The organism is Pseudomonadota bacterium (assembly GCA_034660915.1).
Taxonomy (GTDB): Bacteria; Desulfobacterota; Anaeroferrophillalia; order Anaeroferrophillales; family Anaeroferrophillaceae; genus DQWO01.
In genome coordinates this window covers 42,427-94,912 of record JAYEKE010000048.1, presented here as the reverse complement: position 1 = coordinate 94,912, position 52,486 = coordinate 42,427, and the positions used below count along the sequence as shown (strand labels likewise).

The window sequence follows — 52,486 nt, the reverse complement described above, 5'->3', positions numbered from 1 at the left end:
CCGACATAGAAGCTGATGTCGTTTTCTGACCACGAAGACACCTCGCTGCCGCATCCGGGACATATCTCATCCGGCGTAGCCGCTTGATTTGTCAACATTGCCGACGCAGTGGTAAATCCCGTACACAGACCTTCTTTCCCTGCAATTCGATAAATGGGAAAGAACAGCAGGGCAAAAAGATCGGGAACGCCAAGTCGAGAAAGATCCGTTACCCCGAAATAATTTTCAAGATTGTCATTTATACCAATAGCATCAACTATTGCTTCCATAAGCCAGCCGCCAAGGTCATTCACAATGTCGCTTATGGTAGAATCAGGTGTGCCGCTATAGCAGTTGCACCACCGATTATTTCTGCATATACCAGGGAATATCCACGGCGGGTAAATACAGATGGAAACCGATCCATAGACCTCGTTGCCGAAAGTATGTGCATACTGATTCCAAGAGAGGTTAGAACCAAAATTTTCCACCCCCAGGCCATACCTGGCCTGCACAGGGAATTTGGGGGTTATAATATCCCAATATGAACTCCTCATTTGTTCGCCATCTTTTGCTGATACATAAATATTGATGGGATTCAGCTTTCCTGGTGGATATTCAGAGCTCCAGTCCCAGTCGCAAAGTGGAATATCAAAATCATGCATCCAGGTTTTACTGCCATTAATGAGAAAGGTTTGATGGTCATCAAGAAGATCGACGGTTATGGAAGTAAGGCCTTCATTATAATCGGATGCCGATACCTGAAGATTGAGAGTTTCCCCCAGGCGGACGTCGGGGGGATATAGTCTTACTGAAATTTCGGGGGGCGTGGCAGAGCCGATCCTGAAATCCTTGCACAAAGTTTCAGACAAATTACCGGCATCATCCCGTGCCCTTGCACACAGTTTGTATAAACCGGGGGCCGGGGAACCTTCATAATTACATATATTGTCATCCGTAGTACACAAAAATATGTTCCAGGGGGCAGCTGAAAAACCCGCAACCCAGATGGAAAGGGGAGCGATAGGCTCTGCGGGATCAAAAAGATGCATATTTAATGCGGGTCCTAGTAGATCATGGATGTTTGGTAGATCATCAAGGAAGGGGGTGTCAAAAACAGGAATGTTCCAGGATGGAAGTGAAGAACTGTTTTGGCTACTGTTATCTTCATCTCCACCGGTCCGCTGGGCCGTGGCAGAAATATGCGTGCCGGTATCCATCTGGTATCCATCCGGTGAAACAGTAAAGGAAAGTCCTGGAGGTTCAATATCATTGCTGCCCTCGCAGTCAACAGCACAGTTGTTTTCAAAGGGATCGCAAATACCATCTCCACAGGTATTTACCCCAATTGCTGTTTGAATGTGGGAATCATAACGGTATACTAATGATGCTTCCAGAGCCGGAGAGGGCGCATCTTTGCCAAAAAAAGTGGCAACGCCCAAAACTCCATCTCCACCTATATCATTACTCAGTTCCATGAATATACCGTCGGAGGCAGAAAACCCATGCTCCGAGAACCCTTTTGAAATATCAGCATAAAGAACAGGCCTATCGTTAAGTTCTCCTTCATATCGTATCTCACCGGTTACAATCAATGGGTTGGTGATATCGATCACATCCTTAGGGGAATCATAGCAATTTCCTATAGCATCCAGACAATTATGGCTGGAAAATGACTTTGCTGACCACTGATATTCGGGTTTGACCCGATAGAATTTAAGGTCCGGGGTTGTGTTTGGTGACACCGGTCGAGCCAGTACAAGTCTGACTGAAGCGGATATTATCGTTTCTGGCAGTCCGTTTCTAGAAGCCTTAAACAACACACCGGCAAAAGGACCTCCGACATCATCGTCCCTGTTCGTGTTTTGAAGATATATATAATAATTATCAATGTACCAAGTGCGATTCGTTGTACCATCTGGACCAATACTAAAGCTGAATTGCTCTTGAAAGGGTACCGTTACTGCAGCAAGTATGTAAATATCAGGGTTGTAGACAGGTGGCTGAATTACCACGGGAGATGATTGATAGGGATAGTTGCCGGTTGTCGGAATATTACCGACATCCGCCCGGCATGGAAAAGAAAGCAGCAAAATTGCGGTGGCAATAATAAGAAGCGCGGTAAAATGGTTAATTTTGGAATTCATGGTATACTCTCCTTTCTGGATTATAATATAATAAATTGCATGGTCAAAGCGCAGATGGGGTTACGTTATTATGCCATTTCTCACCACAATAATAACCATACTATAATATTAGCATGTAACTCCTGAATGTCAAATTACAAGCTTTGCCCTTGCTAATCCATTCGGTATATTCTTCAAAGATAGAAAAGTGTTAAATGTCAATTACTTTGTCCGGACAAGTTAATTGTCACATAACAGAAAAGACTTTTTCATCATGTGGAATTTTTTCACCTTCAACAACCCGTCTTCGGATTTGCTCAATCTGTCTTTCAGCATGTTGAATGTAGTTGTCTATCTCTGTGATTTTTTTCCTTTAATTAGGGGTTGATTTCGGCACTTTTGGTGTTCGATTAGCGGGTTTTTCAGCGACCCATGGTACTGAAATTGCTCTTTGAGGGACGGGTTTAAATAGGTCACTTTTAACGTGTATTTTTCGACAAGATTGTCGAAAGATTCCAGATAATGTCGAAATATGTTATGCCAATATTAATGTAACTAATTGAAATTATAGATAAATTTATTTGGCATGCGACTTGCTTTTCCTCTCAGAAAAATATATTCTGAAAGGAGGTGAGAAAATAATGAAGAGGTGTTTGATGCTGATTATGGCGATTGCCATGGCGATGACGTTTTCCCTGCCGGTTTTAGCTGCTGACTACAGCTCGTATTCTACTGAAGAGTTAGCCGAGATGCGGGGAACCATGTCTTCTTCAACGGAAGAAGAACGTCAATCCTTCCGTAATGAGTGGCAACAGAGGGTTAAGTCGATGCCTGTTGATGAAAGACGGCAATATTCAGGCAGACCTGCTAATGCTTCTGGAAATGGTCAGGGATATAGGCATGGTTACGGCTCTGGTTCGGAATCTCAAAATCACATGGGAGAACGGAAAGGAAATGGCCAGGGTTATGGACGTCAAAGAAAGTAAAAAGTTTCTATCTTTAAATTCTAATTAAAAAACAGGTGATGATAATGAGAAATTTCAAAAAAATAGCTATGACATTTTTAGTGGTAATGGTGGTAATGGCTGGAACACTTCCGGTTTCAGCCGGTCAGGGAAGGGGGCAGGGGCTTGCTGATGGCAGCGGACCAATGGTCTCAATCTATGATGGCGAATCGGTAAATGTGGTTGGTAAAGTGGCCGCGTTGCCTGCCATTGGTGATCCAGGGCTGAAAATTGATGACGGAGCAGAAATTATTACCGTTTACGGCATAGGCTCTTCTATGGTATGGGAAGCCTTAGGTTATGAACCTCTGACAGTCGGAGAAGAGGTAACCATCGCAGCCTATGAAGTAACATTTATTGATGAAAGTACCAAACTGATTGCTGTTGCCGTAACCGTTGGCGAGCAGACGATTCCACTCAGGGATGAAGAGGGAAGGCCGATCTGGCGCCGTGGTGCCATGGGTGGTGGTGGCAACGGTTCCCAGGACGGAAACATGGGTGCCGGTCAGCGGTTACATGATGGTAGCTGTCTACAATAACATGGTAAGATGCAGGTAACCATTTGAAATGTTCAGGAGTATTATTATTGTATAAAACCTGGGCTCGTGAGGCCGCAATCACCATCATGATTGCGGCCTCTCTACTTTTTTTACTCTTATTTTTTCCAGTTTGTCAGGTGTCTGCCTGGGATCTTTCAACGAAATTGGCGCTGGGTTATGATGATAATCCCGGCCGGGAAATAGGCGAAGAGGAAACATTCTTTACTTTATATCAATTTAGGAGTGCAGCACGATTCAGCTTATCCGAAAGTTTCAGTTTACAGACTTCTGCCTATGCCAGTTATCGAGATATGGTAGAAATCGGTGATAATTTTACCGGAGGGCTCACGATGAATTTGACTTCTCCCTTCTGGCAGGGGAAAGGCCTGATCACATTTTTTGTGAACCCGGAATTGTACCGTGATCACTATTCCCGCGAAGATGAGGCAGATATTGTCCATATGGGTCTGGAAACGACCTATTTTCTTACTCCAACCCTTGATTTATTCTGCAAAGGTCAGGTTTCATACATCAACTATCGTCACCAGCTAACCCCCTTTGCAGGTCATGTGCAGATAGGAGAGGGGGGACATCGGTTGTCGCCGATGCAAAATAGTATGCCAGTGAATGGATTGTTGTCAGAGACCCTGGGAAATAGGGATGGTGTATCTGCACCACCTGATGAATCACCAGGTCAAGCTTCAAAGACTTCCCATAACATACCCGAAGATCGGGAAGATTGGCTCTATCTTGCTGAATTATCATTGGAAAAAACATTGACGGAGGTTTTGTCTCTGTGCGTGGGTACTTCCTATCGACGGCTGCATTCGACCATTGATCTTGAGTCTTTTGATGGTCTGGGCGTGAACGCCGGACTTGATTGGCTGCCGCTGGATTTATGGAGCTTGTCCCTGACCGGGTGGTGGCTAAAGCGGCTTTATGACCGGGCGCCGGGGGGTGACAGCCGACATGATTATGAGCGCGGGGCCAAACTTTCCCTGACCCGTTCGTTGACAAGATTCGATTTGTTTGTGGATTTTATGATGATGCGGAACCAATCACCTGTTGATTCAGAGGATTACCGGAGAAACGTTATCCAATGTGGCGCCATCTTTCTATTTTAACGATAACAGCATTGTTGTCAATGTGCTGCGGGAGCCAGGCCATGGCGGTTGAGGTGATTGCCGGCAAGGTGGTGACTGTCGATCGTGAAATCAGGCAGATCGTTTTGGCACCGCTCGAAGATGGCAAAGGCCAAATAGTCATTGAATTTGAACAAGGCAGAATTCCATCTGATTTGAAACCCGGGGAAATAGTGCGCGTCAAGGGGAACTTTTTTGATAAAGGTGACGGAGTGTTATCAAGCCCAAAGGTTTGGTGTAGTTGTCCGACCCGTGGTGGTTGGGATCGGACTGGAGTGAGGAGCCGACTTTTTGAAGGGCGAGGCATGGGATTCGGTGGACATGCCGGAGGGAGACATGGTGGGCGTGGAGGGCGCTAAATCCAGTTCCAGAAATCTCTGGTTGGCAAAAATTCCCTTGTGGCAGGGGAACGTGTTCTTTTTTCTGATTTTATTTTTCCTGGTTGTTTCATATTTCTTTTTTCAGATCAAACAGGCCCAGAATCTTTTCGTTGCTGATGCCGGAAATCATGCCAGGCTGGTGGCCGGGGTGGTACGCCTTCATGTTAAGGGGGCGGTTATTTCCGAGGATATCATTAATGGGGTAGTATCCCGTTTTCTGGCCAATAGCGCCGAGTTTGTGCAATACCTTGATTCCGTTGAGCCATTTACAGTTGATGAATTGGAGGCTTTTGCCGCCGAAAGTGGACTCCAGGGAATTGCTTTGCTCAGAAACGGCGGTCAAACGGTTTCAGCCCCCGACGGTTGGCTTGTCGGGGCTCCTTCTTGGGATCGTATTCCAGACAAAAGGTTGCAATATTCCGCTGAAAATCACCTGGTATTTTTCCGGGTTCCCGGTTCAGGTTTGGTGAGCGAAATAGTTTTGGGTATTGATGCCAAAGATCTGGAAAATTTTCACCAGAATGTTGGTCTGTCGAAAGTGTTGTCTGAAGTGAAAAAGCTGGGCGGTATCCTTTATGTTCATCCTGAAAATCAGTCAAACGTTTCAGCCATTGCTAATCAAGGAAATCCTGCTGACGGAATGTCGGATACGACCGAAGTAATTTTTAAAAATACCGACCAGGGGATGGTAGCTGAAGTGTCAATTAACTTCGGCCGGACCCCTCTGGTGGTTGGTTTGGATGCTGAACCATTACGGTTGAATCAACGTCGATTATGGCGTGATTTTTTTATTTTCAGCAGCATCCTGGCTTTTCTTGGCGGCCTGCTGTCCTACTTGCTGTATCGGCAGCAATCGTCTTATATCAATGAAAAGCAGGAATACAACCGCCGGCTGGCCCGGCAAAGGGAAGACGCCGCTTTGGGGCGTTCCGCGGCGGCTATAGCCCATGAAATCAGGAACCCGCTCAATGCCATGGCTATTGCCCTGCAGCGACTGGCTTTGGAAGCCGATGAATTATCAGCTGATCACCGTCAGCTCATTGACGTACTCCTGGATTCCATTAAAAGGACAGATTCGATTATTGACGGACTGCTTCATTATGCCAGTTTGCCTCAATCCATCAGCCGGGAACCGGTAGCATTTTCTTTGTTGGTCAGGGACGTGGCAGCCTTGTATCAAAGTCACTTTGTCGAGGCTGATATTTCACTTTCTACTGAATTGGAAGTGGGGATCATGGTCTCGGGAGATAAAAATCTTCTGGCTCAGGTTTTAGAAAATGTATTGAGGAATGCTTCCGAGGCGCAGCCTCATGGAGGTCGCATTACGGTCAGGCTCAAAAAAACTGGCACCACGGCCTTGCTGGTTGTGACTAATCCAGGTGACATTCCGGAGTTGAAAGAAATGGACAGAATATTTTCTCCCTATGTGACCTTGAGAACCAGGGGAACCGGTCTGGGTCTGGCGATTACGAAAAAGATTATCAAGGCCCATGGGGGAACGGTTCGGGCGGTACTTACTCCCGAACATCTTTTTAAGCTTACCATTGTTTTGCCACGTATCGACTGATAACATTTTGGAATTGCAGGGCTGGAAATGAAAATTTTGTTGGTTGATGATGAAAAAGTTCAGCGGGATCTGTTGCAGGGGTTTCTGGCCAATCAGGGATATGAGGTTGTGACCTCTGCCGATGGTCTACGAGCGCTAGAAATTTTTGCGGTAACGCCGGTTTCCCTGGTCCTTCTGGATCATAAAATGCCGGGCATGACGGGTGATGAAGTTCTGGCCCGGATGAAAGAGCTGAATCCTGAAATCAGGGCACTGATGATTACTGCCTATGGAGATGTGGATACGGCCGTAAAGGTGATGAAACTGGGCGCTGATGATTTTCTTTCCAAGCCAGTCAACCTGGAAACTTTACTGACCAAAATTCGTAAAATAGAGCAGGACGTTCAGGTGGTTCATGATGTCAAAGAAGCTGAGAAGTCAGTAGAGGAGAGCCCATTGCCGATCAGCATTGTCGCCAATAGCCCACTGATGAAAGAGACCATATCGCTGGCCAGAAGGGTGGCTCCGACACCCTGGTCAGTATTAATCAAAGGGGAGACCGGGACCGGCAAAGAATTGATGGCACGGCTGATTCATTTATTAAGTCCCAGGCGTGATGGACCTTTTGTGGAAGTAAATTGTGCCGCTATCCCGGAAAATTTATTTGAGAGTGAGCTTTTCGGCCATGAAAAAGGAGCCTTTACCGGGGCATCCGGCCGTCGTCGCGGTCGCTTTGAGTTGGCGCAGCAGGGCAGCCTTTTTCTTGATGAAATTGGTGAATTACCTTTGAGCTTGCAGCCCAAACTGCTGCGGGCGCTGCAGGAAAAGAAAATTGTTAGGGTAGGTGGGGAAAAGGATATTGAGGTGGATGTGCGGGTAATTGCCGCCAGCAATCGTGATCTTAAAAAGATGGTTCAGGACGGTTCTTTCCGTGAGGATTTATATTATCGGATCAATGCCTTTGAAATTGAGATTCCACCGCTAAGAAGCCGGCGTGAGGATATTTCCAGCCTGCTTGATTTGTTTGCTACCCGTTATGGTGGGCAGAAGATGATAGAATTTCTTCCTGAGACCAGGGATATTTTGATTAAATATTCCTATCCGGGCAATATCAGGGAGCTCGAACATATTGTCCAGCGGCTGGTAACGTTTACCCGGGGTGCTGTTATCAGGCCGGCAGATGTACCTGCTGAAATACGTCATTATCAGAATATGGTTTCGGGAACGCTGGATGAAAAACTCACTATCGCGGAGCGGGAAATGATCCTGGCGGCTTTAGAAAAGGTGGATTGGATACAAACCAGGGCGGCTGAAAGTTTGGGGATCAGTGAGCGGGTTTTACGGTACAAAATGGATAAACAGGGTATCAAACGTTCCCGAACCAGGTAATATATCCCTTGATTTTGCTTGACAGTTGATAAAACAGGATGTTAAAAATATTAATCGTTATTTTTGCTTAAGTATTTAATCTGTTTGTCGAGAATATCTTTTATCTGTTTATTCTTACAAATACTTTCTAAATTATCAGAGGGAAAGTCGGGTGAAAGGGGAGAAGATGAAAGCTATAAATAAATTATTGGGCTGCGGATTAGGTGTTTTTACTGTATTATTTTGTAGCATGTTGTTTGTAGGTTGCGTTACCCCGGGAACGACAACAACAGTTACTTCCGGTCAGGATTCCCCTTCCATGGGGGAAGCTCGGGCCGAAAGCTATAATGGCCCTAAGGCCAGGATAGCAGTCGCTCAGTTCAAAAACAAAGCCGGGAATATGGGAGGCTGGTGGAATCCGCACATTGGAACCGGAATGGCGGATCAGTTGGTAACCGCCTTATTTAGTACCAATCGATTCATTGTTTTGGAGCGTCAAACCCTTGATAATGTGCTTTCTGAACAGGATCTTGGGGCTTCAGGAAGAATTAAAAAAGGTACCGAAGCGGCGATCGGTGAAATTGAAGGAGCTGAGCTGCTGGTGGTTGCGGCTGTAACTGAATTTGATCCCGGGGCCTCAGGTGCTCGTGGTGCCTTGGGCGGTGGTGGCGGCGGAATTCTCGGAGCGATTACCGGTGGTTTTAAAAAAGCGCATATGGCCATTGATCTTCGGGTTATTGATGCCAGGACATCGCGGATTTTAGCGGCTACCAGCGTTGAGGGATCATCTACGGATGTAAATCTTGGTGGCGCCCTGGGTGGTTATTGGGGCGGTGGTGCTTTGGGTGGTGCTTTAGGTGGCTGGAAAAATACCCCCAAAGAAAAAGCACTCAGGCAGGTTATTAATAAAGCGGTTGAATTTATTGTGAGTAAGACCCCGCAAAAATTTTACCATTATGGCGGAAATGCCAGGGCGGCGACTCCGGCAGCGGCACCTGCGGGTCCCGGGCGGGCGGTGGTTAAGGAAATGCAGGGGATGTTGAATTCTCTCGGCTATAATACCGGCACCCCTGATGGTCTGGCGGGAAAAAATACTCGTGCGGCAGTTTCTGCTTTTCAAAAGGATTATGGTTTGCCTGAAAATGGGCAGCTGAATCCGGGTACCATCAAACTGTTGCGGAAACTATCCAGCAAGTAGTTTTTGTATGAGATTCTTGTTGTAAGGAAAGGCTGAAATCTATGCGGATTTCAGCCTTTTACTTTTAGCTGGACAATAAGGAAACCAATGGAATTTTCTTCCAAAAAGGTTATCTACGCGGCGCTGGCTGGCAATGCCTTGATTGCGTTTACCAAGTTTATAGCTGCCGGGGTGACCGGCAGTTCAGCCATGCTTTCCGAAGGAATTCATTCGACGGGCGAATAATCCTTCGGTTTTTGTGGTTTTGTTTGAAGCTTCAGCCGTTTTATTGGGGCTTTTGGTTCCTCTTCACAATGGGTTGAAGACGGCATCTGTCAGCTTTACTTTTGCCCCCACTCCTCCCTCAATATATTTTTCCTTAAAACTTTCTTTAAACATTTTTTTGGCCAGGTCACCGCTGCAGTGAGTCGGGCAGACATAATTGACCGCTGAATTTTGTAGAGAATGTATCACTTTTTGTATCGCCGTAGGATTATCATTCAGCAGATGAAATCCTCCCATTAAGAGAAGGATTTCTTTATCTAACATCTGCCTGGCTTTTCTGGCTATATTGACAATGCCGGGATGAGCACAACCGGTGATGACGACCAGACCTCCCTTTGTATCGATGACCATTGATTGTTCGCCGATGAGATCTTCGTCCATGACTCCGGTTGAGTATACATGGTCAAAAAGTTGGGTTGCCTGGTAGTCGATAATGGTTACATTCTGAACATGATTTCTCAAATCACGGAGCAAATGTTTTGAGAGCGAATCAGGCGCAAAAATATGCAAATTTGGATTTTGTTCGATGACTGAGTCAACCCCTCCTATATGATCCCAATGGGGGTGAGAGATAAAAAGGGTATCAATATCTTTGATATTCAAGCCTAAAGTTTGTATATTTCGTGAAAGTACAGGCCCATTACTGCCGGTATCAAAAAGTATTGTCTGATTGGGGATTTGCAAAAAGGCTGAAAACCCCCAGAGAGATTTAAGCTCTGGATTGTAGGGGTAATTATCAAAGACGATAGTGATTTCCATGGTTTTACCTCCAGACTCCTTCAATGACTTCACCGCATTTACCGCAGCGACCGTCAACCAGGCTGTTGCTCCGGATGCTGAAGCCATAGCGATTGATCAATTCTGCGCCACAGGCCGGGCAGTAGGTGCTTTCGCCTCCCTCCCCGGGGATATTACCCTCATAAACAAATCGTAATCCTTCCTTAAGGCCTATTTCTCTGGCCTGGCGCAGGGTTGCTGCCGGTGTCGGTGGACGATCCTGCATCTTGTAAGTGGGATAAAAGGCGGTCACATGCCAGGGAATGGCCGCGGAAACACTTTTGATAAATCTGGCAGTATCGCGCAGTTCTTCCGGTGAATCATTGAGCCCCGGAATAATTAGGGTGGTTGTTTCGACCCATACCCCGAGTTCATGCATTAGCTGGACGTTGTCCAGCACCGGCTGCAGCCGGGCCTTGCATACCTTTTTGTAAAAATCATCGGTAAATCCCTTGATATCAATATTGATGCCGTCCAGAACTCCTGCCAGATGACGGGTAACCTCGGGGGTCATGTAACCGTTGCTGACAAAAACATTTTTCAGCTGCCGTTCGTGGGCCAATACCGAGCAGTCGTAAGCAAATTCATAAAAGATTGTCGGTTCCACATAGGTGTAGCTGATACTGGCACAATTTTCACGCACCGCGTAGTCAACCACGGATTCCGCCCGACGTTCATCGCCGGCTATCTCACCGCCGTGCAGATGGGGATATTGCGAAATGTCGGCGTTCTGGCAGTGGAGGCACTTGAAATTGCAGCCGACGGTGGCAATGGAAAAGGATCTGCTACCGGGCAGGAAGTTGAACAGCGGTTTTTTTTCGATGGGATCGGTGTTTTCGGCTATCAACCGACCATATACCAGGCTGTACAGCTTTCCACCCTGATTTTCCCGCACCCCGCAGATACCCCGCTTCCCCTCCTTGATATGGCAGCGATGGTTGCATAAGCCGCAGAAAACATCATTTTTCTCTCCGGGTTGATAAAACATGGCTTCTTTCATCATCTTGCCCTCCTTTGTCTGGTATGTCAATCCGCCTGCCATTTTCAGGCTCAGAACACTTCTGTGCCTTTTAGTAAGATGGCCGCTTAAAATTGGTTGATTATAATGAAATTATAACCCTTTCTGCTATTCTGTCAAATTGGAGGTGATAGTATTTGCGTGTATTTGACATTTGACATTGATATTAATTTGATTAAACTATATTAGGGTTTAAGCTAAAGGTAAATGAATCCAAGATGTTATTCAGGGTGACTTAAAACTTCCTTTTCAAGATATCTGGTTTTTCTTAATGGATTTGCCTGCCCGGGCTGAAAAAGTGTCAATCTTTTTGATGGCAGAAAGTAATTGATTGGTGGCCATGAATAACGTTGGAGCAGTTATTTCCGTCCGTGGCAGTGTGGTGGATGTCCATTTTGATAAACGCCTGCCATCACTTTTCAACATCCTGCGGGGTGGAGAAAATCAGGAAATTATTTTTGAGGTGGTTTCCCACCTGGATATCCATACGGTAAGGGGTATAGCTTTGACTTCGATCCAGGGGCTGGCCCAAGGATCAACAATCATTGATACCGGCCGCTCATTGGAAGTACCGGTGGGCAGACATCTGCTGGGTCGGGTGTTTAATGTCTTTGGTGAACCTGTTGATCGCCTGGGACCGGTGGAAGCGGGAAAAAAGCGCGCTATTCACCAGCGGCCGGTGCCGTTGAACCGGCAGATAACCACGTCCGAGATTTTCACCACTGGCATCAAGGCCATTGATGTCCTGGCTCCTCTGGAGCGCGGGGGAAAAGCCGGGCTTTTCGGCGGTGCCGGAGTGGGCAAAACGGTGCTGATCATGGAGATGATCCATAACGTCGTTGGCGGACATGGAGGGATAAGCCTGTTTTGCGGGATTGGTGAACGACTTCGTGAAGGTGAAGAACTCTATCGGGAGATGAAAGAAGCGGAGGTTTTGCAGAATACGGTCATGGTTTTCGGCCAGATGAATGAACCTCCCGGAGCCAGGTTCAGGGTCGGGCACGCGGCGCTGACCATGGCGGAGTATTTCCGTGACGAGGCCGGCCAGGATGTGCTGCTGCTGGTTGACAATATTTTTCGCTTTATTCAGGCGGGGATGGAAGTGTCAGGCCTTTTGGGACAGCTTCCCTCGCGTTTGGGATATCAACCCACTCTGGGGACGGAGCTTGCGGAGCTGGAAGAAAGGATCTGCTCCACCGCTACCGGGTCCATCTCTTCAGTACAGGCGGTATATGTTCCCGCCGATGATTTCACTGATCCCGCTGCCGTCCATACCTTTGGTCATCTAACCGCTTCCGTAGTTTTGTCCCGCAAACGGGCCAGTGAGGGGTTTTATCCCGCCATTGATCCGCTGGCCTCCAATTCCAAAATGCTGGTTCCCCAGATTGTCGGTGAGCGCCATTATCGCCTGGCACAGCAGGTCCGGGAAACCCTGGCTGAATACGAAGAACTCAAGGATATCATTGCCATGCTGGGCCTGGAAGAGTTATCCCAGCGGGACCGGCACACGGTAAACCGGGCCCGGCGTCTGGAACGCTTTTTGACCCAGCCATTCAGTGTGACTGAACAGTTTACTGGTTATACTGGTAAATTTGTTCCTTTGCCAGCGGCACTGGATGGCTGCGAGCGGATTTTAAATGATGAATTCAGCCGCTATCCGGAAAAATCCCTTTATATGATTGGCAGCCTAGATGAGGTGAAGTAGGGGTGGAACTGAAAATTATCCTGCCAACCATGATACTGATCGATGAGAAAGCCAGCAAAATTACTGCCGAGGCACAGAATGGTTCTTTTTGTCTGCGCCCCCGGCATATTGATTTTGCCGCTGCCTTGGTTCCCGGTTTGTTTTCTTTTGTGAACCATGACGGTCGGGAAATCTTTCTGGCTGTGGATGAGGGAGTGCTGGTGAAATGTGGCCGCCGGGTGCTGGTTTCCAGTCGTCGCGCGGTTCAGGGAACGGACCTGGGAACTCTGACCCGCCTGGTAGAGGATGAATTTCTCATCCTCGACGACCGGGAAAAAACGGTTCGTTCGGCCATTTCAAAGATTGAGGCTGATTTTATCCGCTCCTTTCTGGAGATTCAAAAACATGGATGACCGGCAGCCGGAGAAAAAACCGCAGGAAACGGCTGAATTCAGCCGGCAGATTGCCGCCAAAGAACAGCGGAAACTGAAAGGACGGCGGCAAAAAGGGCAGGATATCTGGTTTGGTCTCGGGATGTTCGGCCTGGTTGGCTGGTCAGTGACCATACCCACCCTTATAGGTGTGGCCCTGGGTGTCTGGGTGGATAAAACCTGGGAAAGTTCTTATTCATGGACCCTGATGGGTCTTTTGATTGGCGTTATTTTAGGTTGCCTGCAAGCCTGGTATTGGCTCAAACAAGAGAGCAGGAGATAGCTGAATTACGGAGGTGAATAAACATGCACAGTAACACCCTGGATCTGATAATGGCTTTTGCCGCCGGCCTTTTCATTGGTAGTTTTTATTTTCTTGCCCTCTGGTTGACGGTCCGCCGCCTGCCAAAGGTACGTTTTCCCGCCAGCTGGACCTTGGGCAGTTACCTGGCCCGCAGCGCCGTCAGCATGGCCGGTTTTTACCTGGTCATGTCCGGCTGCTGGGAAAGGTTGCTGGTCAGTTTACTGGGTTTTATCGTCATGCGTTTTATTCTGGTTCGCTGGTTTCAGCCGGAAAAGCCGTTTATTCCCTCCGGGAGAACCTGCTGATGGATATCCAACAGCTTACTCCGGATCAGGTGGTTTTCTGGTCTTGGGGGGCGGTTTTAATTAATGCAACCCTGGTTTTTACCTGGGCGATTATGCTGCTGCTGGTGGGTGGCTCATGGCTGGCAACCAGGAATTTGTCGGGCGATCTGCGTTTATCCCGCTGGCAGAACCTGCTGGAAATTGTCGTTGCCGGCATCAGACAGCAGATTCGGGAGATAAGCCAGCGGCAGCCGGACAAATTTCTGCCTTTCATCGGTACCCTTTTTATTTTTATTGTGGTTTCCAACCTCCTGGCCGTGGTTCCCGGTTATGTTGCCCCCACCGCTTCACTGTCCACCACTGCCGCTTTGGCCATTTGTGTTTTTATCGCGGTTCCCTGGTATGGTATCCGGGATCAGGGATTTGGTCAGTATCTGCGTAATTATCTGCAGCCAACGGTTTTCATGCTGCCGTTTAATGTCATCGGCGAGCTGTCCCGCACCCTGGCCCTGGCGGTACGTCTTTTCGGTAATGTCATGAGCGGGGCGAAAATCGCCGCGATTTTTCTGGCCCTGGCTCCATTGATCTTCCCCATTTTTATGCAGGCCCTGGGACTTTTGACCGGGCTTATCCAGGCCTATATCTTTGCTATTCTGGCGATAGTCTACATTGCCGCCGCCTTGCGCGTTCGTGAAAAGAAACAACCAGAGAAAAAACAGAAAGGAGACAACTCGTATGGATAGTCTTTGTTTTATTGGTATGGTTTCCATTTTTACCGCCGGCCTGACCATTGGTATCGGTGCCATCGGCCCGGCTCTGGGGGAAGGTCGGGCGGTATCCCAGGCACTCAGTTCCATTGCCCAGCAACCAGATGAAGCCAATACCATTACCCGGACTCTGTTTGTCGGCTTGGCGATGATCGAGTCCACTGCTATATACTGTCTGGTTATTTCCATGATTCTCATTTTTGCCAATCCGTTCTGGAATTATTTTCTCGACAAGGTGGGAGGATGAACCGTGCTCATTAATTGGTTTACGGTTGCGGCCCAGATAGTTAATTTCCTTATTCTGATGGCGCTGCTGAAATATTTTCTTTACGATCGTATTATCAAGGCGATGGATGAACGTGAAGGAAAGATTCATTCCCGCCTGCAAGAGGCGGAGGACCAGCAGCAGAAAGCGGTGCAGGAACAGGAGCTCTATCGCCAGAAAAAACTGGAACTTGATCAGAAGCGTGATGAGGTCCTGTCCAAGGTTGAAGCAGAAGCCGATCGCCGTCGGGAAGAAGAGACCCAAAGGGCCAGAAAAGAGATTGATAGCTTACGTGACCGGTGGCGGGAATTGCTGCATAAGGAGCAGGAATCGTTTATAAGTGAACTCCGCCGGACGGCTGCCGGTCAGGTTTTTGCCATCAGCCGTCGGGCCCTGACGGATCTGGCTGATAGCGATCTCGAGGAGAAAGTGATAGATTCATTCCTGACCCGGCTGGAAACCATGGATAGTGCTGAACGCCAGGAGGCGGTGAGCTCCATTATGAAAGAAGACGGGGTGGCCACGGTTCGCAGCGCCGGGGAACTTTCTGCGACTGACCGTCGTAAAATCACCGCCGCAGTGCATCAGGTTCTGGACGAGGAGATCAAGGTGGAGTATGAAACCATGCCTGAGATAATTCTGGGTATTGAGTTGGTCAGTCGCGGACAGAAGATTGCCTGGAACCTGGAATATTACCTGGAACATCTGGAGGAGCGGATACGGGAAAGCCTGGAGGCCGAGGAGGAAAAGCATGGCCGGAAAACCGGAAACCGGCAGTCGGCAGGGAACAATTCTTACCATGAATGATGAAAATAAAGTATTGGAACTTTCCCTGGCCCAGTCTTCCGCGACCCTGGAGCAGGTTCTGGAAACTTATAATCCGGAGCTGCGGCTGGAAAAGGTGGGGACAATCGCCTCTGTAGGTTCCGGTATCGTCCAGGTTAACGGGCTGAAAGGAGTTAAGGCGGATGAAGTCTTGAGCTTTCCCGGGAACCGCTTGGGAATGGCATCCAATCTGGATGCCCATGAGATCGGGGTTGTCCTGCTGGATGAAAGTGAAGGATTGCGGGCCGGCAGCGAAGTTCGGCGGACCGTACGGGTCCTGGATATTCCGGTTGGCGAAGCGCTGCTCGGGCGGGTCATCAATCCCCAGGGCCGGCCTTTGGATAATGCCGGCAAAATTTTATTGACGGAGCGGCTGCCGGTGGAACGGCCGGCTCCAGCGATCATGGATCGGGCGCCGGTCAAAGTGCCGCTGCAAACCGGGTTGAAAGTTATTGATGCCCTGATTCCCATTGGCCGGGGGCAGCGGGAACTTATCCTGGGGGATCGGCAAACCGGCAAAACCGCTATTGCGGTGGATACGATCATTAATCAGAAAGATAAAGACGTTATCTGTATCTACTGCGCCATCGGCAAGCGGGTAACGTCCGTTGCCAGAGTGATTGCCTCCCTGCGGGAGCATCAGGCGATGGAGTACTGCGTCGTTGTTGTTGCCACGGAAAACGCTCCCCCCGGTGTGCAGTTTATCAGCCCCTATGCAGCCACCAGTATCGGGGAATATTTTATGGAACAGGGCCGGGATGTGCTGGTTGTTTTTGACGATTTGACCCATCACGCCCGGGCTTATCGGGAAATTTCCCTGCTGTTGCGACGCCCGCCCGGTCGGGAAGCATTTCCAGGCGATATTTTTTATATCCACTCCCGCCTCTTGGAGAGGTTTACCCATTTAAGCCTGGAACGTGGCGGCGGTTCCATGACCGCGCTGCCGATTGTGGAAACCGAGGCCCAGAATATCTCTGCTTATATTCCCACCAATATCATTTCCATCACTGATGGCCAAATCTACCTGGACCCAAACCTTTTTCAAAAGGGCATTATGCCGGCAGTGGATGTGGGTAAATCGGTATCCCGGGTCGGCGGCAAAACCCAGCTGGCCGCCTACCGGAAGGTTGCGGGTGATCTGCGGCTTTCCTATTCCCAGTTTGTGGAGCTGGAGGCCTTTTCTCGCTTTGGTGCCCGGCTGGATGAGGAAACCGGCAAAGCCATCGAGCGGGGACGACGGGTGCGGGAAATTTTAAAGCAGTCGCAGTATGCCCCCCTGTCGGTTGCTGATCAGATTAGTGCCTTGGTGGCGGTGTCCGAAGGGTTTTTCGATGAACTGCCATTGGCCGATATCCCGGCGGCAGCAGAGCACATCTGCCGGCGCATAAACGATAATCTCCCTGAGCTGGTAAAAAGGATAGATGCAGGGAGTCAGTTATCCGATGATGACCTGGAAAGTATGCGGCAGGTGATGAAAAAAGATCAGGAAAAAATAACTCCGGAAATGCAGGGATAAAGCGGCATGCGCGGTATTGAAAGCATGAGAGCCCGGATCAGGAGTACTGAGAAACTATTATCGGTGGTTAAAACCATGAAATCACTGGCAGCCGTCAATATTCGCCAGTATGAACAAGCGGCTGAGTCAGTGGGGGATTATGGTAAGACGGTGGAAATGGGATTGCAGGTGGTCATGCGCCATCGGGATGATCTGCTGGTGGGGGCACGCCTTGCTCCCCGCCAGAGTATGGGTGCCGTGGTCATCGGTTCCGATGTGGGTATGTGTGGTTCATTGAATGATCAGATTGTCGCCTTCTCGCTGGCTGCCATAAAAGACTACCTGGGGCTGGATCCGCAAAAACGGCCGATACTGGCGGTGGGAGAAAAAGTTGACGCTATCTTGCGCGATGAAGGTCTGCCGGTGCAGAGGACGTTCAGGGTTCCCGGTTCGGTGGAAGGAATAACCTCAATCGTGGGGGAATTACTGCTTGATATCGATGCCTGGCGCCGGGACCTGCGGCTTGACCAGGTATTTCTCTTCTTCAACCAACAGGATTCAGGGGTGAGTTACCAGCCACGGGTGTTCAAACTGCTGCCCGAAGATCAGGAATGGCTGCAGAAACTGCGGCAGAAAGGCTGGCCGGGACCTTCGCTTCCCACCTATACGATGGCTTGGGACCCTCTTTTTTCCGCTCTCATCCGCCAATATATTTTTATTTCCCTCTTCCGCTCCCTGGCCCATTCACTGGCCAGCGAAAACGCCAGCCGCCTGGCAGCCATGCAGCGGGCGGAAAAAAATATCGAGGAAAAGCTGGAAGTGCTGAACGGTGAATTTCACCATCAGCGCCAGACGGCCATTACCGAAGAGCTTTTGGATATTATTTCAGGTTTCGAAGCCTTGGAGAACGGGTGATCTTCGACCAGTACATGCAAACCACTGGCTGATTATAAACCAAAGGGGGGCACTTCTTGAAGAAGAGCCCCCCACTTAGTTTATCATTCGGTCAACAATGCATATATCTATTCTATATGCACATGTACATTTACTGGAGGTGCCGGTGGTACATTATCCTCAGGGATTTCAACCGTAATGGTTATTGTTTCAGAATCGCTCTGAGTTGGAGCACCATCGTCGGTTACCGTGAAAGTGACGGTGTAGTTTCCGGCCGCGCCGTATCCTGGAGTCCAGCTGAATTTTTGCTGGGCGTCATCAAAGCTGGCACCGGTTGGCAGATTACTGGCCGTATAGGTCAGTATGTCAGCATCAGGATCACTGGCGGTGATCGTAAACTCAAGTAATTCATTTTCATCAACGGTTTTTGCGCCGATGGAATTGAGCACTGGAGGTCGGTTGACGTTGCCCACCGTAATGGTTATCGTTTCAGAATCACTCTGAGCTGGAGTGCCGTTGTCGGTTGCCGTAAAGGTGACGGTATAGTTCCCCGACTCGCCATAGCCGGGAGTCCAGTTGAACCTTTGTTGGGCGTCATCAAAGCTGGCGCCGGTAGGCAGATTGCTGGCCGCATAGGTCAGGGCGTCAGCATCAGGATCACTGGCGGTGATCGTAAACTCAAGTAATTCATTTTCATCAACGGTTTTTGCGCCGATGGCATTGAGTACCGGTGGCCGATTCACGTCGCCTACCGTAATAGTTACTGTTTCAGAATCATTCTGAGCTGGAGTGCCGTTATCGGTTGCCGTAAAGGTAACCGTATAGTTTCCAGCCGCGCCATATCCTGGAGTCCAGCTGAATCGTTGCTGAGCGGCATTAAAGCCGGCACCGGTTGGCAGACCGCCGGCTGTATAGATCAGCGTGTCCGCATCAGGGTCACTGGCGGTAATTGTAAACTCAAGTAATTCATTTTCATTGACGGTTTTTGTGCCGATGGCATTGAGTACCGGGGGCCGGTTGACGTTGCCTACCGTAATGGTTACTGTTTCAGAATCACTCTGAGCTGGAGTGCCGTTGTCGGTTGCCGTAAAGGTAACCGTATAGTTTCCCGCCGTGCTATATCCGGGAGTCCAGCTGAATCGTTGCTGGGCGTCATCAAAGCTGGCGCCGGTAGGCAAGCTGCTGGCCGTATAGGTGAGGGCGTCAGCGTCAAGATCGCTGGCAGAGATCGTGAATTCAAGCAATTCATTTTCATCGACAGTTTTTGCGCCGATGGCATTAAGCACCGGAGGCCGGTTGACGTTGCCTACCGTAATGGTTATCTCTTCAGAATCGCTCTTGATTGGAGTGCCGTTGTCGGTTACCGTAAAGATGACGGTGTAGTTCCCCGATGCACCATATCCGGGAGTCCAGCTGAATCGTTGCTGGGCGGCATCAAAGCTGGCGCCGGTTGGCAGGTTGCCGGCCGTATAGGTCAGCGTGTCAGTATCGGGATCGCTGGCAGAGATTGTAAACACCAGTGATTCATTTTCATTGACGGTTTTTGTGCCGATGGCATTGAGTACCGGGGGACGGTTAGGCAAATAACAAGCTTCGGCGCTGTCTGTGCTTTCGTTGTCCGAGGTATCAAATGCTTTGACCACAAAATAATACGTTGTATTATCATCCAGATCAGAGATTATGCAAGTTTCTGCCATTCCTTCCCAGGCAGGAGTATCATAATTGTAACTTTGTCCTTCTGCCCGATAGAAAATGCGGTACCCGGCAAGGTCCTCCTCGGTGTTGGCATTCCAGGTCAGAGTGGCATTAACTGCCCAGACGCTGCAGGGAGAGAGGAAAAGAGAAAATATACAAATAACGAAAACCAGGAAACTTGCCGAGGAAAAGAAGATTCCTCGAGATATTGCATTCTTTTTTGTCTTGGATCGTTTCATGCTGACACCCCCGTGTGTTTTTAATCCGTGCAAAACACAGCTTTTTTGGAGTGCTGCATCAGCCCGGCAACCCTGCTACCATATCCATTTAAATTTAGTGCCTTACAGGTTATTTTCTTGTTGAAAAACAAGAAAATGTCCTGATGAGAGCACTTACTTGCGGGCAAAACCCGCGTTTGGACCTAGGCCAGTGGTTTTGCGTCCCACCCTTTCAAGTGGTTTGCCTTTTTCGAACGTCTATATCCTGTTAACTTATCATACGCTAAGTCGCAATCTTAAATTAAGCAATACCCGTACCATAAAACCGCCAATCGCATAATTGTGAATATTTTTTTGGGATATCAGGCAATTATATAGAATGCCAGGATATATTCATACCGTTATAAAAAAATTGATTTGAGCAAGAAACTGTCCTTCCGGAGATGCGTATTACTAAAATGTAATAGAACGGTGGAAACATTATTAATCGAGAGAGGAAAAGCCTTGCAGATTTTTCTCTCGCAGCACCGAAAAGAGTTTCTGGTCAGCAAAGAAGTGAAAGGATTTCGCTACTTTTTGCGGATAGTTTGACAACTCGTTATGTTTTGGTTAGAATTGCTGCCAATAGCGAGGGGGAGATGAATTAGGTGGCTTCCTTTATTCTATAGTTCTACTGGACGCCAAATTAAGGTAAAATATAGCAGGAGGGATTGAATATGAGTCTTAAAACAATACTGGTTTCTATTCTGGTACTTTTTTTCCTTTCTGTAACTGCGGCTGTTTCTGCCGGTGATTTTCCGCTGATCATAGATCACCACTGCACTGATATAAACAAAATTCCCGCCGAGTGGATCATCAAGGCAAAAACAGACTTCCACATCGCCTACGGGCATACTTCCCACGGCAGCCAGCTGGTAAGCGGCATGACAGTACTGGCAGGACAAAACAGCCTTTATTCTTTCAGCCGAAACGGTGAAAACGGTTCGATGGTATTCCATGACCGGGTATTTCCAGGCGATCTGGGACATAACGGCAACACCACCTGGGCGCAGCAGACCAGAGGCTACCTGAATAAACCTGAAAATGCGGCTACCAACATGGTGATCTGGTCATGGTGCGGTGGGGTGTCGGACAATACGGAAAGCGGGATCAATGCTTACCTGCAGGCCATGGAACAGCTCGAACGGGACTATCCCGACGTAACTTTCATTTACATGACCGGGCATTTGGACGGTACCGGCGAGAGCGGCAATCTTAACCTCAGGAACAACCAGATCCGCGCCTTCTGCCGGGAACATAACAAGGTCCTCTTTGACTTTGCCGACCTTGAAAGTTATGACCCCGACGGTAACTACTTTCTAGACAGGAACGCTTACGATTCTTGTAATTATGATCATGGCAACTGGGCGGATGAGTGGTGCGGCGCCCACCCCGGTGAGTGTTCTTCCGTAGACTGTGCCCACTCCAGATCCCTGAATTGTGACCGCAAGGGCCGGGCTGTCTGGTGGATGCTGGCCAGGCTGGCCGGTTGGCTGCCAGCTACCCGGCTGAGTTCCAATGTCCAGGGGCAGCAGGTGACCCTTGCCTGGAACCTCCTTAATGGTGCCGCGGGTTATAATCTGCTGTATGTCCCCTGGCCTTATCAGGGAGAAGCAATAGGAAGTTTTGACATGGAAGCGTTAACTTCCATTTCGGCTCTGGTGCCACCCGGTTTTGCCTACTACTTTGCTCTCCGTGCTTATAACAGCCAAGGCAAAATGGGTAACTATTCTAATGTCGCCCTTATACAGGTTCAGTAATTCTCTTCTAGCCATTGCTTATCATTGACGTGCCGGCAAGGTGATAAAAATTACCAGTTTCAGTTTCAACATCCCGTCAATGGGGTATAATAGCACCCAGCAAAACCTTTTTTCCTAAGGCGGCACCCATGGCCGCCCCATCTTTGCCGGCTCCCGGGTAAATTTTTTAGCTTTGAAAAATCAGAAAATCGAATCCAATACTGTTGCCAGTTCTTCCATGGTAAATGGCTTTGCTATCGCGGCGACAAAACCGTATTTCTGGTAGTTTGACATGACTGGATCATTTGAATAACCACTGGAGACAATAACCTTGGCATCCGGATCAACAGCCAGGATCTTCTCTACTGCCTCCTTACCTCCCATACCTCCGGGAATGGTTAAATCCATGATGATCACTTTTACCGGTGCGGAGGTTTTTCGCAGCTTTTTGTATAATTCCATCGCCTGATGACCATCGTCAGCAAACACGGCTTCATAGCCAAGGTGCTCGAGCATGTCGCCGGCTACCATTTGAATCACTTCATCATCATCCATAATCATCACTTTACCAGTTTTTACAGGAGACGATTCTGTAGTGGTCATGATTTTCTGCTTTTGCTGTTGTTTATGGCTGGTGGCCGGCAGGTAAATGGTAAATGTTGTTCCTTTGCCAATCTGTGATTGGACGGCAAGATGACCCTTGTGCTTATTGACGATGGAATAGGAGATGGCCAGTCCCAGGCCGCTTCCATCTTTTTTAGTGGAAAAATAGGGATCAAAAATTTTGGCAAGAGATTCCTCTTGAATGCCGATCCCATGATCTTTTAGAGATATTTCAATGTAGTCTCCAGCGGGTAAGGGGAAAAAAGCTTCATCTTCTTCAAAGGTAATGTTCGTGCAGGCGATATCAATAGTCCCACCTTCAGGCATAGCCTGCAGGGCATTAATTACCAGATTTTGGATCACCTGGCTTATCTGACCGCTGTCAATGTCAGTGAGCCAGAGATTGTCTGGAATATGATAGGTACAAGCAACCTGGCTGCCATGCAGCACAAAATTTGCCGTCTCCTTGATTAAGTCGCCAATGGCTGCGGTCTGCTTAACCGGGTCGCCGCCTTTGGCGAAGGTTAGTAGTTGTCCAGTCAGATCCTTGGCCCGCAGGGAAGCTTTTTCAGCATTTTTTATGAGAGAATATACTTTTTCCCGTTTGTCAACTAAGTTGGCGGCCAGGCTGATATTTCCCATAATTGCCACCAGGATGTTGTTGAAATCATGGGCTATGCCACCGGCCAGCACTCCTACTGATTCCAGTTTTTTTGCTTTGATGAGCTCTTCTTCGGTGCGTAGCTGCTCGGTTACATCCCGGAAAACCAGAACAACACCAATTATATTGCTCTCTTTGTCCCTGACTGGGGCAACGCTGTCAGCAATATTACGTTTATTACCATCTTTGGTGATCAGAATATAGTCCTGGTTCAGATTCGTAATGATACCATGCTTCAGGATTTGGTATGCGGGACAGCCAAGCGGTTTACCGGTTTTTCCGTCTATAGTGGTGAAAATTTTTTCCACTTTTTGTCCGGCAGCATCTTTATTGTTCCAGCCGGTGATTTGTTCGGCAACCTTGTTAAGTGATAGGACGATTCCTCCAGTGTCTGTCGTAATAATCCCATCCCCAATACTTTTCAGGGTAACCGCCAACAGTTCTTTTTCTTCCTGCAGACTTTTCTCAGCTATACTTACCGCTTTATCCCGCTGTTGTATGGCTTCACTAATTGCCCTGAATTCCGCTATATCCGTTTCAACTGCTGAAAAAGTAGCCGCTGACTTTTTTTCAACTACCGGTTGCTTCAGGAAGGTTACAATGTTTTTGACCGGTTGCGATAGAAAGCGGTTAAGAGCGGTGCGAAGACTGATAAAGAGCAGGAAAAACAGAACTACCACAAAAATAAGTTGATAAATGATGGCTTTGAGGATTTCGTGACTTAAAATCGAGTAGGGAATGGCGCAGTAAACCGTCCAGTTATGCGGGATGGATAATGGATTACGGTAACCGATGTATTTCTTCCCCTGGCTTTGATACGTAAATAGACCTGATGAACTGATTTTGCTCTGTTCACTTATCTCAAAGCCGAGGTTATAGCGGCTTTTCATCAGCGTTGAATCGGGGTGATAAATAACCCGGCCCGAATCGGAAAGTACAAAGACCAACGCTCCATTAAATTGCTGACCAATCTCCAGAAGGACCATTTCGGTGATAATATTTTGCAGGTTACGTTCAATAACCAGAATCTTCTTGTTTGGCAAAAAACATAAAATACTGACGACATTGAGACTGCTAAAAAGGGATTGGTGATGAAGAACAATTTTTTCTTCTGTTTGATCCATTGGCAGTATATTGCTCATGTCAAAACCATTATACGAGGGATATAATCTTGGGGGAAATACTATGGTGCCGGAGCTGTCAAGGACGTAGAACAGGTCTTTGACACTGTGAAATCGTAGTGAGGCAATCAGTGACGGCAAAAGATTTTCAGGATCCAGGTCGTCGGTCTGGTTGAGAAAATTAGCTATGTGCTCATCATAGGTAAAAATAGCGTTATAGATTAATGAACCGGCAATATCCGCCTTGTTTGTCATGGCTGAAGAAAAGTTTTTCCGCACTTCGTGATAGCGGGAAAAACCGGTAAAAACAGCCGCCAGAAGGAAACCGGCCAGAGCGATCCAGACAATAATCCTGGTTATTTTAAAATGCAGAGATTGTGAGCCCAATCATATTTCTCCATTATTTTGAAAACGACCATCGCGGACAATTATTTCATAAACTGGACGGATAACGTCTCCATACTGATCAAATTTTACCTGACCCATTAAGGTTTCATACTTACCGGCAAGCAAAGACTTTTTCAATTCGGCAGGATTAATGCTTGGACATCGGCGCAGGGCATCCGCCAAAATCCTGACCAGAGAATAAGAGCGGACCGATCTGCCTGATGCCGGTTTTTTGAATTTTTCCACCATTTTTTTTGAAAATTCCAAGTATGTTTGCCGTTGATTGTCCGGCTCAATATACGAAATGAGTGAAAGCCCTTCAGCCGTACGGCCGGCAAATTTGAGCAGGTTTGGGTTTTGTGCCCAGAGTGTGGCCAGACGGATCCCCTGGTATTTCCGGCTCTGCAATTCCTGGAGAATTACTGCCGTCATGGTTGCTTCGGTGAGCAGAAAGACTGCTTCCGGCTGCGGTTCCAGTAACGTCTTGGCAACCTGATCCCAGTCGGTATTTTCTCTGGAAAAAAATCTCGTTGTAGATATTTTTCCACTATAATATTTTTTCACACTTTTAACATAGTCAACGGCAAAAGCGGCATTGGTCATATCCATAAGAAAGGCTACCGAAGAAATCCCCTTTTTTTGCAAAAGTTTTGTGGCTTTCCGACCATAGAGTCTGCAGTCTACCGATGTCCTCAGAAACAGATCATCTTTTTTGCTCAATGAGTTGGTGGCGGAGTAGGCAGTTATAAGTACTGTATTTTTGGCAGTGACAATGGGATACGCTTTTATCGTATTGGCTGAATAACTATGGCCGATTACTGCCAGTACCTGGTTATCAATAAGTGACTCATCAGCTTTTCTGATACCCTCATCATTATTTTCATCGTCTCGAACTAATAATTCAAGGCGGCGCCCTTCTATTCCCCCCTGCTCATTAATTTCCTTGACCGCCAGCAAGGCGCCATCCCGGATGGATTCACCAGCCTCACCACCGCGACCGCTCAAGTTAACAGCCAGCCCGATTTTAATCGGTTCCGAGGATGATTGGCTGCAGCTGACAATAATTATGGGGAGAATGAACAGCAGGAACAGGCCCAAAACAGCTGTATTTTGTTTCATGATAAAATTACTCCCTTGGTGGTGAGCAGGTAGAGAACGTTACTGATTTCCTAAGCTGAGCTATTAGCGTTTAGCTTTTAAAAATCAGGGCTTTACGATGGTTAGTAACAACACCCAACGGGTGAAGGTTGATGATATTAAACATCTTTTCAACTTTCTGAGTTATGAAAAAACAGCTTGAAAAAACTTGTTTTAAGGATATTTCGGCATGGCTCTCGCTCATTCTCGCTGCACATCGTGTGCAGCTCCGAGGTGCCCGCCGCGAATCACCGTCGTGGTGATTCGTTCGGCGGTCAATGCCGCTGTGAGCCAAGCCCAAATATCCTGATAATGTCTCCTGGCAACACAAGTCAGAAAGTTGAGACATCTTGTAATTATTGAGCTAATAGCTAACTGCTAAAAGCTAATCGTTTAATGTAGGTTATTATAAAGTATTAAGCATTGACCGTAAAATATGAGTATAATTATACTGCTATGCATATTATTCTGAAGCAGAGTCAAGAAGATTATCCTGAGTAATAAGCCAGCATAATTCCTGAAATGGCACCTACAATTGACCATGACCATGGACTGGCGGTTGTGGGTCAGGTACTGCCGACGCATTTGACCACGAATCCGACCATACAGCCTATTGCTGTTCCGATGGCAATGCCTGCAATATATTTCTTCATGTCAATTCTACGCCTGTTTCTCAGTCATAGGATAAACGATTTTCCTCGTCCACTAATGTCGGTTGAATAATTTTTTGCCATTCAGGATTATCCCAGGTGCCCAACTTGTTGTGCATGTTGAGGTACTTTTGCGGTATCGGATGAGTGCCATAAACGACTTCAAGACCATATTTTGTTTTGATAAAATCACTAAAATAAGTAATGTGAGGGCATGGAGGATATCCCACAACCAGACCGGTGGCAAGATGAATCACCATTGCCCCGTTTTTCTTCATTTCGTCCACCGCGTATTCAATATTGCCGCCGGGACAGCCATCACAGCTGGTATAACCGACAAGTTCAACTTTCATATCTTTGTATCGGCTGAAAGCACCTTCCCTCTTTTTCAATGATCTGAAGCATTTTCCGCCTGCACACCTGCGGTAACGGTCACAGATAAAAATCCCGATTTTTGTTTGGTTTTTCATAATTTTCTCCTCTGCTGAATTACGCCTGGGCTGTTTTGGGCGAAAAAGATGAGACCGTAGGGGAATAAAGGTCCTTCAGTGTTATGCCAAGCCGAGCCCTGCCAGTTTTTCTTTTGTCGGGATGCCGTTTTGGTCCCATCCCCTCATGGTATAGTAGCGGTCCAGCATGGCATCAAGGTCTTCCTGAGAGCAATATCTTCCCCTGGCTGGACCGTCCGGAATTGGTTCATGCATCACCCGGTAGGGAAGGGTATCGTTCTTCCGGTTTAGTCCCCGTTTGATATTGATTAAACGTTCCAGGTTGTAGATCCGTTCCCCGGATTTTTGCAGGTCTTCAACCGTGAAGTTCCAGCCGGTCACCAGGTTGAAAATAGTAGCCCAATGGTCATTGATCAGGGGACCCAGTCCCTTTTCAGCGGTAAAGCGGCACATGATCAGCGAATCGGCCACGGCGCAGGAAGCCTGACTTTTGATCATGTATGCCGGCTGAGGTTCAAAACCCGGATCCGGATCAGCAGGGAGAGTGTAGTTTGGCCTGCCGTCCTGGTGGCTGCCACCCCTGGTGGAGGTGGCGTAGGCCAGTGACATTTCCCTCAAGCCCCGGGCGGAATGGGCCGCGCACTCAAGCCCCTGGCTGGTGTACAGGTACTTGTATGATTCCCGGCCAAATTTTTCTGCCAGCCGTTGTGAACCCAGGGCCAGATATTTACCGATTCCCTCTTTCATTGCTGTTTTCCGGATCAGGTTAATTATACCTTCACCGTCCTCAAAATCCACCTGCCCACCCAGGTCCGCGGCTGAGATGATGCCTCTTTCCATGCATTCTGCCACAAATGACAGGGTGACGCCCATGGAAATGGTATCAATGCCCATCAGATCGCACAGGTGATTACCGTTGAATATGGAAGGGAGGTCATCATTGTCCATCATGGTGCCCAGGGCGTAGAGGGTTTCGTATTCGGGCATCTTGACGTTTTGCCCCGCATAATCTCCTGACGGCACCCGGACATTTTTCCCGCAGGCGACCGGGCAGCCAAAACAGGCTGTGTTTTTAACCGTGTAGTTCTCCTGGATTGTTTTGCCGCTGATTTTTTTGGCAGGCTCGAAAAACTCCCGGATATTGTTGCGGCTGCAGAGGATGCCCCTTCCATTAACCATGGTCAGGATGGAGGGGGTTCCCTGGGTGGTGAGCATGGCCGTATTCTTTTTCATTACCGCCCGCTGCTTTTTGAGAAAGTTTCTGAGCCCTTCAGGGTTGGCGATTTCAGTTTTCCGGCTTCCCCTGACGACAATGGCTTTCAGATTTTTTGTCCCCATGACCGTCCCCATGCCAGCCCTGCCAGCGGTTCCGTATCTGCCACCCCCGAAGATAATCCCGGCAAACAAGACGCCGTTTTCAGCTGCCGGACCGATGGCGGCGCCGACCGAATCGTTTCCTTCTTTTTGTTCCAGTTCCGCGATAGTTTCTTCGGTATTTTTACCCCAAAATTCCGTGCCGTCTTTCAGCTCTGCGTCTTCTTCGGTAACCAGTAGATAGACCGGTTTTGCTGATTTACCAGTGATATAAATGGCATCGAAACCGGTTCTTTTCTGGGCGACGGCAAAATTGCCGCCATAGTTGGAGTCGGCAAAAAAATTGGTGTAAGGTGAAATGGTCGCCACATGTCCCCGACTTGTCCCCCAGACCGGGGTATCGGTCAGGGGGCCGGTCGTGAAAACCAGGGCATTGTGCGGATCATCGGGACTGATATGGGCCGGCACCGTGTCATGGATGAGTTTTGCCGCCAGGCCGTTACCGCCCAGAAACTTTTTGGCAAAATTTTCATCATAAGATGTTTTCTTTATCGTTCCTGTGCTTAAATCTATCTTGATGATGCGGCCATGATGACCATACATTATTTTTCTCCTTCCTGTGCCTTAATGATTCCGGTTGCTTTTATTCCGGCAGCTCTTCCAGCTCATACCATCTCTGGTAGGTTTTTTCCACCTCGGTTTCTATTGTCTGTAAACGCTCTTTCAGACCACGGATCAGTGAGCTATCTCCAGCTTTATAAATTTTAGGATCACCCATTTGTTGATGGAGCTCAGCCTGCTCGGACTCAAGGGCTTCGATTTTTTTCGGCAGCTCTGCCAGCTCTTTATTTTCTTTAAAACTTATTTTTCGTGGCTGTTTTTTGCGCTGAGCCGGCTTTGCTTTTTCTTTTTTAGGTTGCGCCGATGTTGTCGATTGTGTTGCCAGCCAGTCGTCGTAGCCGCCGATCATTTCTTCAACCTGGCCATTGCCGGCAAAGATCAGTGAGCTGGTCACAACATTATTGAGAAAACTTCGATCATGGCTGACCAAAAGAACCGTACCCTGGTAGTCGAGAAGTAATTCCTCCAAAAGATCTAAAGTCTCCATGTCGAGGTCATTCGTTGGTTCATCCATGATCAACAGATTGGCTGGCTGCGTAAACAATTTGGCCAGGAGCAAGCGGTTTTTTTCGCCGCCGGACAAAATTCGAACCGGGGTGCGCGCCCGTTCCGGGGTGAAGAGAAAATCCTTTAGATAACCGTAAATATGACGTAATTTGCCGTGAATCAGAACCTGATCCTGGTCATCGGCAATATTTTGTTTGACACTCTTGTCTTCATCCAGCTGTTCGCGGAGTTGGTCGAAATAGGCGATCTGCAGATTAGTGCCGTGACGCAACTTTCCACTGGTTGGCAGCAGTTGTCTGGTAAGAATTTTCAGCAGGGTCGTTTTGCCGCTGCCGTTCGGTCCGATCAGTCCGATACGGTTGCCGCGCAGGATACGTACATTAAGAGAATCGATAATTGGGTGATCATCGTATTTGAAGTTGAGCCTCTTTGCTTCCATGACCATTTTTCCGCTATGTGCCGCTTCATCCAATTGCATTCTAACTTCACCCGTCCGCTCCCGGCGTTGACGGCGTTCTTCACGGAGTTTTTGCAGTTCACGAACCCGTCCCATATTGCGGGTTCGGCGGGCCTTTATCCCTTTGCGGATCCAGATTTCTTCTTCTGCCAGTTTCTGATCAAAGCGGGCCCAGGCTTTTTCTTCGGCATGGAAGACATCCCGGCGGCGCTCCAGATAGACATCGTAAGGGCAGCGATAGTCCTGAACCTGGCCGCGATCCAGCTCGACAATGCGATTGGCCAGATTTCTGACAAAGGTGCGGTCGTGGCTGACAAAGATCAGGGTTGTGCGCAGCCGCAGGAGAAAGTTTTCCAGCCAGCAGATAGCGTTGATATCCAGATGGTTGGTCGGTTCATCCAGTAACAGCAGGTCAGGGTCCTGGACCAGTGCCGCCGCCAGTAAAACACGTCGCTTCAGCCCGCCGGACAAGGTGGAAAGCTCCGCCTCAGGATCAAGATTCATCTGAGTCAGCGTTAGTTCAATGCGGATATCAGCCGTATGCGACTCCAGCTCTTCGGCAGCCAGGATCTGCTGCAGGTAATGGCGGATTGTTCCGGTCAAAGGCTGTGGAAATTCCTGGGGCACATAAGCGGTTGTGGTTGCCTGTTTACGGATGATTTTCCCTGAGTCGGGAGGCAGATCATTATTGATCAGGTGCAGAAGACTTGATTTCCCGGTTCCATTGCGGCCGAGCAGGCAAATTCGGTCCCCCGATTCGATTTGCAGGCTGATATTGTCCAGGAGTTGTGGTCCGCCAAAGGCGAGACCGACTTGATGAAGAGAAATGATATCCATTATTCTTTTTTATCCAGTAATTGGCGAATCCTGGCCATAATCTGCTGGATGTTGTAGGGCTTATTGATAAAGCGGTCCCCACCCAGCTTAATAATATCCTGTCTGCAGGGCATTGACTAAATATCCATCTTTTCAACCAGCTTTTCCAAATAACGTGATTTCATCTGTTTGCTGGCCATTGCTTGTTTAATCGGCGGCAGTCGCAGAATAACTCCTAACAGCGCCGCAAGGGCCCGGTGGCTGAACAGGGCCTGGTTGTCAAAAATAAGATTCTGCAGTTTGTTGCGTTCAATAGCCATAACCACGGCGCGATGAATTCCATTCAGGGGGGTAAGCACCCGTTCAGGGCGTGATTTTAGTTTTATCACCGCTTCCGGGCAGGCGCGGACACAAAGGCCGCAGCCGAGGCAGCGATCTTCAATCAGGGTGGCCTGTTTGCGGCTCGGTTTTTTTGGGTCATTTGCCGAGGAAAGGGCGATCGCTTCCACCGGGCAGGTATTGACACATATGCCGCATCCGGTGCAGTTTGGTTGATCGATTTCCGGGATGAAATTGGTTGTGTGAATCGGGTTTAAAACGGCGAAGCGCCGGGCGGCAATCATCGCTTCACAACAGCAACCGCAGCAATTGCAGATGAAATTAACTTCCTGCCGGACATTTTCCCCGAACTGTACCAAGTTATAATCATAGGCCTGCTGCAGCAGGTCGAGACATTCGTCGGCAGCGATCAGGCGGGCATGACCATGCTTGGTTAGTGATGCCGCCGCGCTGTTGAAGGTCATGCAGATATCCATCGGGGCATCGCAGGCTTTGTCCATATGGTGCATTTTATGTCGGCAGTAGCAGGTTCCAATGCCGATGTGGGTTGCCGTTTTGATGACCTCGGTGGCTCGTTCGTAATCGAGAACATGGAGGGCGTCTTCATTGGTAAGGATCGGTTCGTGGATAAAAGCCCGCCCAAGTTGGGTTTCTCCCCGGGCAAACAGATCGCTAATGAAATCCTCTTCAACATTCATGTATTGGTAGAAAAGTTCGCTGAGAACTTTCTGGTCAATATCACCTCGGGTGCGCATCAGGGAAAATTCAAAAAAACCGGCCATGGGTGGCGGTAGAACGTAAATAGATTCTCCATTTTTATCCAGATCGACCAAAATGGCCCGTCCGGCCAGCTCTTCAAGTATCTTGCGAGTTTCGGCCAGGTTGAGCTTCCAGACCTGGCTGGCTTTCTCTACAGTGAAGGGCTTGATTGGCAATTGGGCTACCAATTCAGCTTCTTTTTCACTGAACAGCAGGGCGAGTATTTTATACAACAGTTGTGATGGTGGTGCGCCTTGGGGGAAGCGATTAAGTCGATCGACCAAATTAGAATAACTTGATTTGAGAACGTGGTGTGCCATGTCATTACCTCACAAATTAATCTCGCTCGTCTTTTATATATTCTCCCATGAGCAGCCTATTTTTAGGAGTGATAGCGTCGGGAATTTTTTGGGTTACAATCTGATATCCCTTTGATCTCAGCTTCATTGCTCTTACAGCATCCACTGCTAAGGTTTTTTCCATCCAACCTTCAAGGCCGCCGGTGGAAGATTCCTTCAGATCATGGCAGCAGGGTAGAACCGCTACCCTGGCATGCTGTGCAGTGGCCTTATCGATAATCAAATCGGTTAAAGCGCCGCAGGCATGGGCTGATACTACCATATCATCAGGAAGAATGGTAATCTCTTGAATATCCATTTCTTTGTAGATGATCCTGTTTTTCAATCTCGGCCATGATGCAATCAATGCCTTGGATAATGCAGGAGCATTTAAAGGAATTTTGTTGTCCACTGCAATGGCGGTCTTTGAACTGTCATCGAGGATGAGCAGTATATGCGCCAGAAGTCCATGACCGCAGGCAAGATCCAAAACCCTTCCTCCTCGATATCTTCGCCGTATCCTTTTGGCCATTTCCCAGCTTTCATAGAGCTCTTTTCTTGGGAGTGTTCCCGCCCGGCAGACAGCTCTGGCAATTTTATCGAAGAGGTGATCGCCGGGGAACAATGACTGCTGTCGGGGTGTCAGCCTGTTTTTTGAAGATTTTTTCATGATTGATAAAATACGTGCTCAACTTTCTGGGTTGCTCTAAAAACAGCTAAATGAAATTTCCAGGGATGTTCCGGCATGGCTTTTGCTCATTACTCATATAGGTATTCAGACCAAAAGAAAAGGCTGAAATCCCTCAGGATCCCAGCCTTTTACCGCTGAATGGTGCGGAATCTGGACTCGAATTCGCATGGCAATATATTGATATTATACAATAATAACCAGTTGTTATTTCGTGAAAGCCCCTAAAGAAACCCCTAAAATTTCGAACTGTCCTGTTTTTTCCCTTTCGAGAGCTGTTCTCCTCGGCCTGAAAGTTACTATCAGTAAAAGAAAACTACAGGGTCTCATTGTTAAAAAAACTAGGCCGAAGATCAATATGAAGAAGCCATCACTGATGGCAACACCGCCATCATGCTTGAGCAACTGCAAACTGGCATGTACGCCATGAATGTTGGCAACATTCTCACCCATGAAGAGGTTTTTATTTCGATCACTTACGCCGAACTCTACACCTGACAAGGAGACTCACTCCGCTACATCCTGCCGACTACCATCGCTCCCCGCTACGGCAATCCCGAAGCAACCGGGCTGGAACCGCACCAGGTACCTAAATACGATCTGATGTCGGAAAATCGGTTTAAATTTGAGATAACCCTCTCCGGCATGCTGGCAAAAGCTGAGCTCGAATGTCCATCGCATAATATCTCAATATCTAAAACTCACAACGAAACAATCATAAGCCTTGCCTCCGGCGAAGCCGGTATGGATCGTGATTTCATCCGGCATATATCTATCACAAGAAAACAGAGACAGCATTTTTATTGAACAGAACTCTGATGGCAGATATGTCGCATTAGCCTCATTTGCCCCACGATTTCATGCACCTGAACAAGTTCCTCCAAAAAATATCAAGATTGTGGTTGACTGTTCAGGTTCGATGACCGGCGACTCCATTACTCAGGCCTGACGGGCCATCAGCGACATTTTAAAGCAACTTCGACCGGAAGATTTTTTCAATCTCATAACCTTTGGCAACAACGGCAAAACCCTTTTCAAACAACAGGTTCCTGCAAGTAAAACCAATCTCACCATAACCCGGCGCATCCTCCGCAGTATTGACGCAGATATGGGCGGCACCGACCCGCAACTCATCGAGGGTGACAGTTTTCGCATGATTATTGCGACACCGGAGTTCGGCGATAACCCCGCGAAACAGATTAAGATTGTAGATGCAGATAAACCACAAAAACCCATCATCGACCAGTCGGGGGCAGAGTCGGGGGCAGAAAAAATTCTACTGCTATTGCAAAAAGAGCCGTTGGCAAAATCCAATATAGCAGATCAGCTTGGACTGAATACTGTTACCGGTGCATTGAATCGGTTAGTAAAAGATTTGCACAAGAAAGGTCTGGTTGAGTATACCATTCCCGACAAGCCCAACAGCCGTTTACAAAAATACCGCCTTACCGAAAAAGGCAAAAACTACCTAAGAAACCACCAATGAGCATGAAAACGCGTGAATTGAAAGAAGCAGCTACGCAAATTTCGGGAAAGACAATATGAAAAAACCGCCCCAGGGGATTCTGAACTATTTTACCACCTATACCGAGACGCGGTTCAATTTCAGGCATTTGGTTAATTATTTGCCGATTATATCAGTGAATTAATGGATGCCGCAATTAATCGGGGGGTCTAACCCCCATTTTCCTTTAAAAGGAGTGTCACGTAGTTGAAACAGCGCGACAGGAGCTTGCCGATCGGCGAGGTCATACCACCTGACCTTCTTTTGCTCGGTGATTGCCATGGATTGTCGCTGAAGTGTGAAGGCTAGCCGGCCACTGTAGTCGATGATGATATGGCGTTCGTTTCTGCCCGGGTGCAGGAGAAACTGCAATGTTGTACCGGCCACCAAGGGAGGGTTCCCGGTTATGACTCTGATTCCTGTCTGCATGATATTCACCAGCCGGAAGCCCCTGTATGAGGCTTCCGGCAAAAGTGATTTATTGAAGAAATATGATGCTGTTATCGTTCAGCGTTTTTCCAACCGGCGTTGTACGCTTCACGATCTTCCTTGTTGGAAGGTGGGTTGTAACTCGGTGATGAACCGCCACTAATGATAATTTCAGCCCAGCCGTCATTTCGGCTTTTCTCTCTGTCATGCTGTCCTTGGGCATGATGGTCTTTATCTTTCGGCATGGTGTACCTCCTGTTTTGGGACATTATTGGAAAGGATTTTCTGTTTTTTTACCCTTTCGAGACCAGAGCAGCATCACCTCCCTTTTTGGTGGACGGCTTCTGATTTTTTTGGTGGGATTCCTGATTATCCCAATGGGTTTCCGGTTGTTTGCTCTGAAACCAATCTTTGCGTTGTTTCCTGTATTCATGCCAGGACATGAAAAGACCACTGTCCGGTAAAGCCGCCTCCAAAGAATCGGCCAGGGATTTGCACACCAGCCGACGATTCCTGCGAGTGATTTTTTCCCCCTCCCCGACGGAATAAATGTCGACTTCGTCTTTCGGCCCCAGTTGGCTCAACAATCTTTCAAGGGTGCCGGGTTTGCTTCTCAGATCCTTGATGGCACGGTTGGCAACGCCGATATTGAGCAGGAAAGACTCTTCGGTGGGAATTTCGATGCCGGTCAAGTAACATTTCGCCATGATGCCCCCTCCTTTCTTGTTGAAATTTTATTGACATGTATTTTATAATAATTTTAATCATGCTTTCTTTCTTTGTAAATATTTATTCGATGATTACAGTAAGATAGAGTCCAATTGGAGTTTGTGATTGGAGTAAAGAGTGGAATATCTTTCGCATCAGGAAGTTTCAGAGAAAAAAACGGAAATTCAGTTGGTACATTAAGTGGTGGGATGCAAAACGGAAAAAGTATGTGTATGTCTACAGGGAGACCAACCGGCAGCATTATGTCCTCCTTTGCAGGAAGAGAGAGTGGAAGGTCTGGCAAAATCTGCGTCCTTCACCACGGTCGTCAACCCCCAGACGTTGGAAAAAGAGGCGAGGTTAAGCTAAGCCGTATATGGTTGATAAATGCCCGGTATTTTGTTAGAAGCAATGAATCATGAATCCTGCTTTTTTCTACAAAATACAAGTCCGTTAATAGATTTTTTAATGCGATTTCCCGGAATTGGAGTTATAGGAAGTGAGAGTTAAGGAGGGAGAATATGTGGGAAAGGACCGGTATTTTCATCCCTCAAAAATTTGAATTTGTTTAAACAGGCATTTATTGAAGGTGGAACTATTGTTTGGCCTAATGGCGCTGATATAGCTCCTGAAAGTTTATATGAAAAATGCGAACAAAAAGGGAAATAGGAATTTTATGTTTGCTACGTTGCAAAGTCAAATTATTCTATAGATAAAAAAGGATAAACGGAGGCCTGAAAAATGAAGCGTTTTTTTACTCTTGAATATTGGCGGGATGATGGTTGGTTTGTGGGTAAATTAAAAGAAATACCTGGAGTATTCAGCCAGGGGGAAACGTTGGAAGAATTGAAAGTAAACATAATAGACGCCTATCAAATGATGTTGGAATCTTCCGATTTGGAGGTGGAACATCCTGTCTCTGCTTATGTGGAGGTTGGGGTGGAGGTGTGAAACGCAATCTTTTTTTAAAACAGCTTGCCAGGGAAGGATGTTACCTTAGACGTCATGGCAGCCGGCATGATATTTACGCAAATTCTGTTACCGGGAAACAAGCTCCTGTTCCGAGACATGCAGAAATTAAAGAATCACTCGCACGCTTAATTCGTAAACAACTCGGATTGAAATAATATAAAGGGCCACCCCTCTGTGACAATGCCGATTTTTCCAAATGTGAAGGAACACGTGGCGAGGCTCTATCCCGGCCTGTTTTAATACCGCCTTGTTTAATAGGGAGCTTTTCTCGTCGCAGGTAAAGCACTCTTCGGCTTTTTCGAGCACCCGTTTGGTAAAGAACTCGTTGATATCGCCGCGTTATAAAAAGAAAAGGCTTGTAACCGATTAAAGTTACAAGCCTTATTCGTATATGGTGCCGAAGGCCGGACTCGAACCGGCACGGGCGTAACCCACCACCCCCTCAAGATGGCGTGTCTACCAGTTCCACCACTTCGGCAAGTATAGCGCCGTTCATAAACTATCCGCTTCAGCTTTGTCAATGATTTTCTCCGGTTCAATTGCCTTCAGGATCAGTGAAGATGTTGGCTGAATGGCGCGCGGATTGGTGTATTTGTCGGTTAAATGCGGGTATCAAAAAGAGTTCCCATACCGGTGATGGCTTCCAGAATAAGCTTTTTTAGTCGTTCAGGTGAGTGGATGAAACGTTCACTGATCAGTTGACATACCTGTTGGTTGGTGCCGCAGTCATAGGCCCGCAGCATGAAACCTTCAGGAACTTCAAGAAAAGAAAAATTAATTTCCTTCCCCTGCTCCTTCAATCGATGGCTCAGGCGATCCAGCAGGCGAATGATTTCCTGGTACATGCTTCGCTTGGACTGAATATTGCCGTCTTTACGGCGTTGATTTCGCCGATTGAGCTGCCGGCTGAGCACTTTTGTCCGCCCCCGTTCGGCCAGGGTGGCGGCGGAAGGGGCCGTGGATGGAGTAACCTGGAAATAACCTGATTTCAGCAAACTGTCTTCAGCCATTTTTGCCTTCCTGGTAAAGAATCAGTTCGTCAAGGGGTTTGCGGGAGGCCGGTTTGGGTCGATAGTCGGATGCCGGATAACCCAGTGCCACTACCGCCATTAATTCATATCTTTTGTTTAACTGCAAAATGTCAACCACCTTTGCTCCGTTCTTGAGAATTTCTCCCAGCCAGACAGCCCCTAAATCATGGCTGTGAGCCGCCAGCAGCAGGTTTTGTAGGCAGGCGCCAACCGCCTGAATATCCTTTTCCCGGTGGTAGAGGGATTCAGTATCCAGGAGAACAATAATCAGTACCGGAGCAGAGCGGATAATGCCATGATAATGGGTTAATTGGGCCATCTCATCTTTCAAATCCTGTCGTCGGACAATGGCAAAGCGCCAGGGTTGATTGTTGAGCCCTGATGGTGCCAGCCGCCCGGCCTCCAGCAATATGTCAACCAGTTCGTTGGGAACGGGTCTGTCATCAGCAAATTTGCGGATGCTGCGCCGCTTAAGGATTGCTTCCATCACCTGGTTGTTTTGCATCATTTTGAACTCCTAATAAATGATTTTCCTGTAAACCGGATTTCCATGTCAACCTTACTCTTCATATAAACTAACGGCCCCGATGAAACAAGTCAATAGTTAACACCATATCTTTGCATGACGATAATGAGTTGACCAAGTCGAATTAATTGCTTATAAATGAGTTTGAATGTCCTTTTATGGGGTAAGGTTTAAGTTTGTCCTGATCACTAACCACTATTATGGTGCAGGCCGGTGGCTTTCTATTTTCCGGAGCAACTTCGTTCGACTCGTTACGAGGGGATTTATCAGCGTTTGAATGCGGTTGAGCGTTTAATGTTGTTGCGTGAATTTATCGGCGTTACTTATCGGCGGCGTTTTCTCTACTTTAAAAATCAAAGTATCCACTCCCGGGCTCCGGCCCCTTTTCGCCATAACCTTGGGATTGCTACTGATCGTCAATATCGTCGCCTGATGATAAGCCGTCGGGTCTGGCGTCAGCAAGAGATTCTCTATCCCTACCTCAGGCTGATCTTCCGCCACTTTTTTTTCGGTTATCTGGTTCAAGGGGCTCGCCGAGCTCTTGATCTGGAACGTCTGCCGTATCACTCGCCGGACTGTTATTACGATTTCATCCCTAATCTGGCGGCGATGAGCTGGTTTAATCGTCAGCGGACACAGTATGACCCCATGATTGATTCTTTGATCGAGCAAGTGGTTGCCGAGAATCAACGCAGTCTCTATGTCTACGCCCTGCTGACGGCCATCCTGATAAAAGAGGTCTTACCATTCACAGAGATGGGCTCGATGGCACAAGAGCTTTTTGCTCTTCACAGCCGGCCTGGCAATACCCCGATCGGGGTCGAATTGGAGTTCAGTAATCTGGGGCGTTTCGCGACCTTTGATCAACCCTTGAAGGGTGGAAGAAGTGATTCTCTCTTTCAGAATATGCACTATTATGAAGCCTTTTTTCTTGATGATGTCAGTTGGCGTCTGGGGGGCTATCTTGATAGCCATATTCGCGGTCGCTCTCTTTTGTCTTTTCCCCGGATCGGCGCCCAGCCGGGCGGTTTTTATGAGTATTCACTGGTTCGTCTTGACTATCCCCGCAGTTTTTCGATGCCGCTCTCGATGGATCCCGGCCTCGTTGCTCTTTATATAGGTGAGGTGATTAATTTTGTTGCCGAGATCAAACCGCACAGTCTGCACCTCAATTTCGAAAAAATTGCTTTTGGTGAGCTTCGGCCTCAATTGGAGGATTATCTTTGTCTTTTTCTCTTAGGTGGTGATTTGGGACGAAATGAGCAAGGAGAGTGGCGCGAACGGCGGCTGGCTAATAACGAGTTGCGTGGAGTTATTCAGAGACGTAAACATCGTCCCGCGGAGGGGCAGACCGCCAAAGAGGTGGTTGAGTACGCTTTCCTGCGGCTCTGGGCTTCGGGGAATCGTGATTATGGCTATTATCCGGTCTTAATGGCCTTCAAAGGCTTTCAATACGGTTTTAATATCGATTTAAGCTGCCGCGACCAGGTTCAGGGAATGCTCTCCTGGGCCAACAATCCACAGCCCCTGCCTGAGGCGGCGATCGTCAGGTTTCTTGAAACTATCGAGATTGGCTGGCAGCGTGAAGGTGGACACCCGGCCGCAGTCCGGCAAAAGGCGGCGACGGAGATTAAGCGGGTCTTAACCCAACAGAATGCTTTATTGAAAAGTTGAAATAATAGTAACTATTCAGCACATCTTTATGAAGCGCACTGCTCCAAGCAAAACCGGGACTGTCCCCGAGCTTTTTGGTTTAAAAGGGGACTGTCCCAGGCTTTTGCGGCGCATGCCGACATTATTTCATAGTCCGTAAACATCTGGGACAGCCCCCGGTGAAGCTGGGGACAGTCCCGAGTTTACTACTTAAGGTGCAATACAATGTGCTGAATAGTTACAAATAATATTAGTTAGTGTTCATCCGGAAACTACTGTTTCCTGATAAATGCTTTCATCCATCAGCTTTCAGAAAAACAGTGTATAAGTAAATGCTTAAGCTTACTCAGAAACCATCATAATCTTACAGAATACGACTGGATAGTTATAAGATGCCAACATTATTTGGTCATGATCGTAAAATTCTGGCGCCGCTGGCTCACCGCCTGCGCCCCCTTTCTTTTGACGAGCTGGTCGGGCAGGAGCATATTCTGGGGCCCGGAGGGCTTGTCCGGCGTTTTTATGAGGCCGGGCAACTGCCGTCAATGATTTTCTGGGGTGGTCCTGGTTGCGGCAAGACGACTTTAGCCATGGTGCTGGCCCGTAGTGTCGGGGCGGATTTTTACCCGCTTTCCGCGGTTACCGCCGGGGTCGGGGATATTAAAAAAATCAGTAAAAAAGCTCGGGAGAATATGGACCAGTCCCGGAAGACGGTTTTGTTTCTCGATGAAATTCACCGCTTTAACCGGGCTCAGCAGGATATCCTTCTGGGGCCGGTGGAAGAAGGGATTCTTATTCTCCTGGGGGCGACCACGGAAAATCCTTCTTTTTCCGTTATTACGCCTTTGCTTTCCCGCAGCCGGGTGGTGGTGCTTAAACCGTTGACTGAAGAAGATCTGTTGGTTCTTTTAAATCGTGGTCTGGCGTTGTTTCGGGAAAGTATCAATCGTCCGATCTCGGTTGAGAACGATGCCTTGTCGATGCTGGCTGCTTATGCCCAGGGGGATGCCCGCCGGGCTTTGAATTTGTTGGAGACGGTGGTGACCAATCTGCCGGCCGATGTTACTGACATCAGTCCGGAAGTCCTGCAGCCGTTTCTGGGTGAGCGCTGGCTGGCTTATGATAAAAGCGGTGAAGAGCATTTCAACCAGATATCCGCCTTTATCAAAAGTATGCGGGCTGGTGATCCTGATGCTGCTTTGTATTGGCTCGGGCGGATGCTGGAATCCGGGGAAGATCCTTTGTATTGTGCCCGGCGGATGATCCGTTTTGCCAGCGAAGATATCGGCAATGCTTCACCACAGGCTTTGCAGATGGCCATCAACGCCCGGCAGGCCTATGAAATTCTGGGCTCGCCGGAAGGGGAAATGTCCCTGATGCAGGCCGCGGTTTACCTGGCGGTGGCCCCAAAAAGTGATGCGGTTTACCTGGCGTCTAAGCGGGTTAAAGGTGAATTGAAACAGACCGGTAATTTGCCGGTTCCCCTGCAGGTGCGCAACGCACCGTCCAAATTGATGAAAAAACTTGATTATGGCAAAGGCTATGTCAATCCCCACCGGGCGGCTGAGGATGGTGGACCACTGCTGGAATGCCTGCCGGCGGGACTGCGGGAACGGCATTTTTACCGGCCGGGCCATAATGGCTTCGAAGATACCATCTGCCGTCGTCTGCAGGAACGTAAGGGGAAGAAAAAAGGTTGAGATGACAGCTCTGGAAGGGAAAGTTGCTAATTTGCCCTTAGCTCCCGGGGTCTACCTGATGAAAGATGCCCAGGGGAAGGTGCTGTACGTGGGAAAAGCGGTTTCGCTGAAAAAGCGGGTGCAGTCCTATTTTTCCGCTGCTCCCAAAGCGGTCAAAGTCGCGGCCCTGGTGAAGCGCATTCATGAGCTGGAAGTGATGGTGACCGCCAGTGAGCTTGATGCCTTGATTCTGGAAAATACCCTGATCAAGAAATATCGGCCGACCTATAATGTCGAGCTCAAAGATGATAAAAATTATCCCTATGTCCGCCTGCAGGAAAGCCAAACATATCCCCGGCTGGAGATTGTCCGTCACCGGCGCCGGGACGGGGCGCTTTATTTTGGTCCCTACCCATCGGTCGGAGCCCTGCGTGAAACTTTAGCCCTGCTGCAGAAACATTTCTTACTACGCCGTTGTTCCAATCGCCAATTTGTCAACCGGCTGCGCCCTTGTCTTAATTATCAGATGAAACTTTGCCAGGGACCCTGTTGCCAGGAAGTGGATCCGGATACCTATCGGCATCATATTGACCAGGTTATTATGTTCCTGCGGGGAAAAGGACAGCAGGTTGTTGACGGTTTGGCCGCGGAAATGTCCGCATTGGCTGCCGAACAGCATTTTGAAGCTGCCGCGAGTCTGCGTGATACTATTTTCGCCCTGCAGAAAATCATGGCAAACCAGGAAGTTGACAGCGCCGCGGGGGATGATCTGGATGTTATCGGCCTGGCCGGGGATGAAAACCAGGGATTTGCCCTTTACCTGCTTACTATCCGCCGGGGCAAAGTCGTGGGCGGTCGTCCCTTTGCTTTTTACCGTTTTGCCGGTTATGCCGGCGAATTAATTGCTGCTTTTATGCAGCGCTACTACAGTGAAGAAGTCATTCCACCGCCGGTGATTCTGGTTTCCCAGGCGGTTGGTAATCATGAGCTCCTTGAGTGCTGGCTGGGTGCGCTCAGAAAACGTAAAGTTGAATTGACGACTCCCATACGGGGACGAAAAGCGGCTTTGCTGAGCATGGCAACGGATAACGCCCGGGCTTTTTTTCGCCAGCAGCAACAGGATTCAACCGATTTGCAGCAGGTTCTGGCGGCTTTGGGACGCAAAACAGGGATGAAAATGGTGCCGGCAGTTATTGAATGTGTGGATATCTCCAATTTTCAGGGAGATTTTCCGGTTGCCAGCCTGGTGTGTTTTGTCAATGGCCGTCCCCAAAAAGACAGCTACCGCCGCTACCGGCTTGATGAGATTGCTGGACCGGATGATTTTGCCATGATGGCGGCGGTGATGGAACGGCGCTTTGGCTCAGGAGCAGATGCACGGGAAAAACCGGATATGCTGCTGGTTGACGGCGGCAAAGGGCAGCTTTCGGCCGTGGCCCGAGTGCTTGACCGGCTGCAGGTTGATGTTTCTATTGTCGCTATCGCTAAAGGACGTGATAAGCGGGGAAAAAAATCGCGGGCTGCCGTTGATAGTTTTTATATTCGTGATCGCAAAAATCCTTTAAGTATTCATCTCCATTCCGGAGCCTATCTGTTGCTGCAGCAGATTCGTGATGAGGCCCACCGATTTGCCATCAGCTATCACCGGCAGCGGAGCCGGAAAAATCTGACGGAAACTTCCTTGCTGGGGATTCCTGGGATTGGTCCGGTCAGAGCCCGAGGTCTGCTGGAACATTATGGCAGTCTGCAGGGGGTGCAAAAAGCCGGCCTCGAAAGCCTTGAAAGGTGTTCCTTCCTTGATTGGGGAACGGCGTCGAGGGTTTTCCAGTATTTTAAGAGCTGAAAAAGCTGAACCGTACTACAAACTGTAAAATTATCGATCACCATAAACCGGACATGAAAAAGGCAATAGAAGCACTTGTAAGCCGCTTATTTACATGATATACAATAAATATGGATGATAAAAAAACAGACATAAAAACGGACATTAAAGCGACCTTTATAGATGAAGACCGTGGCGAAATCACCGGGCTGATGGAACCGATGCTGGTTGGCGAAGGTTTCAGGTTTCGTCCGGAGTTGACCGACCTCGCGATTGATCTTGCCGCGCGGGCGGCGGGATTTCGCCGGAGTATACCTGAGGGCGTTTTGGTGGCATTGGCTCATCTGGTTCGGGCCATGAACTGCTACTACAGCAATCTGATCGAAGGCCATGACACCCATCCGGTCGACATAGAGCGCGCCCTCAAAAACGATTACAGCGCCGATACCGAAAAACGCAGCCTCCAAATGGAAGCCAAAGCTCATATCGAGGTTCAGCAATGGATAGATGCCGGTGGCCTGCGCGGCCGAGCCGCGACCGCGGAGGGAGTTTGTGAAATTCATCGCCGGTTTTATGCGTCACTACCCGAAGAATTGTTGTGGGTCGAGCATCCCGATACCGGCGAGCGATACCGCGTCATTCCCGGCAAATCGCGAAAAAGAGACGTTAAGGTCGGACGGCACCTCGCGGTCAGCCCCGGCGCGGTTCCGCGCTTTCTGGCACAATTTGAACAAGCCTACAACAAACTCGGCAAAACCGACGCTATCCTGGCGGCGGCGGCAGCCCACCATCGGTTGTTATGGATCCATCCGTTCATGGACGGCAACGGCCGGGTAGCTCGGTTGATGTCTCATGCCATGCTGCTTGAAACGCTGAAAACCGGCGGAGTTTGGTCCATTGCACGAGGTCTTGCCCGCAATGTAGGCATGTACAAATCTCATCTGATCAACTGCGACTTGCCCCGCCGCAACGATCTTGACGGTCGCGGCAATTTAAGCGGGGAAGCCCTTGCCAAATTTACGAAATTCTTTCTGGAAATCTGCATTGACCAGGTAAAGTTCATGGAAGGACTGGTCCAGCCGGATCGGTTACGGAACCGTATCCTGATCTGGACGGAAGAGGAAATCCGTGGCGGAGTGCTGCCGCCGAAATCCGGCATGGTTTTGGAAGCGATACTGTATCGCGGAAAACTCCCGCGCGGAGAAGTCGCAAACCTCTTAAACACCGGCGACCGTCAAGCCCGGCGCATAACGTCTGCCCTGGTCAATGCCGAAATCCTTACTTCCGAAAGCTCTCGAGCACCGCTATACCTTGCCTTCCCCGCCGGATTGGCCTCACGATGGATGCCGGGCTTGTTCCCGGAAAAATAAATGGCAGCTCGCAAAACAGCCGCTTATGCGTCAACGTAAGCGGCATCGAGGGTTTTTCAGTATTTTCGGAGCTGAAAAAGAGACTTGTTTGCATGGCCGGATGTCTGTAGAGAACTTTTTTAATTGCTTGAATCATTGATGGCTATGAGATATTATCCGCTCTTCAGTAACCATAAAAACTCAACTTTCTGACTTGTATTGCCAGGGACATATTAGCAGGATGTTCGGGCTTGGCTCATAGCCTGTCTGCGTGCGGCACGCACAGGCAGGCCATGGACGGCCGGCGAGAATGAGCGAGAGCCATGCCGGAACATCCCCTGGAGATTTCTTTCGCTGTTTTTAGAGCAACTCAGAAAGTTGAGATAAAAATAAATAACGGTATAAGTTATCCGGTATAAGGGGTACGGGAAGACTTTGAAGCTGAAATAATGAAGGTTGAAATATAACTAAGAATATGGGGTTTTTACGAAGCCAGCAAATATTTTCAGAAAGGAAAAGCTAAATGGCGGATAAAATTGTTGTAACCGGTTGCCAGGGAATGCTGGGGCGGGCTGTTATCAGTCTGCTTGAATTAACCTCGACGGAACATGAGGTGGTACCTTTAACCCATGCGGATCTGGATATAAGCAATGATCAGCAGGTTTTGCAGGTCCTGGGTAAAATAAAACCACAGGTTATCATTAATTGTGCTGCTTATACTGATGTTGATGGGGCCGAAGAAGAAAAACACCTGGCCCTGGCGGTTAATGCCCGGGGGGTAAGGAATCTGGCTCTGGCTGCCGCTGAGTACCAGATATTCATTTGCCATTTCAGTACCGATTATATTTTTGACGGCAAAAAGAAGGAACCCTATCGTGAATGGGAAGAACACTGGCCGTTGAATTATTATGGTATGTCAAAGCAGGGCGGCGAAGAAATGCTGGCCAGTCTCTGGGATGGATATGTGCTCATCCGGACCAGCTGGCTTTATGGGCCAGGTGGAAAAAATTTTGTTGATACCGTCAGAAACAAGCTTGAAGCCGGGGAAACATTGCGGGTGGTGGATGATCAGTTTGGGGCGCCAACCTATGTCGGCGATTTGGCTGCCACTGCCATTACCCTGGTCGACCTGCGGGCCCGGGGCAAATATCATTTTACCAATGATGCGGGAAACGGGGTCAGCTGGTATGAGGTGGCCCGGGAAATTGCCTCGATTTCAGGTTATGATCCGGAGCTGATTACTCCGGTCAAAACGGCTGATATTGAACAGGAAGCTGAACGCCCGGCCCACTCGGTGCTGGGGTTGCAGAAAATAAAGGAGATGCTGCCGGCAATGATTCGTTCCTGGAAAGATGCTCTGCGGTCTTACCTCGGGCAGCAACGGCAGAAATAAGTTAATCCTTCCGGTAAACGTCGGGACGGCGATCGGAAAAAATATCAATGGTCTGGCGGGCAGCCCGCAGTTGATTTAAATCCAGTTGACAGTTGAAGCCTCCCTGGTGTCGGGGAGACTTTAGTATTTGTTTTCCCCAGGGGTCATAGACGGCTGAAAGACCGGGGAAAATTTGCTCGGTTTCCTGGCCGATCCGGTTGCAGGCGACAATAAAAAGCTGATTTTCAATCGCTCGGGCCTTAAGCAAAATCTTCCAGTGCGCGGCCCGCTGTTTCGGCCATTGGGCGCTTATGAGCAGTAAGCGGACTCCTCTAAGGGCCAATTGGTGACTGAGCTCAGGAAATCTGAGATCGTAGCAGGTCATCAGGCCCACCGGAATATTTCTTATCCTGCTGATAACCATCTCTTGGCCCGGGCTCAAAAAATCCGGTTCGTTCATCAGCGAGAAAAGATGGATTTTCCGGTAGCGGGAAATGATTTCTCCGGCGGGATCAATCAGGTAAAAGGTGTTGTAGAAGTTTCTGCCTTCCTGCTCCAGCATAGTGCCGCCAATAGCTGTTGATCTCTGGATTGCAATATTGCTCAGCTGCTCCAGCAAGGCTGGGGTGGACTCGGCCAGTCGGGAAAAGTTGGGAAAATCATATCCGGTGCTCCACATCTCCGGCAGCAGAATGAGATCTGTCGACGCATTGAGATCACGGTCTATAAGTTTTTTGACCCGATTGAGATTACGTTTCGGTCGCCCCAGGGAAACATTCATCTGGATCAGGGAAACAGTGAGTTCAGAGATCGGATGGTTCATGGCTGGCATTTTTCCTCGACGGCCTTCACTTTGCCGTTGATGCTCAGTGGTTTATCCCGGCGATCATCTATCTTTATGGTTGTAACCACCCGCTGAGCCCCCATTTCAAATGGCAGTTGATGCAGTTCTTCAGCCAGCCGTAGTAATTCATCTATTTTACCGACCACGATGGTGCCCATGGCGGTTAACTGGTGTTCAAGGCCGGAATCCTTGATCTTCTGCAGGCAGCCGGCCACATAAAGACTGACGCCGGGGGATCTGGTCCCCAGAGGGACGACGCTGATTTCCATCATTGCCATTGTTTTTGTCCATTCCGTGTGCAAGTTAGTTTCCATCCGGAAACTGTTGTTTACCGGATGGGCTGCTAGTGTTCAGTTTTCAGCTCCCAGTTTAACCAGTTGTTTTTTCAATATTTTACTGAAAGCTGACTGCTGATCGCTGAGAGCGTTCATTGGGAAACGAATGTTTCCTGATGAACTCGAACTATAAACGAATTAATCATCCTTGTAAACTTTTGTTGACAGGAGTATATCTTTTTTATAATTGAAGACAGTTATGGATTGATTGGACACTGTTTTTTTATAACTCTGGTTTTGCAGGTTTTGGGATGTATGGGCATAGTCTGAACTGAATATCGTGGATGGAGGAAGGAATGAATCTGAAAGTGTATCGTAAATTTGTACATACCAGCAATCGGCGGCGGGTTTTGATCCGGCCGATGCTTGCGGATGACCGTGAAGCAGTAACCGACATGTTTATGTCGGCATCTGGGGATGACCTTCGTTTCCTGTACGAAGACGTCAAGAACCCGGAGCTCATTGCCTCCTGGTTTGAAAACCTTGATTATGACAAGGTAATGCCGTTGCTGGCGCTGCATAATGATAAACTGGTGGGTGATGCTACCTTGCATCTTCAGCGGGGAGCATCCCGTCATGTGGGTGAGCTGCGTATCTACCTGGCCCCTGAATATCGCGGGGTTGGCCTGGGATCTCTGCTGCTCCAGGAGCTAATCCGGATTGCCGGCACTATTGGTCTGCGCTTTCTGCTGGCCCGGGTAGTTTCAGAACAGCTTTCAGTCATTAAAGCTTTCCGCAAGCTTGGTTTTAAGCGCCAGGCGGAACTGGATGATTTTTTTATGGCAAGTGACGGGTCATTCCATGATGTTTCAATTATGGTGTATCCTTTGTCAGATGAGCAGGAATATGTCTTTTAGGCTGCTTTACAGTTTTTAATCAATATTTTTTCATCCACGTCTTGGTGTTTTCTCATGACCATTGATCAGGGAGCTTCTCCGGAGATTATCGCGAAGTTGCATGGTATCCTGTCCCGACATCAGGATGCTCTCATTTCCCGTTCCGTAGAGGCCGTCTGGTCAAAGATTCCCGCCTATCGTGATCGAGAATTGGAGGAAGTTCAAGCCAGCTTTACCGGCTGCTATCAGGCCTACCTTAAGGTTCTGACTACCGGCGTGTTTGCCCCCATGGAAGATTATATGCACCAGATGGTCAGGCAGCGAAGCGCCGAGCAGGTGCGGCTTTCGGCCATCCAGGGGGCGTTTCTGATTTTTCGCGAGGTCGCGTTCCCCTTGCTGGTCAGTGAACTCGGCGGTGATTACCAAATGGTGGTAGCCTGCCTGAATCATATTCTGGCCGCTGAAAGTCGGGCTTTACGGTTGTTTGCTGATCTTTACCAGGATGCCCTTACCGAAATGCTGCGCCAGACCAATGAGACCCTTTCCCAGCGCAATGAAGAGTTGCAGGTTTTATCAATTTCCCTTGATCATCGGGTAGCTGAAACTACCAGGGAACTGCAGCACAGCCGTGATTTCCTTTCAGAAATTATTGAAAATCTCAAAGCCGGTCTGATTGTTGTTTCCGAAAATCTCGAAATCATGATGTTTAACCAGGCTATGGAGAAGATTGCCGGTATCCCGCGTGCGGATGCCCTGGGTCAGCGGGTGGATGACTTTCTGCAACGCTGGAATAATATTTCTTTTTCCCAGCTGAAAGAACAGCTGAACGTCCATGAGGACGTGGCGGTTTTAAAAGTTCATGGGCTGGGTGAGTCCCATGATCGGGCTGCGGGTCATTTTGATCTTCGGATGGGAGAAAGGGTTGATGCGGCCGGCGCATCCCAGGGTTATCTTATTCTGATTGATGATATTACTGATCGTGAGCTGTTGCTTCACTCTCTTTCCTGCTATGTCAGTCCCAGGGTGGCGGAGGGTGTGCTGGGGGCTAAAAATCCCATCAGTCTTGCGGGTTCAAGGGAGCTGGTTACGGTTCTCTTTGCCGATTTACGGGGTTTTTCTTTCCAGAGCCGGAAAATGTCCCCGGAGGAAATGGTCGAGCTGTTGAACGCTTACTTCGGTATTATGGTTGAAGTGGTCTCCCGCTATGAAGGAACGCTGGATAAATTCATCGGTGACTGCGTGATGGCGTTATTCGGGGCGCCCGTGGCCATTGAAGATGATGCCGTAAAAGCGGTGCAGTGTGCTGTGGATATGCAGGATGAAGTCAGCCGTTACAGCCGCCGCCAGAAGCAACAGGGGAATCCTTACCTCTATCTGGGGATTGGCATCAACCGGGGAGAGGTACTGGTAGGTAATATTGGTTCTCCCCGGCGGATGGATTATACCGCCATTGGCGAGACGGTAAATCTGGCCGCCCGATTTCAGGAATATGCCCGGGGCGGCGAGATTATTGTCAGTGATTCCGTCTATCAGTGTGTGAAAGAGAAATTTCAGGTCAAGGCCCTGGCGCCCGGGATCATCAAGGGAGCGAATTCACGGATTCCGCTTTATGTTGTTGATGGTTATGGGTTTTAACGTTTTTTTGTAAACATTTTGCTTTTAACTTCCAGTTGCCGAGATTGGGGACAGATACTTAGCTCTGTCCCCATGCGAAGCATAACTATTGAATTTTTTATTGGAAAGGTGTCTGATGACTCGCAGAGCGCAATTGAAAATGATCGATAAGGAAGGGCAGCCTGGCCGGGAAACTACGGACATGACGTTGTTCCAGGTCCGGACGTCGGAAGAGGATATTTCGTCCTGGGACCGGCGCCGGATTACGGAAGCTCTGCTCCGGGAGACTAACCTGGATGAGCCGGTAGCGAAAAAGGTCAGTATGGCCGTGGAGGAGGCGGTTTTTGCCGCTGATCTCAAGTTTATTTCCGCCCCCCTGATTCGTGAACTGGTGGATGCCAAGCTGATAGAAATGGGTCTTGAGCAGGCTCGCATTATGCACACCCGTTTGGGGATGCCGATTTTTGACGTGGAGCAGCTGATTGTCAATCCCAATCGGGAAAATGCCAATGTGCCTCACGGGCCCGAAGCCACCAATCTGACCTTGGCCGAAAGTATTAAAAAGGAATATGCACTTTTAAGGGTTTTTTCCGAAGATGTTAGTGATGCCCATATGCGGGGCGATCTGCATCTCCATGACCTGGGATTTATTGACCGTCCATATTGCAGCGGCCAGTCCCTGGAATACATTAAAAAATTTGGTTTGAGCCTGCCCAATGCTCTGGCCATTGCCAAACCGGCCAGACATCCCGAGGTGCTGCTGGCTCATATGATGAAATTTTCAGCGGCACTACAGAGCAATTTTGCCGGCGCTATCGGCTGGGACGCGGTTAATCTCTTTTTTGCCCCCTATCTTGAAGGACGCAGCGACCGGGAAGTGCGGCAACTGGCACAGATGATGGTCTATGAATTTTCGCAGCAGGCGGTGGCCCGGGGTGGTCAGGCGATTTTCAGTGATCTCAATTTGTACTGGGAAGTACCCAAACATTTTGCCGACGTTCCGGCCATTGGCCCGGGCGGGGAGTTGACCGGCAAAACCTATGGTGATTATGAACGGGACGCTCAGCGTTTTGTCTGGGCTCTTTTTGATGTTTACCGTGAAGGCGATGGTGCCGGCCGGCCGTTCTTTTTCCCCAAACCCTTGGTGCATATGACCGAAAAATTCTTTGTTACCGAAGGACATGAGCGCTTCCTTGAGCATATCTGCGATGTGGCAACCGAAATGGGTAATACTTATTTTGTCTTCGACCGGGGTGATACGGCCAAAATTTCAGAATGTTGCCGACTGAGTTTTAAGCTGGATGAAAATGACCTTGAGGATGCTAAACAGCCGTGGAAAATGCGTTATTCCGCCCTGCAGAATGTGACCTTGAATCTGCCTCGCCTGGGCTACCGGGCTAAAAGGGATGATGCCAGGTTGTTGGAAATGCTGGCTGAAATGCTGGAACTGGCAGTCAAGGCGCATTTGCAGAAAAGGGCCTTTATTGAAAGGTTATTGTCCCTGGGTGATCAGGCTCCGCTGGGTCTGCTGACCATGAATCGGGATGGGAGCTCTTACCTGCGGATGCCAAGAGCTTCCTATCTTATTGGGATGGTCGGGCTGAACGAACTGGTTCAGATTCATCTTGGGAAACAGATGCATGAATCCAAAGCGGCTTTTAAATTCGGGCTGAAAATCATTTCCCAGATGAAAATCCTGACGGAAAAGTTGAGTCGCCGGCACGGTATGCATTTTGTCCTGGAACAGACGCCGGCCGAAAGTACGGCTTATCGTTTTGCCCGCCTGGATCTCAAATATCATGCCCCCCATTCCGGGGCCGTGATCAAAGGTGATATCTCTTCCGGGGAGGTCTATTATTCTAACTCCACTTATATGAATGTTGGCTGTGAGATGAATCCTCTGGAACGGATTGAGCTTGAAGGACGCTTTCATCCGCTGATTGCGGCTGGAGCGTTGACCCATGTCTGGCTGGGAGAGTCGAAGCCGGATAGTGCATCATTAGCTAACCTGGTGGAAAAGATTTTTCGTAATACGTTGAATGACCAGGTAGCTTTTTCGCCTGATTTCACCTCCTGTAATGCCTGCAATAAAACCTCCCGGGGGTTGTTTGCCGAGTGTCCCCATTGTGGTTCGGAGGAGGTTGACGGCATTACCAGGATAACCGGCTATTTTACTAAAATATCCAGCTGGAATAAGGGCAAGCTGGGTGAGCTGCATGATCGATTCCGCAGCCGGAATGGTTCTGCTCTGCAATAAGCGCTCGTGCAGACCCTCCTGGTTGAATTTCTGCCAGGTCGGAGGAAAAAATGCTATGGGAAGGCAAATCCTGGTTTTTATCAAAAGAGATTGCCCCCGCTGTCCGGAAGCTAAAGTCCTGGCTGAAAGGCTGCGGAAAAAGGGGCAGATGGTAAGTCAGTTTGATATAGGTACCGTTGATGGCCTGGCCGAAGCGAGTTTTTATGGGGTGATGGCGACACCGACAAAAATTATTGTTGACGGTGATGAGGCACTGCTGGCGGCCTGGCGGGGAGTTGTTCCTGCGGGAAATGAGCTGTTTGAATTTTTGTAATTGATGATGGTAAACGGCTTTTTGTGGATATTCGGATAAAAGGTTTTATTGAAAGTTCGTGCTCGGACTGGCCGGGACAGGTTGTCGCGGTTATTTTTTTGCCCGGCTGTAATTTTCGCTGTCCTTACTGCCATAATTATCCGTTGGTGCTCAACCCTGATGAAGGTGAAACTTTTACCCTGGCATATGTGTTTCAACGCTTGGCTGTACTGCGCTCCTGGTTGGACGGGGTTTGTGTTTCCGGCGGGGAGCCGACTTTGAGTGCTGGGCTGGCGGGTCTTTGTGGAAAAATAAAAGAAGCCGGTCTGCTTTGTAAGCTGGATACCAACGGCTCCCGCCCCCGGGTGCTGCAGGAGTTGCTGGCCGGGGATCTTATCGATTTTGTTGCTATGGATGTAAAGGCTCCGTTACTGG

Annotated in this window: 50 protein-coding genes, 1 tRNA gene, 1 pseudogene and 1 riboswitch (1 of these 53 cut by a window edge); of the genes and pseudogenes, 32 read left to right on the top strand and 20 right to left on the bottom strand. The window is 48.6% G+C overall.

What is annotated here, in order from left to right:
• The coding region (locus U9P07_03250; protein MEA2108420.1) for a hypothetical protein at positions 1-2,126 on the bottom strand (2,126 nt) is incomplete at its 3' end.
• Between the two features lie 620 nt (positions 2,127-2,746).
• Here U9P07_03250 and U9P07_03245 point away from each other — a divergent pair.
• The 8 genes and pseudogenes from U9P07_03245 to U9P07_03210 all read left to right on the top strand — a co-directional run bounded on the left by U9P07_03245 (position 2,747) and on the right by U9P07_03210 (position 9,495).
• Positions 2,747-3,091: a DUF1104 domain-containing protein gene (locus U9P07_03245; protein ID MEA2108419.1), complete on the top strand. Its 345-nt coding sequence runs from the start codon at positions 2,747-2,749 to the stop codon at positions 3,089-3,091.
• A gap of 44 nt (positions 3,092-3,135) precedes the next feature.
• The gene (locus U9P07_03240) at positions 3,136-3,648 is read left to right on the top strand and encodes a hypothetical protein (GenBank protein ID MEA2108418.1); all 513 of its coding nucleotides are present in this window, start codon (positions 3,136-3,138) and stop codon (positions 3,646-3,648) included.
• Positions 3,649-3,695: 47 nt separating this feature from the next.
• On the top strand, positions 3,696-4,772 hold the full coding sequence (locus U9P07_03235) for a hypothetical protein (GenBank protein MEA2108417.1): 1,077 nt from the start codon (positions 3,696-3,698) through the stop codon (positions 4,770-4,772).
• Positions 4,773-4,813: 41 nt separating this feature from the next.
• Entirely contained in the window at positions 4,814-5,149 is a 336-nt protein-coding gene (locus U9P07_03230; protein ID MEA2108416.1) for a hypothetical protein, read from the top strand.
• Complete coding sequence (locus U9P07_03225) at positions 5,112-6,737, top strand: ATP-binding protein (GenBank protein ID MEA2108415.1); 1,626 nt, start codon at positions 5,112-5,114, stop codon at positions 6,735-6,737. Before U9P07_03230 ends, U9P07_03225 begins: the two co-directional genes overlap by 38 nt.
• A gap of 27 nt (positions 6,738-6,764) precedes the next feature.
• On the top strand, positions 6,765-8,105 hold the full coding sequence (locus U9P07_03220) for a sigma-54 dependent transcriptional regulator (GenBank protein ID MEA2108414.1): 1,341 nt from the start codon (positions 6,765-6,767) through the stop codon (positions 8,103-8,105).
• 298 nt (positions 8,106-8,403) lie between these two features.
• Positions 8,404-9,282, top strand: a complete 879-nt coding sequence (locus tag U9P07_03215; GenBank protein ID MEA2108413.1) for a CsgG/HfaB family protein — start codon at positions 8,404-8,406, stop codon at positions 9,280-9,282.
• A gap of 87 nt (positions 9,283-9,369) precedes the next feature.
• Positions 9,370-9,495 (top strand): annotated as a pseudogene (locus tag U9P07_03210) (cation transporter).
• A gap of 75 nt (positions 9,496-9,570) precedes the next feature.
• On the opposite strand, the gene U9P07_03205 reads toward U9P07_03210, so the two are convergent.
• Together U9P07_03205 and amrS are read right to left on the bottom strand one after the other, a co-directional pair.
• Entirely contained in the window at positions 9,571-10,305 is a 735-nt protein-coding gene (locus tag U9P07_03205; protein MEA2108412.1) for an MBL fold metallo-hydrolase, read from the bottom strand.
• A 4-nt stretch (positions 10,306-10,309) separates the two neighbouring features.
• Entirely contained in the window at positions 10,310-11,323 is a 1,014-nt protein-coding gene (gene amrS / locus U9P07_03200) for an AmmeMemoRadiSam system radical SAM enzyme (protein MEA2108411.1), read from the bottom strand.
• A 358-nt stretch (positions 11,324-11,681) separates the two neighbouring features.
• On the opposite strand from amrS, the gene atpD reads away from it, so the two are divergent.
• The 9 genes from atpD to U9P07_03155 are packed head-to-tail and all read left to right on the top strand — an operon-like array spanning position 11,682 to position 18,311.
• A complete protein-coding gene (gene atpD, locus U9P07_03195) occupies positions 11,682-13,046 on the top strand; it encodes a F0F1 ATP synthase subunit beta (GenBank protein MEA2108410.1) in 1,365 nt (454 codons plus the stop codon).
• Positions 13,047-13,048: 2 nt separating this feature from the next.
• Positions 13,049-13,438, top strand: coding sequence for a F0F1 ATP synthase subunit epsilon (locus U9P07_03190; GenBank protein ID MEA2108409.1), 390 nt, complete (start codon positions 13,049-13,051; stop codon positions 13,436-13,438).
• Positions 13,431-13,739, top strand: a complete 309-nt coding sequence (locus U9P07_03185) for an AtpZ/AtpI family protein (GenBank protein ID MEA2108408.1) — start codon at positions 13,431-13,433, stop codon at positions 13,737-13,739. Before U9P07_03190 ends, U9P07_03185 begins: the two co-directional genes overlap by 8 nt.
• Before the next feature lie 23 nt (positions 13,740-13,762).
• Positions 13,763-14,065, top strand: a complete 303-nt coding sequence (locus U9P07_03180; GenBank protein MEA2108407.1) for an ATP synthase subunit I — start codon at positions 13,763-13,765, stop codon at positions 14,063-14,065.
• A complete protein-coding gene (locus U9P07_03175) occupies positions 14,065-14,787 on the top strand; it encodes a F0F1 ATP synthase subunit A (GenBank protein MEA2108406.1) in 723 nt (240 codons plus the stop codon). Before U9P07_03180 ends, U9P07_03175 begins: the two co-directional genes overlap by 1 nt.
• A complete protein-coding gene (locus U9P07_03170; protein ID MEA2108405.1) occupies positions 14,780-15,058 on the top strand; it encodes a F0F1 ATP synthase subunit C in 279 nt (92 codons plus the stop codon). Before U9P07_03175 ends, U9P07_03170 begins: the two co-directional genes overlap by 8 nt.
• A gap of 3 nt (positions 15,059-15,061) precedes the next feature.
• The gene (locus U9P07_03165) at positions 15,062-15,883 is read left to right on the top strand and encodes a F0F1 ATP synthase subunit B (protein MEA2108404.1); all 822 of its coding nucleotides are present in this window, start codon (positions 15,062-15,064) and stop codon (positions 15,881-15,883) included.
• Positions 15,876-17,417, top strand: a complete 1,542-nt coding sequence (locus U9P07_03160) for an alternate F1F0 ATPase, F1 subunit alpha (GenBank protein ID MEA2108403.1) — start codon at positions 15,876-15,878, stop codon at positions 17,415-17,417. Before U9P07_03165 ends, U9P07_03160 begins: the two co-directional genes overlap by 8 nt.
• A 6-nt stretch (positions 17,418-17,423) precedes the next feature.
• Positions 17,424-18,311, top strand: coding sequence for a F0F1 ATP synthase subunit gamma (locus tag U9P07_03155; protein ID MEA2108402.1), 888 nt, complete (start codon positions 17,424-17,426; stop codon positions 18,309-18,311).
• Positions 18,312-18,418: 107 nt separating this feature from the next.
• Here the strand turns inward: U9P07_03155 and U9P07_03150 are convergent, their stop codons facing one another.
• On the bottom strand, positions 18,419-20,224 hold the full coding sequence (locus tag U9P07_03150) for a putative Ig domain-containing protein (GenBank protein MEA2108401.1): 1,806 nt from the start codon (positions 20,222-20,224) through the stop codon (positions 18,419-18,421).
• A 62-nt stretch (positions 20,225-20,286) separates the two neighbouring features.
• A riboswitch (cyclic di-GMP riboswitch) is annotated at positions 20,287-20,459 on the bottom strand.
• A 460-nt stretch (positions 20,460-20,919) separates the two neighbouring features.
• Between U9P07_03150 and U9P07_03145 the strand changes: the two genes are divergently transcribed.
• A complete protein-coding gene (locus U9P07_03145; protein MEA2108400.1) occupies positions 20,920-22,002 on the top strand; it encodes a hypothetical protein in 1,083 nt (360 codons plus the stop codon).
• Positions 22,003-22,182: 180 nt separating this feature from the next.
• Here the strand turns inward: U9P07_03145 and U9P07_03140 are convergent, their stop codons facing one another.
• From U9P07_03140 to U9P07_03105, 8 genes are all read right to left on the bottom strand, one after another.
• Positions 22,183-24,753 (bottom strand): ATP-binding protein, encoded by a 2,571-nt coding sequence (locus U9P07_03140; GenBank protein ID MEA2108399.1) that lies wholly within the window; start codon positions 24,751-24,753, stop codon positions 22,183-22,185.
• Positions 24,754-25,872, bottom strand: coding sequence for an ABC transporter substrate-binding protein (locus U9P07_03135; protein MEA2108398.1), 1,119 nt, complete (start codon positions 25,870-25,872; stop codon positions 24,754-24,756).
• A gap of 691 nt (positions 25,873-26,563) precedes the next feature.
• Entirely contained in the window at positions 26,564-27,010 is a 447-nt protein-coding gene (locus U9P07_03130; protein MEA2108397.1) for a CGGC domain-containing protein, read from the bottom strand.
• An 81-nt stretch (positions 27,011-27,091) separates the two neighbouring features.
• Positions 27,092-28,906: an aldehyde ferredoxin oxidoreductase family protein gene (locus U9P07_03125; GenBank protein ID MEA2108396.1), complete on the bottom strand. Its 1,815-nt coding sequence runs from the start codon at positions 28,904-28,906 to the stop codon at positions 27,092-27,094.
• Between the two features lie 40 nt (positions 28,907-28,946).
• Positions 28,947-30,725 carry an ATP-binding cassette domain-containing protein gene (locus U9P07_03120; GenBank protein ID MEA2108395.1) on the bottom strand — a complete coding sequence of 593 codons (1,779 nt, stop codon included), beginning with the start codon at positions 30,723-30,725 and terminating at the stop codon, positions 28,947-28,949.
• Between the two features lie 116 nt (positions 30,726-30,841).
• Complete coding sequence (locus U9P07_03115; protein ID MEA2108394.1) at positions 30,842-32,122, bottom strand: 4Fe-4S dicluster domain-containing protein; 1,281 nt, start codon at positions 32,120-32,122, stop codon at positions 30,842-30,844.
• 16 nt (positions 32,123-32,138) lie between these two features.
• Entirely contained in the window at positions 32,139-32,810 is a 672-nt protein-coding gene (locus U9P07_03110; protein MEA2108393.1) for a methyltransferase, read from the bottom strand.
• A 225-nt stretch (positions 32,811-33,035) separates the two neighbouring features.
• Entirely contained in the window at positions 33,036-33,329 is a 294-nt protein-coding gene (locus tag U9P07_03105) for a hypothetical protein (GenBank protein MEA2108392.1), read from the bottom strand.
• A gap of 607 nt (positions 33,330-33,936) precedes the next feature.
• On the opposite strand from U9P07_03105, the gene U9P07_03100 reads away from it, so the two are divergent.
• Positions 33,937-34,314, top strand: coding sequence for a hypothetical protein (locus tag U9P07_03100; GenBank protein ID MEA2108391.1), 378 nt, complete (start codon positions 33,937-33,939; stop codon positions 34,312-34,314).
• Positions 34,315-34,473: 159 nt separating this feature from the next.
• Here U9P07_03100 and U9P07_03095 read toward each other — a convergent pair whose 3' ends face one another.
• From U9P07_03095 to U9P07_03085, 3 genes are all read right to left on the bottom strand, one after another.
• On the bottom strand, positions 34,474-34,761 hold the full coding sequence (locus U9P07_03095) for a hypothetical protein (protein MEA2108390.1): 288 nt from the start codon (positions 34,759-34,761) through the stop codon (positions 34,474-34,476).
• Positions 34,762-34,832: 71 nt separating this feature from the next.
• Entirely contained in the window at positions 34,833-35,006 is a 174-nt protein-coding gene (locus tag U9P07_03090; GenBank protein ID MEA2108389.1) for a hypothetical protein, read from the bottom strand.
• A gap of 48 nt (positions 35,007-35,054) precedes the next feature.
• Complete coding sequence (locus U9P07_03085) at positions 35,055-35,468, bottom strand: hypothetical protein (protein ID MEA2108388.1); 414 nt, start codon at positions 35,466-35,468, stop codon at positions 35,055-35,057.
• Between the two features lie 520 nt (positions 35,469-35,988).
• Here U9P07_03085 and U9P07_03080 point away from each other — a divergent pair.
• From U9P07_03080 to U9P07_03070, 3 genes are all read left to right on the top strand, one after another.
• Complete coding sequence (locus tag U9P07_03080; GenBank protein MEA2108387.1) at positions 35,989-36,138, top strand: DUF2442 domain-containing protein; 150 nt, start codon at positions 35,989-35,991, stop codon at positions 36,136-36,138.
• Positions 36,139-36,210: 72 nt separating this feature from the next.
• The gene (locus U9P07_03075; protein ID MEA2108386.1) at positions 36,211-36,420 is read left to right on the top strand and encodes a type II toxin-antitoxin system HicB family antitoxin; all 210 of its coding nucleotides are present in this window, start codon (positions 36,211-36,213) and stop codon (positions 36,418-36,420) included.
• Positions 36,417-36,596: a type II toxin-antitoxin system HicA family toxin gene (locus tag U9P07_03070; GenBank protein MEA2108385.1), complete on the top strand. Its 180-nt coding sequence runs from the start codon at positions 36,417-36,419 to the stop codon at positions 36,594-36,596. Before U9P07_03075 ends, U9P07_03070 begins: the two co-directional genes overlap by 4 nt.
• A gap of 237 nt (positions 36,597-36,833) precedes the next feature.
• Here U9P07_03070 and U9P07_03065 read toward each other — a convergent pair.
• The 3 genes from U9P07_03065 to U9P07_03055 all read right to left on the bottom strand — a co-directional run bounded on the left by U9P07_03065 (position 36,834) and on the right by U9P07_03055 (position 37,980).
• Positions 36,834-36,919 (bottom strand) — tRNA-Leu (locus U9P07_03065).
• Between the two features lie 121 nt (positions 36,920-37,040).
• Positions 37,041-37,451, bottom strand: a complete 411-nt coding sequence (locus tag U9P07_03060; GenBank protein ID MEA2108384.1) for a hypothetical protein — start codon at positions 37,449-37,451, stop codon at positions 37,041-37,043.
• Positions 37,444-37,980, bottom strand: coding sequence for a nitroreductase (locus U9P07_03055; GenBank protein ID MEA2108383.1), 537 nt, complete (start codon positions 37,978-37,980; stop codon positions 37,444-37,446). Before U9P07_03055 ends, U9P07_03060 begins: the two co-directional genes overlap by 8 nt.
• Positions 37,981-38,211: 231 nt before the next feature.
• Here U9P07_03055 and U9P07_03050 point away from each other — a divergent pair, with 231 nt between their 5' ends.
• The 5 genes from U9P07_03050 (at position 38,212) to rfbD (ending at position 45,894) form a co-directional block, all read left to right on the top strand.
• Complete coding sequence (locus tag U9P07_03050; GenBank protein MEA2108382.1) at positions 38,212-39,672, top strand: hypothetical protein; 1,461 nt, start codon at positions 38,212-38,214, stop codon at positions 39,670-39,672.
• A gap of 371 nt (positions 39,673-40,043) precedes the next feature.
• Positions 40,044-41,351: a replication-associated recombination protein A gene (locus tag U9P07_03045; protein MEA2108381.1), complete on the top strand. Its 1,308-nt coding sequence runs from the start codon at positions 40,044-40,046 to the stop codon at positions 41,349-41,351.
• Position 41,352: 1 nt separating this feature from the next.
• Entirely contained in the window at positions 41,353-43,173 is a 1,821-nt protein-coding gene (uvrC, locus tag U9P07_03040; GenBank protein MEA2108380.1) for an excinuclease ABC subunit UvrC, read from the top strand.
• Between the two features lie 110 nt (positions 43,174-43,283).
• Complete coding sequence (locus tag U9P07_03035; GenBank protein MEA2108379.1) at positions 43,284-44,522, top strand: Fic family protein; 1,239 nt, start codon at positions 43,284-43,286, stop codon at positions 44,520-44,522.
• Positions 44,523-45,024: 502 nt separating this feature from the next.
• On the top strand, positions 45,025-45,894 hold the full coding sequence (rfbD, locus tag U9P07_03030; GenBank protein MEA2108378.1) for a dTDP-4-dehydrorhamnose reductase: 870 nt from the start codon (positions 45,025-45,027) through the stop codon (positions 45,892-45,894).
• Position 45,895: 1 nt separating this feature from the next.
• Here the strand turns inward: rfbD and U9P07_03025 are convergent, their stop codons facing one another.
• Entirely contained in the window at positions 45,896-46,696 is an 801-nt protein-coding gene (locus U9P07_03025; GenBank protein ID MEA2108377.1) for a carbon-nitrogen family hydrolase, read from the bottom strand.
• Positions 46,693-47,031: an MTH1187 family thiamine-binding protein gene (locus U9P07_03020; protein MEA2108376.1), complete on the bottom strand. Its 339-nt coding sequence runs from the start codon at positions 47,029-47,031 to the stop codon at positions 46,693-46,695. Before U9P07_03020 ends, U9P07_03025 begins: the two co-directional genes overlap by 4 nt.
• Positions 47,032-47,348: 317 nt before the next feature.
• On the opposite strand from U9P07_03020, the gene U9P07_03015 reads away from it, so the two are divergent.
• The 5 genes from U9P07_03015 to U9P07_02995 form a co-directional block, all read left to right on the top strand.
• On the top strand, positions 47,349-47,909 hold the full coding sequence (locus U9P07_03015; protein ID MEA2108375.1) for a GNAT family N-acetyltransferase: 561 nt from the start codon (positions 47,349-47,351) through the stop codon (positions 47,907-47,909).
• 54 nt (positions 47,910-47,963) lie between these two features.
• Positions 47,964-49,523 (top strand): adenylate/guanylate cyclase domain-containing protein, encoded by a 1,560-nt coding sequence (locus tag U9P07_03010; GenBank protein MEA2108374.1) that lies wholly within the window; start codon positions 47,964-47,966, stop codon positions 49,521-49,523.
• 115 nt (positions 49,524-49,638) lie between these two features.
• Positions 49,639-51,759, top strand: coding sequence for an anaerobic ribonucleoside-triphosphate reductase (gene nrdD, locus U9P07_03005; GenBank protein MEA2108373.1), 2,121 nt, complete (start codon positions 49,639-49,641; stop codon positions 51,757-51,759).
• Positions 51,760-51,814: 55 nt separating this feature from the next.
• On the top strand, positions 51,815-52,072 hold the full coding sequence (locus U9P07_03000; GenBank protein MEA2108372.1) for a thioredoxin family protein: 258 nt from the start codon (positions 51,815-51,817) through the stop codon (positions 52,070-52,072).
• A 23-nt stretch (positions 52,073-52,095) separates the two neighbouring features.
• A protein-coding gene (locus tag U9P07_02995) for an anaerobic ribonucleoside-triphosphate reductase activating protein (protein ID MEA2108371.1) crosses the window boundary here: on the top strand, positions 52,096-52,486 show its 5' portion. 323 nt of this gene lie beyond the right edge of the window; only the first 391 of its 714 coding nucleotides appear in the window; the start codon lies at positions 52,096-52,098; the stop codon falls past the right edge of the window.

What these genes read in the sequence shown, in the direction of transcription:
- U9P07_03245 (MEA2108419.1), top strand. Translation starts at nt 2,747, where the DNA reads ATGAAGAGGTGTTTGATGCTGATTATGGCGATTGCCATGGCGATGACG.
- U9P07_03240 (MEA2108418.1), top strand. Translation starts at nt 3,136, where the DNA reads ATGAGAAATTTCAAAAAAATAGCTATGACATTTTTAGTGGTAATGGTG.
- U9P07_03230 (MEA2108416.1), top strand. Translation starts at nt 4,814, where the DNA reads ATGGCGGTTGAGGTGATTGCCGGCAAGGTGGTGACTGTCGATCGTGAA.
- U9P07_03225 (MEA2108415.1), top strand. Translation starts at nt 5,112, where the DNA reads ATGCCGGAGGGAGACATGGTGGGCGTGGAGGGCGCTAAATCCAGTTCC.
- U9P07_03220 (MEA2108414.1), top strand. Translation starts at nt 6,765, where the DNA reads ATGAAAATTTTGTTGGTTGATGATGAAAAAGTTCAGCGGGATCTGTTG.
- U9P07_03215 (MEA2108413.1), top strand. Translation starts at nt 8,404, where the DNA reads ATGGGGGAAGCTCGGGCCGAAAGCTATAATGGCCCTAAGGCCAGGATA.
- U9P07_03205 (MEA2108412.1), bottom strand. Translation starts at nt 10,305, where the DNA reads ATGGAAATCACTATCGTCTTTGATAATTACCCCTACAATCCAGAGCTT.
- amrS (MEA2108411.1), bottom strand. Translation starts at nt 11,323, where the DNA reads ATGAAAGAAGCCATGTTTTATCAACCCGGAGAGAAAAATGATGTTTTC.
- atpD (MEA2108410.1), top strand. Translation starts at nt 11,682, where the DNA reads ATGAATAACGTTGGAGCAGTTATTTCCGTCCGTGGCAGTGTGGTGGAT.
- U9P07_03185 (MEA2108408.1), top strand. Translation starts at nt 13,431, where the DNA reads ATGGATGACCGGCAGCCGGAGAAAAAACCGCAGGAAACGGCTGAATTC.
- U9P07_03180 (MEA2108407.1), top strand. Translation starts at nt 13,763, where the DNA reads ATGCACAGTAACACCCTGGATCTGATAATGGCTTTTGCCGCCGGCCTT.
- U9P07_03175 (MEA2108406.1), top strand. Translation starts at nt 14,065, where the DNA reads ATGGATATCCAACAGCTTACTCCGGATCAGGTGGTTTTCTGGTCTTGG.
- U9P07_03170 (MEA2108405.1), top strand. Translation starts at nt 14,780, where the DNA reads ATGGATAGTCTTTGTTTTATTGGTATGGTTTCCATTTTTACCGCCGGC.
- U9P07_03160 (MEA2108403.1), top strand. Translation starts at nt 15,876, where the DNA reads ATGAATGATGAAAATAAAGTATTGGAACTTTCCCTGGCCCAGTCTTCC.
- U9P07_03155 (MEA2108402.1), top strand. Translation starts at nt 17,424, where the DNA reads ATGCGCGGTATTGAAAGCATGAGAGCCCGGATCAGGAGTACTGAGAAA.
- U9P07_03150 (MEA2108401.1), bottom strand. Translation starts at nt 20,224, where the DNA reads ATGAAACGATCCAAGACAAAAAAGAATGCAATATCTCGAGGAATCTTC.
- U9P07_03145 (MEA2108400.1), top strand. Translation starts at nt 20,920, where the DNA reads ATGAGTCTTAAAACAATACTGGTTTCTATTCTGGTACTTTTTTTCCTT.
- U9P07_03135 (MEA2108398.1), bottom strand. Translation starts at nt 25,872, where the DNA reads ATGAAACAAAATACAGCTGTTTTGGGCCTGTTCCTGCTGTTCATTCTC.
- U9P07_03130 (MEA2108397.1), bottom strand. Translation starts at nt 27,010, where the DNA reads ATGAAAAACCAAACAAAAATCGGGATTTTTATCTGTGACCGTTACCGC.
- U9P07_03125 (MEA2108396.1), bottom strand. Translation starts at nt 28,906, where the DNA reads ATGTATGGTCATCATGGCCGCATCATCAAGATAGATTTAAGCACAGGA.
- U9P07_03120 (MEA2108395.1), bottom strand. Translation starts at nt 30,725, where the DNA reads ATGGATATCATTTCTCTTCATCAAGTCGGTCTCGCCTTTGGCGGACCA.
- U9P07_03115 (MEA2108394.1), bottom strand. Translation starts at nt 32,122, where the DNA reads ATGGCACACCACGTTCTCAAATCAAGTTATTCTAATTTGGTCGATCGA.
- U9P07_03110 (MEA2108393.1), bottom strand. Translation starts at nt 32,810, where the DNA reads ATGAAAAAATCTTCAAAAAACAGGCTGACACCCCGACAGCAGTCATTG.
- U9P07_03100 (MEA2108391.1), top strand. Translation starts at nt 33,937, where the DNA reads ATGGGCGGCACCGACCCGCAACTCATCGAGGGTGACAGTTTTCGCATG.
- U9P07_03095 (MEA2108390.1), bottom strand. Translation starts at nt 34,761, where the DNA reads ATGCAGACAGGAATCAGAGTCATAACCGGGAACCCTCCCTTGGTGGCC.
- U9P07_03090 (MEA2108389.1), bottom strand. Translation starts at nt 35,006, where the DNA reads ATGCCGAAAGATAAAGACCATCATGCCCAAGGACAGCATGACAGAGAG.
- U9P07_03085 (MEA2108388.1), bottom strand. Translation starts at nt 35,468, where the DNA reads ATGGCGAAATGTTACTTGACCGGCATCGAAATTCCCACCGAAGAGTCT.
- U9P07_03075 (MEA2108386.1), top strand. Translation starts at nt 36,211, where the DNA reads ATGAAGCGTTTTTTTACTCTTGAATATTGGCGGGATGATGGTTGGTTT.
- U9P07_03060 (MEA2108384.1), bottom strand. Translation starts at nt 37,451, where the DNA reads ATGGCTGAAGACAGTTTGCTGAAATCAGGTTATTTCCAGGTTACTCCA.
- U9P07_03055 (MEA2108383.1), bottom strand. Translation starts at nt 37,980, where the DNA reads ATGATGCAAAACAACCAGGTGATGGAAGCAATCCTTAAGCGGCGCAGC.
- U9P07_03045 (MEA2108381.1), top strand. Translation starts at nt 40,044, where the DNA reads ATGCCAACATTATTTGGTCATGATCGTAAAATTCTGGCGCCGCTGGCT.
- uvrC (MEA2108380.1), top strand. Translation starts at nt 41,353, where the DNA reads ATGACAGCTCTGGAAGGGAAAGTTGCTAATTTGCCCTTAGCTCCCGGG.
- U9P07_03035 (MEA2108379.1), top strand. Translation starts at nt 43,284, where the DNA reads ATGGATGATAAAAAAACAGACATAAAAACGGACATTAAAGCGACCTTT.
- rfbD (MEA2108378.1), top strand. Translation starts at nt 45,025, where the DNA reads ATGGCGGATAAAATTGTTGTAACCGGTTGCCAGGGAATGCTGGGGCGG.
- U9P07_03025 (MEA2108377.1), bottom strand. Translation starts at nt 46,696, where the DNA reads ATGAACCATCCGATCTCTGAACTCACTGTTTCCCTGATCCAGATGAAT.
- U9P07_03020 (MEA2108376.1), bottom strand. Translation starts at nt 47,031, where the DNA reads ATGGAAACTAACTTGCACACGGAATGGACAAAAACAATGGCAATGATG.
- U9P07_03015 (MEA2108375.1), top strand. Translation starts at nt 47,349, where the DNA reads ATGAATCTGAAAGTGTATCGTAAATTTGTACATACCAGCAATCGGCGG.
- U9P07_03010 (MEA2108374.1), top strand. Translation starts at nt 47,964, where the DNA reads ATGACCATTGATCAGGGAGCTTCTCCGGAGATTATCGCGAAGTTGCAT.
- nrdD (MEA2108373.1), top strand. Translation starts at nt 49,639, where the DNA reads ATGACTCGCAGAGCGCAATTGAAAATGATCGATAAGGAAGGGCAGCCT.
- U9P07_03000 (MEA2108372.1), top strand. Translation starts at nt 51,815, where the DNA reads ATGGGAAGGCAAATCCTGGTTTTTATCAAAAGAGATTGCCCCCGCTGT.